The 57,671-nt window shown below is 68.0% G+C and carries 48 protein-coding genes and 1 pseudogene (2 of these 49 cut by a window edge); 37 read left to right on the plus strand and 12 right to left on the minus strand.

The window, feature by feature from the left end; translation table 11 throughout:
• From AB0P17_RS15635 to AB0P17_RS15650, 4 genes are all read left to right on the plus strand, one after another.
• Positions 1 to 454, plus strand: the 3' portion of a protein-coding gene (locus AB0P17_RS15635; RefSeq protein WP_365811213.1) for a peptidoglycan-binding protein. The gene continues 446 nt to the left of window position 1, outside the view; only the last 454 of its 900 coding nucleotides appear in the window; its start codon lies beyond the left edge, outside the window; its stop codon occupies positions 452 to 454.
• Between the two features lie 163 nt (positions 455 to 617).
• Positions 618 to 818 carry a hypothetical protein gene (locus AB0P17_RS15640; RefSeq protein ID WP_365811214.1) on the plus strand — a complete coding sequence of 67 codons (201 nt, stop codon included), beginning with the start codon at positions 618 to 620 and terminating at the stop codon, positions 816 to 818.
• 29 nt (positions 819 to 847) lie between these two features.
• Complete coding sequence (locus tag AB0P17_RS15645) at positions 848 to 1,147, plus strand: hypothetical protein (RefSeq protein WP_365811215.1); 300 nt, start codon at positions 848 to 850, stop codon at positions 1,145 to 1,147.
• Complete coding sequence (locus AB0P17_RS15650) at positions 1,144 to 1,839, plus strand: collagen-like protein (protein ID WP_365811217.1); 696 nt, start codon at positions 1,144 to 1,146, stop codon at positions 1,837 to 1,839. The genes AB0P17_RS15645 and AB0P17_RS15650 overlap by 4 nt, the downstream gene beginning before the upstream one ends.
• A gap of 73 nt (positions 1,840 to 1,912) precedes the next feature.
• Here the strand turns inward: AB0P17_RS15650 and AB0P17_RS15655 are convergent, their stop codons facing one another.
• On the minus strand, positions 1,913 to 2,095 hold the full coding sequence (locus AB0P17_RS15655; protein WP_365811219.1) for a hypothetical protein: 183 nt from the start codon (positions 2,093 to 2,095) through the stop codon (positions 1,913 to 1,915).
• Between the two features lie 121 nt (positions 2,096 to 2,216).
• Between AB0P17_RS15655 and AB0P17_RS15660 the strand changes: the two genes are divergently transcribed.
• Positions 2,217 to 2,750, plus strand: a complete 534-nt coding sequence (locus AB0P17_RS15660; protein ID WP_365811221.1) for an NUDIX hydrolase — start codon at positions 2,217 to 2,219, stop codon at positions 2,748 to 2,750.
• Here AB0P17_RS15660 and AB0P17_RS15665 read toward each other — a convergent pair.
• Positions 2,747 to 4,063, minus strand: coding sequence for a hypothetical protein (locus AB0P17_RS15665; RefSeq protein ID WP_365811223.1), 1,317 nt, complete (start codon positions 4,061 to 4,063; stop codon positions 2,747 to 2,749). The two genes, AB0P17_RS15660 and AB0P17_RS15665, sit on opposite strands and share 4 nt — an antisense overlap.
• 417 nt (positions 4,064 to 4,480) lie before the next feature.
• Here AB0P17_RS15665 and AB0P17_RS15670 point away from each other — a divergent pair, with 417 nt between their 5' ends.
• From AB0P17_RS15670 to AB0P17_RS15685, 4 genes are all read left to right on the plus strand, one after another.
• Entirely contained in the window at positions 4,481 to 4,816 is a 336-nt protein-coding gene (locus AB0P17_RS15670) for a hypothetical protein (RefSeq protein WP_365811224.1), read from the plus strand.
• Positions 4,813 to 5,145 (plus strand): DUF6415 family natural product biosynthesis protein, encoded by a 333-nt coding sequence (locus AB0P17_RS15675; protein WP_365811226.1) that lies wholly within the window; start codon positions 4,813 to 4,815, stop codon positions 5,143 to 5,145. Before AB0P17_RS15670 ends, AB0P17_RS15675 begins: the two co-directional genes overlap by 4 nt.
• A complete protein-coding gene (locus tag AB0P17_RS15680; protein WP_365811228.1) occupies positions 5,142 to 5,351 on the plus strand; it encodes a hypothetical protein in 210 nt (69 codons plus the stop codon). The genes AB0P17_RS15675 and AB0P17_RS15680 overlap by 4 nt, the downstream gene beginning before the upstream one ends.
• 151 nt (positions 5,352 to 5,502) lie before the next feature.
• Complete coding sequence (locus AB0P17_RS15685; RefSeq protein ID WP_365811229.1) at positions 5,503 to 5,988, plus strand: hypothetical protein; 486 nt, start codon at positions 5,503 to 5,505, stop codon at positions 5,986 to 5,988.
• A gap of 253 nt (positions 5,989 to 6,241) precedes the next feature.
• Here the strand turns inward: AB0P17_RS15685 and AB0P17_RS15690 are convergent, their stop codons facing one another.
• Together AB0P17_RS15690 and AB0P17_RS15695 are read right to left on the minus strand one after the other, a co-directional pair.
• Entirely contained in the window at positions 6,242 to 6,529 is a 288-nt protein-coding gene (locus AB0P17_RS15690) for a helix-turn-helix transcriptional regulator (protein ID WP_365811230.1), read from the minus strand.
• Between the two features lie 481 nt (positions 6,530 to 7,010).
• Positions 7,011 to 8,552 (minus strand): recombinase family protein, encoded by a 1,542-nt coding sequence (locus AB0P17_RS15695; protein WP_365811232.1) that lies wholly within the window; start codon positions 8,550 to 8,552, stop codon positions 7,011 to 7,013.
• A 2-nt stretch (positions 8,553 to 8,554) separates the two neighbouring features.
• Here AB0P17_RS15695 and AB0P17_RS15700 point away from each other — a divergent pair.
• From AB0P17_RS15700 to AB0P17_RS15720, 5 genes and pseudogenes are all read left to right on the plus strand, one after another.
• Positions 8,555 to 9,493 (plus strand): annotated as a pseudogene (locus tag AB0P17_RS15700) (MFS transporter); the annotation flags it as partial.
• 81 nt (positions 9,494 to 9,574) lie between these two features.
• Positions 9,575 to 9,949, plus strand: a complete 375-nt coding sequence (locus tag AB0P17_RS15705) for a hypothetical protein (RefSeq protein WP_365811234.1) — start codon at positions 9,575 to 9,577, stop codon at positions 9,947 to 9,949.
• 199 nt (positions 9,950 to 10,148) lie between these two features.
• Complete coding sequence (locus tag AB0P17_RS15710) at positions 10,149 to 10,865, plus strand: SDR family oxidoreductase (protein ID WP_365811236.1); 717 nt, start codon at positions 10,149 to 10,151, stop codon at positions 10,863 to 10,865.
• A gap of 74 nt (positions 10,866 to 10,939) precedes the next feature.
• Positions 10,940 to 11,725, plus strand: coding sequence for a maleylpyruvate isomerase family mycothiol-dependent enzyme (locus tag AB0P17_RS15715; RefSeq protein WP_365811237.1), 786 nt, complete (start codon positions 10,940 to 10,942; stop codon positions 11,723 to 11,725).
• Positions 11,726 to 11,789: 64 nt separating this feature from the next.
• The gene (locus AB0P17_RS15720) at positions 11,790 to 12,068 is read left to right on the plus strand and encodes a DUF6332 family protein (RefSeq protein ID WP_365811239.1); all 279 of its coding nucleotides are present in this window, start codon (positions 11,790 to 11,792) and stop codon (positions 12,066 to 12,068) included.
• Here AB0P17_RS15720 and AB0P17_RS15725 read toward each other — a convergent pair.
• The 3 genes from AB0P17_RS15725 to AB0P17_RS15735 all read right to left on the minus strand — a co-directional run bounded on the left by AB0P17_RS15725 (position 12,029) and on the right by AB0P17_RS15735 (position 15,716).
• Complete coding sequence (locus AB0P17_RS15725) at positions 12,029 to 12,694, minus strand: response regulator transcription factor (RefSeq protein ID WP_365811241.1); 666 nt, start codon at positions 12,692 to 12,694, stop codon at positions 12,029 to 12,031. The two genes, AB0P17_RS15720 and AB0P17_RS15725, sit on opposite strands and share 40 nt — an antisense overlap.
• Positions 12,691 to 14,061, minus strand: a complete 1,371-nt coding sequence (locus AB0P17_RS15730) for a sensor histidine kinase (RefSeq protein ID WP_365811243.1) — start codon at positions 14,059 to 14,061, stop codon at positions 12,691 to 12,693. The genes AB0P17_RS15725 and AB0P17_RS15730 overlap by 4 nt, the downstream gene beginning before the upstream one ends.
• A 347-nt stretch (positions 14,062 to 14,408) precedes the next feature.
• Complete coding sequence (locus tag AB0P17_RS15735; protein WP_365811244.1) at positions 14,409 to 15,716, minus strand: geranylgeranyl reductase family protein; 1,308 nt, start codon at positions 15,714 to 15,716, stop codon at positions 14,409 to 14,411.
• Positions 15,717 to 15,916: 200 nt separating this feature from the next.
• On the opposite strand from AB0P17_RS15735, the gene AB0P17_RS15740 reads away from it, so the two are divergent.
• On the plus strand, positions 15,917 to 17,281 hold the full coding sequence (locus tag AB0P17_RS15740; protein WP_365811246.1) for a dipeptidase: 1,365 nt from the start codon (positions 15,917 to 15,919) through the stop codon (positions 17,279 to 17,281).
• A gap of 41 nt (positions 17,282 to 17,322) precedes the next feature.
• On the opposite strand, the gene AB0P17_RS15745 is transcribed toward AB0P17_RS15740, so the two are convergent.
• The 3 genes from AB0P17_RS15745 to AB0P17_RS15755 form a co-directional block, all read right to left on the minus strand.
• Positions 17,323 to 18,360, minus strand: a complete 1,038-nt coding sequence (locus AB0P17_RS15745; RefSeq protein WP_365811247.1) for an NUDIX domain-containing protein — start codon at positions 18,358 to 18,360, stop codon at positions 17,323 to 17,325.
• The gene (locus AB0P17_RS15750) at positions 18,357 to 19,694 is read right to left on the minus strand and encodes an integrase (protein ID WP_365811248.1); all 1,338 of its coding nucleotides are present in this window, start codon (positions 19,692 to 19,694) and stop codon (positions 18,357 to 18,359) included. Before AB0P17_RS15750 ends, AB0P17_RS15745 begins: the two co-directional genes overlap by 4 nt.
• A gap of 452 nt (positions 19,695 to 20,146) precedes the next feature.
• Positions 20,147 to 20,527, minus strand: a complete 381-nt coding sequence (locus AB0P17_RS15755) for a helix-turn-helix transcriptional regulator (RefSeq protein WP_365811250.1) — start codon at positions 20,525 to 20,527, stop codon at positions 20,147 to 20,149.
• A 399-nt stretch (positions 20,528 to 20,926) separates the two neighbouring features.
• On the opposite strand from AB0P17_RS15755, the gene AB0P17_RS15760 reads away from it, so the two are divergent.
• Entirely contained in the window at positions 20,927 to 21,223 is a 297-nt protein-coding gene (locus AB0P17_RS15760; RefSeq protein WP_365811251.1) for a DNA-binding protein, read from the plus strand.
• Positions 21,224 to 21,515: 292 nt separating this feature from the next.
• Here the strand turns inward: AB0P17_RS15760 and AB0P17_RS15765 are convergent, their stop codons facing one another.
• Positions 21,516 to 21,677 (minus strand): hypothetical protein, encoded by a 162-nt coding sequence (locus AB0P17_RS15765; protein WP_365811253.1) that lies wholly within the window; start codon positions 21,675 to 21,677, stop codon positions 21,516 to 21,518.
• Positions 21,678 to 22,776: 1,099 nt separating this feature from the next.
• Between AB0P17_RS15765 and AB0P17_RS15770 the strand changes: the two genes are divergently transcribed.
• Together AB0P17_RS15770 and AB0P17_RS15775 are read left to right on the plus strand one after the other, a co-directional pair.
• On the plus strand, positions 22,777 to 22,944 hold the full coding sequence (locus tag AB0P17_RS15770; RefSeq protein WP_365811255.1) for a hypothetical protein: 168 nt from the start codon (positions 22,777 to 22,779) through the stop codon (positions 22,942 to 22,944).
• A gap of 123 nt (positions 22,945 to 23,067) precedes the next feature.
• Positions 23,068 to 23,190, plus strand: coding sequence for a hypothetical protein (locus tag AB0P17_RS15775; protein ID WP_365811257.1), 123 nt, complete (start codon positions 23,068 to 23,070; stop codon positions 23,188 to 23,190).
• A 642-nt stretch (positions 23,191 to 23,832) separates the two neighbouring features.
• Here AB0P17_RS15775 and AB0P17_RS15780 read toward each other — a convergent pair.
• On the minus strand, positions 23,833 to 24,342 hold the full coding sequence (locus tag AB0P17_RS15780) for a helix-turn-helix transcriptional regulator (protein ID WP_365811259.1): 510 nt from the start codon (positions 24,340 to 24,342) through the stop codon (positions 23,833 to 23,835).
• A gap of 421 nt (positions 24,343 to 24,763) precedes the next feature.
• Here AB0P17_RS15780 and AB0P17_RS15785 point away from each other — a divergent pair, with 421 nt between their 5' ends.
• The 19 genes from AB0P17_RS15785 to AB0P17_RS15875 form a co-directional block, all read left to right on the plus strand.
• On the plus strand, positions 24,764 to 25,156 hold the full coding sequence (locus tag AB0P17_RS15785; RefSeq protein ID WP_365811261.1) for a hypothetical protein: 393 nt from the start codon (positions 24,764 to 24,766) through the stop codon (positions 25,154 to 25,156).
• A gap of 137 nt (positions 25,157 to 25,293) precedes the next feature.
• Positions 25,294 to 26,598 (plus strand): hypothetical protein, encoded by a 1,305-nt coding sequence (locus AB0P17_RS15790; RefSeq protein ID WP_365811263.1) that lies wholly within the window; start codon positions 25,294 to 25,296, stop codon positions 26,596 to 26,598.
• A gap of 58 nt (positions 26,599 to 26,656) precedes the next feature.
• Positions 26,657 to 28,813, plus strand: coding sequence for a phage tail tip lysozyme (locus AB0P17_RS15795; protein WP_365811265.1), 2,157 nt, complete (start codon positions 26,657 to 26,659; stop codon positions 28,811 to 28,813).
• Between the two features lie 254 nt (positions 28,814 to 29,067).
• The gene (locus AB0P17_RS15800) at positions 29,068 to 29,991 is read left to right on the plus strand and encodes a hypothetical protein (protein ID WP_365811266.1); all 924 of its coding nucleotides are present in this window, start codon (positions 29,068 to 29,070) and stop codon (positions 29,989 to 29,991) included.
• On the plus strand, positions 29,988 to 30,689 hold the full coding sequence (locus AB0P17_RS15805; RefSeq protein ID WP_365811268.1) for a hypothetical protein: 702 nt from the start codon (positions 29,988 to 29,990) through the stop codon (positions 30,687 to 30,689). The genes AB0P17_RS15800 and AB0P17_RS15805 overlap by 4 nt, the downstream gene beginning before the upstream one ends.
• Before the next feature lie 197 nt (positions 30,690 to 30,886).
• On the plus strand, positions 30,887 to 31,528 hold the full coding sequence (locus tag AB0P17_RS15810) for a hypothetical protein (RefSeq protein WP_365811270.1): 642 nt from the start codon (positions 30,887 to 30,889) through the stop codon (positions 31,526 to 31,528).
• A gap of 19 nt (positions 31,529 to 31,547) precedes the next feature.
• Entirely contained in the window at positions 31,548 to 32,258 is a 711-nt protein-coding gene (locus tag AB0P17_RS15815) for a hypothetical protein (protein WP_365811272.1), read from the plus strand.
• 63 nt (positions 32,259 to 32,321) lie between these two features.
• Entirely contained in the window at positions 32,322 to 32,900 is a 579-nt protein-coding gene (locus AB0P17_RS15820; RefSeq protein ID WP_365811273.1) for a hypothetical protein, read from the plus strand.
• Entirely contained in the window at positions 32,900 to 33,949 is a 1,050-nt protein-coding gene (locus AB0P17_RS15825) for a hypothetical protein (RefSeq protein ID WP_365811275.1), read from the plus strand. Before AB0P17_RS15820 ends, AB0P17_RS15825 begins: the two co-directional genes overlap by 1 nt.
• Positions 33,950 to 34,043: 94 nt before the next feature.
• Positions 34,044 to 36,332, plus strand: coding sequence for a relaxase MobL (mobL, locus tag AB0P17_RS15830; protein ID WP_365811276.1), 2,289 nt, complete (start codon positions 34,044 to 34,046; stop codon positions 36,330 to 36,332).
• A 138-nt stretch (positions 36,333 to 36,470) separates the two neighbouring features.
• Positions 36,471 to 37,013, plus strand: coding sequence for a hypothetical protein (locus tag AB0P17_RS15835; RefSeq protein ID WP_365811278.1), 543 nt, complete (start codon positions 36,471 to 36,473; stop codon positions 37,011 to 37,013).
• A 720-nt stretch (positions 37,014 to 37,733) separates the two neighbouring features.
• On the plus strand, positions 37,734 to 38,996 hold the full coding sequence (locus tag AB0P17_RS15840; RefSeq protein WP_365811280.1) for an MFS transporter: 1,263 nt from the start codon (positions 37,734 to 37,736) through the stop codon (positions 38,994 to 38,996).
• A 51-nt stretch (positions 38,997 to 39,047) separates the two neighbouring features.
• A complete protein-coding gene (locus AB0P17_RS15845) occupies positions 39,048 to 39,269 on the plus strand; it encodes a hypothetical protein (RefSeq protein WP_365811282.1) in 222 nt (73 codons plus the stop codon).
• A 274-nt stretch (positions 39,270 to 39,543) separates the two neighbouring features.
• Positions 39,544 to 40,815 (plus strand): ATP-grasp domain-containing protein, encoded by a 1,272-nt coding sequence (locus AB0P17_RS15850; RefSeq protein WP_365811284.1) that lies wholly within the window; start codon positions 39,544 to 39,546, stop codon positions 40,813 to 40,815.
• A gap of 117 nt (positions 40,816 to 40,932) precedes the next feature.
• Positions 40,933 to 43,878 carry an AAA family ATPase gene (locus AB0P17_RS15855; RefSeq protein WP_365811286.1) on the plus strand — a complete coding sequence of 982 codons (2,946 nt, stop codon included), beginning with the start codon at positions 40,933 to 40,935 and terminating at the stop codon, positions 43,876 to 43,878.
• Between the two features lie 256 nt (positions 43,879 to 44,134).
• Positions 44,135 to 46,072 (plus strand): hypothetical protein, encoded by a 1,938-nt coding sequence (locus tag AB0P17_RS15860; protein ID WP_365811288.1) that lies wholly within the window; start codon positions 44,135 to 44,137, stop codon positions 46,070 to 46,072.
• A 136-nt stretch (positions 46,073 to 46,208) separates the two neighbouring features.
• The gene (locus tag AB0P17_RS15865) at positions 46,209 to 51,335 is read left to right on the plus strand and encodes a type IV secretory system conjugative DNA transfer family protein (protein WP_365811290.1); all 5,127 of its coding nucleotides are present in this window, start codon (positions 46,209 to 46,211) and stop codon (positions 51,333 to 51,335) included.
• A 177-nt stretch (positions 51,336 to 51,512) separates the two neighbouring features.
• The gene (locus AB0P17_RS15870) at positions 51,513 to 57,059 is read left to right on the plus strand and encodes a hypothetical protein (protein WP_365811291.1); all 5,547 of its coding nucleotides are present in this window, start codon (positions 51,513 to 51,515) and stop codon (positions 57,057 to 57,059) included.
• 58 nt (positions 57,060 to 57,117) lie between these two features.
• Positions 57,118 to 57,671, plus strand: partial view of a hypothetical protein gene (locus tag AB0P17_RS15875; RefSeq protein ID WP_365811293.1) — the 5' end (the start) only. It continues 1,114 nt past the right edge of the window; only the first 554 of its 1,668 coding nucleotides appear in the window; it begins with the start codon at positions 57,118 to 57,120; its stop codon lies off the right edge, out of view.

Below are 57,671 nucleotides of genomic sequence, written 5' to 3' on the forward strand. Positions count from 1 at the left end.
GGCCGCGCAGCTCGACGCGATCGAGCGTGCGTCGGCCGCGATCTGCCGGGCGCACGGCTGGAGTGCCCGCTCCGTCATCGGACACAGCGAGTGGTCGGACTGGAAGATCGACCCCCGCGGCTTCACGATGCCCGACCTGCGCGGGCGGATCGCCACGCGGCTCGGCTCGGCTGCCGCGCCGAAACCGCCGTCGCCCAAACCACCGGTGTACGAGCCGTTCCCCGGGGCCGCGTTCTTCGCGGCCGACCGCCGCAGCGCCATCGTCACCGCCATGGGCCGCCGCCTGGTGGCGGAAGGCTGCGGCCGGTACAAGGTCGGGCCGGGCCCCGCCTGGTCGGAGGCCGACCGGCAGTCCTACGCCGCGTGGCAGCGCAAGCTCGGCTTCTCGGGCAGCGACGCCGACGGCATCCCCGGCAAGGCCTCGTGGGACCGGCTCAAGGTGCCCAACGTCTGAGGGGAGTTGCTGTGTCCGTAGACCCGGAGGCTGATCCGAGCCTCGCCCACCGCCTGCCGGACCCGAAGGCGTGGGAAGTGATCAGCGCTCTGCTCGCTGCCCGCGCGAAGAACCGCCCTGTGCTCCCTGCCACGTTCCGGGGGCCCAACTGGAAGAAGGAATCATGAGGATCAGCAGCGCCGCCAAGGCCCTCGTCGCCAGTCTCGCCGCCGGTGCGACCGCCGCGGCCACGGCCGTCCAGGACGGGATGTTCACGACCGGGGAGGCCGTCACCACCGTGCTCGCCGTCCTCGGCGCCCTGGGCATCACCTACGCCGTGCCCAACCGTCCGGCCGACTCGGTCACCCCCGACCGGGGACTCTGACCTGACCGCATAGTGCGCTGGAGGACCGTGTGGATGCTGCGATGCTCACCGCGCTGGGTGCACTGCTGGCCTCGCCGGTAGCAGCCGCAGCAGCCATCTACGGCTCCCGGGGCGCTAACCGCGCGTCCCGGGAGGGCACAGTTTTGAACGGATACGACAGCCTGACCGCGCGGCTCACCGCCGAGCGGGACAAGGCCGAGGCCGACCAGGCCGCCGCCGAGGCGCGGGAGACCGCGCTGCGGGCAGAGTTGGAATCGCGCGAGGCCGCGTTGCGGGCGGAGATCGCCCGGCTGCGGCTGCTGGTGACTTCCCTGGGGGGTACGCCGTGACGCGCACGCAGCGGATCCTCTACCAGCGGCGCTACCTGCTGTGGATCACGGCCGCGCTCCTTGCCCTCGGCGGCGGCCTCGCCGTGGCGTTTCTTCAGATCGGCCGCGCCGAGGCCCGCGCCGGAGACCTCGCAACCGAGGCGGACCGGCGGGGCGACGCGGTCAGCACTCTCGCCGGCGACGTCCGCACCCTCAGAGCACAGATCCGGGCCCGCGGGGAAACCCCGGCCGCCCCCGACCCGGCGCAGGCAATAGAGGACCTGCCCGCGCGGGCCGAGGTGCCCGTACCGATCCCCGGCCCGCCGGGACCGGCCGGGAAGGATGGCGTGGGCAAGGACGGCGAGGACGGGAAGGACGGCCGCAACGGGAAGGACGGGGCGACGCCGTCACCGGTCCCCGGACCGTCCGGCGCGGAGGGGCGGCCCGGTGCCGACTCCGCCGTTCCCGGGCCGGCCGGGCACGCCGGTCCTGCTGGGCCCGCCGGTCCGCCGGGGCCAGCGGGCAAGGACGGCCGCGACGGCAAGGACGGCGCGCCCGGCCAGACCTGCCCGGTCGGCTACACCCTCCAGCCACCGCCAGGTGATCCCGACGCCCTGGTCTGCCGACGCACCAGCACCACCCCCGAGACTCCCGACAGCCCCTCACCCAGCCCGACCGTCCTCGGCCTCCCACCCGAACGCCGACGCCCCTGAACGCACGAAGGCGCCCCTCCGCCCCGGCTACGGCCAGGGATGGAGGGGCGCCTTCGTCATGCCCGGGCGGGGGCTACGCGGCCATCTCGCCCTCGGTACGGACGGCTGCGGCCCACTCCGTCAGCAACTCCTTGTACCGGGCGCGGTCGTCCTCGCTGAGGGATCCGCCGGTGCGGGCCCACAGGGCGCGAATCTCCGCGTTCACCGCGGCGGCAGGACGCATCGCGGGCCCGAGGGCCCGAGGAGAGGAGGACATGCGCTCAGCATATGGACTACACCACTCGGCAGCGCCGCCCGCGCGATGTGGAGAGCCTCACAGGAACCACACTCACCGGCCTGTGACACCCTGTCTGATCATCCTGATATGGAGGCAGCCGGTGAGCGAATGGACTGTGCACGGGTCCCGCACCATCTACACCAGCCCGTGGGTCGAGCTGGACCTGGTCGACGTGGAGCCTCCCGGGCAGGCGCGGTACGAGCACCACTTGATCAAGCTCGCCCCCGTGGCCGCGACCGTGGTGGTCAATGATCAGGACGAGGTGCTGCTGATGTGGCGGCACCGGTTCGCGACCGCTACATGGAACTGGGAGGTTCCCTCAGGCATCGTGGAGGCCGGCGAGGGCCTGGCCGTCGCCGCCGCGCGCGAGGTGCTGGAGGAAACCGGATACCAGGTCGACGCGAGCGCACTGGAGCCGCTCGCGTACAACCAGCCCATCGGCGGCATGTCCACCGCCGAACATCACGTCTTCCTCGCCCGCGATGCGGTACGCGTCGCCGACCCGGTCGACACCCACGAAGCGGACCGCATCGAATGGCACGCCCTCGACCAGGTACAGCAGATGATCGATGACCGGCAGATCGTCGCCGGCGTCGCCGTCACCGGGCTGCTCCAGCTGCTCGCCCGCCGCTAGCCCGCGGTGAGCTCCGGCCGCGCGCTGGTCTCGACGAGCTCGCGCAGGTCCCGCACCGGAGCCGCGGCCGCCGCACGCGGAGGAACGGCCGCCAGGAGATCCCGGGCGCGGGAGATGACGATGCCGGTCCGGTGCTCGCGCGGGAGGCCGAGCAGGAGCATCTCCGTTTCACGGCACGCCACCGAGATTTCGCCCACTCCCAGCAGGCACGTGGCCTCATCCATCGCGATCAGTGCACGGTCCAGGTGCTCATCCGGGCCGTAGCGCTCCCGGGCGGCCTGCAGCGCGGCCTGGGCACGCCGGGTGTCGCCGAGCGTCGTCCACATACTGCCGCCGTGCCACATCAGCTGCCGCTCGGTGTAGCCGTACGCGGTATCGGCCGTGTCCGTCGGCGTCAGTCGAGTGAACGCCCGCTCTGCCATGGCCATTGCCTCCTGGGCCTCGCGGTGCCGGCCCATGCGGGCAAGGGCCCTCGCCTCGAGACTGGGCGCCCATGCCGCGGTGGCGCACACCGCTGATCCGGCGAGGAGCCGGGCCCTCTCCGCCAGGGCGAGGGCGGCTGCCGGCGCCCCGAAGTAGAACGGGATCACCGCCTCCCTGGCCAAGAGCCAGGCGCGCAGCGCCCGGTCGTTGGTCTCCTCGGCGAGCAACTGGCCGAGGTGATACCACTGCCGGGCCTCACGGTGCTCTCCGAGGGCAACGAGCGCGATTCCCGCGGTACCGGCGAGCTGCGCTCCGATCCGGCACAGGCGAGCACGAACGTCGGTCGGCTGCCGCTGCTCCAACAATGCCCGGAGCTCGAGGAGGTCGGTGATGCTGGCCGCGAGAATCTCGGACGGCGGGGTGATCTGGTAGGCGTGCCCGTACTCGGCCGCCTGCCGCTCCCACTGGTCGATCGTGGTCTCCGCTATCGGGGTTGCGAGGATCGTGGTCATGCTCCGGCGTACGGAAGCGAGGGCCGCAAGGGCGGTGCTCGTTGGCGGCATGGATGTCAGACCAACCGGGGCCTCGGCTGGACCGACCGGAGACGGCGTCTCGACGGACGGCACGTTGGCTGGCGCCGTCTCGTCGGGCGGAGTGTAGTCCCGGCCGTACCCGAGGCGGTCCGGCCGTGTCTGGTACAGCTGACACAGCGCGTCCATGTTCACCTGCCCCGGCCGGCCCTTTCCCGTCTCCCAGGCGGACAGCTGCTGGACCGTCACGCGGGCCCCGAGTTGCGCCAGCCGCTCCCGGGCGCCCTCGAGCGTGTCGGGCAGAGCGAGCCGGTGAGCCTGGAGCAGCGTGCAGTCCGCTTGCTCTGCGATGCGGGCCACGAGGGTCCACCGTGTCCAGTGCTCGGCTTCCGCCCTCGTGATGAGAGTGCGGGCGAGTTGCCGCTTCGAGTCGCTACGCATCTCAACTCCGTCCGTTACGCCCACGGTAAGCGCACCTCGGCAAGGGCGGGGCTGGCTTTCATCCGCTCGGTATGACGTGTGGCCGCGTACTTCATACCCGCGGGATGAAGCGCTGCCAGTTTCGTACTGAGAGTGCCAATGCGAATTCAGACGGCCAGCGGCACCTTGGAGTTGCCCAGCCCGTACCGTCTGGAGCCGACCATGACGCATGACCAGCTCGCTATCACGCCCGTCGAACGATGGCTGGCGAGAACGATCCGAGATCCTGAGTCCGCCTATCGGGATTGGCGCGACGGCCGACCCGCAGTCCTCGCCCTGGGCACGTTGTTCGATGCGGTGAAGTTGCCGCAGCGCCTGGTGCACGCGGCGGCCGGTTCCCCCGACCGGTCCACCGTGACCGGCGCCCTGGCCGCGCTGGGCGGGCCCGTCATCTGGGCGCCCGCCTGCTGGTTCCTCGCCCTCGTCCCCGCCGGGGCAGCGGACACCTGGGACTCCCCGCACGCCGGAGCGCTGGGCCACGGCGCGTACCTGCCCGTGCCCCGGATCGACCGCACTGGCCCCGCCGGGATCCACTGGGCCGTGCCGGTCAGCGGCGACCGCACCCTGTGCTCCCCAGCCGCTGTCATGCAGCTGCTGCACACCGGGCGCGATCGCCAGGGCCTGTCCCGATGAGCGTCACCGCCATCGAGGCCACCCTCGACAAGTCAGCCGCCCTGGCCGACACACGGGCCAGCCTCCCCGAGCTGATCGTGGTCGCCGCGGCACTGAAGGCACACATCGCAGACCTCTTGCCCGCCGCCGAAACCGAGGCTGACGGCTTGTGGCGGGGAGGCTTGGAGTGGTGCGGCCTCCGGGCACGCCTGGACATAGCGCGGCGCCACACATCCGACGACATGCCGTTGTCGCCGCTCTCCGCTCAGGTGCATGTAGCCCTCCTGCGCCGCGACTGCGAGTGGCTCCTGGAGCGCTACGGCACAGCCCTGACAGGAGTCGCATCGTGAGGGACGGCAAGGTGTGGGTGGGCGACCAGATCCACGACAAAGCAGCCGACCGAGACGGCATCGTCACCGACGTCCGCAGCGGTACCTACGTGCTGCGACCGCTTCATGGCGGGCCGGAGTGGACGGCCGAGACCGCAACCGAGCTGACGGTGGTGGTGCCCCTCGACGAGGCAGCCCCCAGGCGCGCGAGACGCCGAGGACGGTGACCACCGACGTACGCAAGACTCCCGTGCGCCACTTGGGGTGCTCCTTCTGACGCACGGGCCGGGGCCGGCCGCTCCACCCCTGCGGCCGGCCCCCACTCACCGCCCCGGCCGGACCGGGTTCCACCACCCACCTCAAGAGGGAGGCACCTCTATGAGTACCACCACCGCGCCCCGCACCCGGGACGCCCGCTCGCTCCTGACGCCCGTCCAGTTCGCTGGCGTTGCTGCCACCGTGCAGCGCGCCAACCCGGGCATGGACGCCGCGTTAACCGAGCGCATCGTCCTCGAAGCGCTGAAGTTCGTGGCTACGGCAGCGGGCCGATCCAGCGGCCGTATGGCGCCGTCCCCGGTGGTTGATGAGGGCTGGCATGCACTGATCCTCCACACCCGCGTCTACGCCGACCTGACCGCACGGCTCGGCGGCACGTTCGTCCACCACATTCCCCAGCCCCCGAACCCGGCGCACCCTCAGGTCCCGGGCATCCTCGCCTACACCCAGGCCGCCATCCGGTCGGCCGGCTTCGAGGTCGACGAGGACCTGTGGCGGCCCGGGCCGCGGGCCAGCGCGGAGTGCCAGCACGTTCCGGCCTGCGGGGACACCGAATGCGAGGCCAACTGCGAATCCGGGCCGAACTGACCGCCCTGGCCCCTATGGTGCCGGTATGAGTCCATCTGAGAGCCGTATGGCCGCGGTCCGCAAATGCCAGCTCGTATGGCGCACCATCAGAAGCCGGCGGACGGGACGGCGGCAGTGCCTCGGCCCCGGACCGACCGTGATGGTCACCGGCACCGGACCTGTCACCATCCCGTGCATGCGCTGCGGCGCCGGAACATAGGCACGCAGCACCAGACACGATCGCAACGGGCGGGACGGCTCCCGCCCAGACCACCTACCGCCCCGGCCGGTCCACGTCCCCCGTCGTCGCCGGCCGGGGCTCCGCCCGCACGAGTTCCTCGACCGGGATACCGAGTGCATCGGCTATCAGCAGCAGGTCGGCGTATCGGGGGTCGCGGCGGCCGTTCTCGTAGCGCTGGATGGTCCGGCGTTCGACGCCGGTTCGGGCGGCGAGATCGTCCTGGGAGAGGTGGAGTGCTGCGCGCCGGGAGGCGATTCTGTGGCCGAGGGCTCGGCACTCGGCAAGCACCCAGTCGGGGCGAGGGGTTCGGCGGGCTGGCACCCGGCCCACGCTGGGCGGATCAAGATCATCCGTCAGTACCCAAACGGTCGCCAATCCATAACAAGATCATCTGTTGGTCCGCTTACGCCCAGCTCAAGCCATGGGGAGGGATGCACTCACCGTGACGCATAGGTGCAGGGCGCACACACAATGCTCATACACCCCTTTCGCGCCGCCCTTGACCTGAGGTTTACTCATCAGACTCTTTCTCCTGCGCGGGGGCCTGGACGCAGGAGAGAGCAGCGCTCTGCCCTGCAGGCCCAGATCGGAGAGCACCACCAATGCGCAATCTGGAGCAGCTCGGTGACCAACTGGACGCGATCAGCGTGGCCTTGACCGCTGCGGTAGAAGAGTCAGACCCCGAGCGCCGAGCCCGATGGCTGTCGGTAGTAAGCCGCGCCAAGGACTCACTCCAGCGGGAGCACCAGATCGCCGTCGCTCGCAGTAGACGCCCCCGCCTACGCCTCATCCCCGGCCAGGGTCACGAGGACGAGGAGAGCGCTTTACGGACCAACCTGACGCTCTCGGCGTCGAACCCGGCGCCCATGCGCGCACGCTTCACCTCGACTCGGAAGAGCGCGCTGACGACCGACGCGCGCACGTCGATATCGAGGCCCTCCCACTCTTCCCTGCTGATCCCCGCGACCGTCAGCAGTACGCGCCGCTCAGCAGTCGTCGCGAGCCGTTCCCGCAGCCGTGAGATACGCCGGTCGAATGAAGCGAGTGACGCCACTACCACCTCGGGGTCCAACTCCGTCTCGCCGAGGTTCTCCAGGGTCTTCTTGGTCTTAGCGCGCCGTTGCTCCAGCGACGCAATTTCAGAAGCCGGACTGGTGTCGAAGGCGGGGCTGTGGAGTTCCTCAAGGAAGTCCGCCTGGTTGAGGAGCTGGACGCACTTCGCGCCGACAAACGCGTCCAAGTGCGCCTCGTTGCGTCCCCTGCCGCAGATCTTGCAGTAGTAGATCAGCGACCTGCGCGCCCCCTTCTTTCCAACCGGTTTCGTCCATACCGTGGCCCGGTGCTTCATGCACCTGCCCACGATGTCGTCAGCGCAGGCCCTGCACTCGGTGGTGGCCGTGGTGCAGTCAGAGCATTCGGCGATCCCTGAGAGGAGGTGCCGTCGGTCATGGCCGTGGTAGCCGTACTTCTCTCCCCGCTCGGCGAGGAGCGCGCGCAGGTCCTCCCATAGCTCCTGGGAAATCACCTTGTCCCAGACTGCCTTGTGGTAGACGCCCTGGTGCTCAACCAGGGCGGCCATCCGCGGGGCAAGGAGAGCGCGAGTCAGGGTTGTTACGCACCACGGGTTCCCCATGGACGTAGTGGACCTGGCGTTCATCCATCGAACCGCCCCGCGCTTGCTCATCCCGGCCTGGACCCGACCGGCCACATCAGCAAGTAGTTTGGCTTCCTCGGGTACCACCTGGTCATAGTCCAGTACGGGTAGGACGCGCTCCTCGCCGGACTCCGGGTCTACCTTCACTCGCACGCGCCCCGTATCAACACCCCATCCGAAAGGCCGGCGGCCGCCCGGCCGCGCTCGTCCCTTACTCGTCCGGGCCTTGATACCCCGCTTGACTCGCCTCGAGGTGTTGTCCGACTCCCGGCATGCCTGCGCCGCCTCGATCCGCAGGATGAATCTGTCGTCGGGCGAGCTGAGGTCACGTACGCCGGAGACCGAAGCAAGCGGAATCCGCTGCTGATCGGAAATGTTCAGGAGCAGCTCAAGATCGTACGGCTGTCTGATGAGCCGGTCGCCGTGGTACACCATGATGCCGTCGTGCCGGTGTTCGGCCGCGCCGTCGATGCTGATCAGCATGCGGTCCCAGTCAGGCCGCTTCCTGTTCCGCTGCCATGCCGAGGCTGAATTGTCGACATAGACGCAGCAGAAGTCCGGCCAGTTGAGGCGGCCGGCCATCGTTCGCCCGTCGGCCTCCTGTCGTTCCACCTTCTCCAGGCTCCCGTCAGGAGCGTACGAAAGACGGCAGTACAGACAGGGCTTCTGAGGGGTCAGCAACTCGGCCACGTCTTCTCCTTATCGACGCAGGCAATGTTAGTGCCTACTCGTTGTTGAGTGGTCTGAACGTCGCGATGAACAGCGCCGCGGTCGATCTCGTCGCCGCCCTGCGGCGCCCGGTGATCTCCAGTTTCCACGCCGCGTTCAGCCTGGGCGGCATGGTCGGGGCGGGGCTCGGCGGACTGCTCGCGGGCGGCCTGTCACCCGCCGTCCATCTGGCACTGCTGTCGGCCGTGGGCCTGCTGGTCACCGCCACCGCCGGCCGGGCCCTGCTGCGGATCCCCGCGCCGGTGGCGGAGCGTACGGAGACCGGGCACCGTGAGGCCGAGGACCGTACGGGTACGGAGGGGCGTGGCCGGGGCGGCGGGCCGGACCGGCGGGTCCGCGGGCTCGTCGTCCTCTTCGGGCTGATCGCGCTGTGCACGGCGTACGGCGAGGGGGCGATGGCCGACTGGAGCGCGCTCCACCTCAGCCAGGACCTCGACGCCACCCCAGCGGTGGCCGCGGCCGGTTACTCGCTCTTCGCCCTCGCCATGACGGCGGGCCGGCTCTCGGGCACGGCCCTGCTGGAACGGCTCGGCCAGACCCGCTCCCTGGTGCTGGGCGGCGTGACGGCCGCCCTCGGCATGCTGCTCGGCGCGCTCGCGCCCACCGCCTGGCTCGCCCTGGCGGGGTTCGCCGTGGCCGGACTCGGCCTCGCCAACATCTTCCCCGTGGCCATCGGCCGGGCGGGCGCGCTGGCGGGGCCCTCCGGGGTCGCCGCCGCGTCCACCCTCGGGTACGGCGGGATGCTGCTCGGGCCGCCCGCGATCGGCTTCCTCGCCGACTGGTTCTCGCTGCCGCTCGCCCTGACCACGGTGGCGCTGCTCGCCGGCGCGGCGGCCCTCATCGCCTACGCGGCCCGCGGCGCCTCGGCGAACGGCCCGGCGGGGCACACCCACGAAGGATGAGTAGGAGTACTCAGGCACAGCCGTTCGAGTTCCCGCACCCTGGAAACAGACCCAAGGGCACCCCACTTCGCGGGAGGAGCCATGAACTCCAGGGAGAACACGATGGTTTCAGGACGGCTGACCGGACTCGCGCGACTCGCCTACGGCAACCGCGCCTCGCAGGTCTACCTCGCCCTCGTCGCCGCGGCGGCCCTGTTCGTCACGGTCGACACGCTCTTCGTGCACCACGACGACGCGTCGTTCGCCGGGACCTGGCTGTTCTTCCTCGCGGCTCCGACCGTCTTCGTCTTCCTCATCGGCGGCGGGATGATCGGGGAGGGCCTTGCCGCCTCCTCCGGCTTCCTCTACCCGGCGCTGGTCCTCTCCGTGCTGATCCAGTCGATCGCCATAGGCGCCTTCGTACGGCTGCTGCTCCACCGGTCCGCCACCGGCACCGCCCACCCGCGCGAGGCGTGACGCCCCCGGCCCACCAGGGCCGCCGGCCCCCGTCGGGTGCGACAGGGGCCGCCGACGGGCCCACGGGATGCGATGCCCGCCGTACGGCGTGACGCTTGGGGTATCCGCGCGCGTCGCGGCGCACGGCGGACGTCGCGGCACGTGACCGTACGTCGCGCCGCTGGGGCGGCGGGAGCGGTACTGCCGGAGGAAGGTCGTCATGAGCGTCCCGGAGCAGAAGGTCGCCGTCATCACCGGTGCGTCGCAGGGCATCGGCGCGGGCCTGGTCGAGGCGTACCGCCGGCTCGGCCACGCCGTCGTCGCCACCTCCCGCGGGATCGCCCTCTCGCGGGACCCGGACGTCCGCACGCTCCAGGGCGACATCGCCGACCCCGCGACGGCCGAGCGCGTCGCCGCCACCGCGATCGAGCGGTTCGGCCGTATCGACACCCTGGTCAACAACGCCGGTGTCTACAGCGGCAAACCGTTCACCGAATACACCCGGCAGGACTACGACCGCGTCGTCGGCGTCAACCTGACCGGGTTCTTCCGCATCACTCAGCTCGCCGTCGAGCAGATGCTCCGCCAGGGCGGCGGCGGTCACCTCGTCCAGATCACCACCAGCCTCGTGGACCACGCCAGCTCCGCGGCCCCCTCGCTGCTGGCCTCCCTGACCAAGGGCGGGCTCCAGTCCGCCACCAAGGCCCTGGCGATCGAGTACGCGGCCCGCGGCATCCGCAGCAACGCGGTCTCGCTGGGCGTCATCAAGACCCCGCTGCACCCGGAGGCCGAGTACGAGGGGCTCGCCGGGCTGCACCCGCTCGGGCGGATGGGCGAGGTCGACGACGTCGTCGGCGCGATCGTCTACCTGGAGAACGCGCCTTTCGTGACAGGGGAGATCCTCCATGTCGACGGCGGCCAGAGCGCCGGCCACTGACCCGCCACGGCCCCGGACCCGGTGCCGGACACCCGCGGCACACCCCCCGCGCGCACCCTGGCACAATGCCCCGCATGAAGACTGCGGAGTACGTTCAGGGGCTGGCCCGTGAGGGACGTGCCCTCGCCGCCGCGGCCGCCGGAGCGGGCTCCGGGGCGGAGGTGCCCGTCTGCCCCGGCTGGCGGGTCCGCGACGTTCTGCGGCACACGGGCAGTGTGCACCGCTGGGCGACGGCCTACGTCACGGAGGGCGGTGTCGCCCGGGTCCCCCTCCCCAACCCGCCGGAGCTCGACGGGGACGCGCTCGTCGGCTGGTTCCTGGAGGGCCACGACCGGCTGGTCACCGCTCTCGACGCGGCGCCCGCCGATCTGGACTGCTGGTCCTTCCTGCCCGCGCCGAGCCCGCTCGCGTTCTGGGCGCGGCGCCAGGCGCACGAGACGGCGATCCACCGCGTGGACGCCGAGTCCGCGCTCGGCAAGGGGTTCTCCCCGGTGGACGCCGCCTTCGCGGCGGACGGCATCGACGAGCTGCTCAGGCACTTCCACGCCCGCGACCGCAGCCGGGTACGGTCGGACGTGCCGCGGGTGCTGCGTGTGCGGACCACCGACACCGGTGACGTCTGGACGGTACGGATCACCTCGGATCCGGTACGCACCGACCACACGAAGACCCCCGGCACGGGCGCGGACGGCAACGGCATGGGCAAGGCCAAGGGCGAACAGGCCACCGCGGAATGCGAGTTGAGCGGCCCCGCCGAGAAGCTCTATCTGACCGTGTGGAACCGGCTCCCCCTGGACGCCGTGACCGTCACCGGCGACGCGGCCCTGGCCCGGATGTGGCGCGAGACCTCCGCCGTCTGACGGCGCCGCCGACGCGGCGGAGGCGCTCCTTGCTCCAGGGTCCGGCCTCGGTCAGACTCGGGTCATGGGAACAAGAAGCGGGGCGCAACGGGACGCCGTCACCGTCGAGATCGCCTTCGCGGTGGTGACGGGGGCCTTCGCGGCGGCGCTGGTGTTCGGGGTGGCCGCCGCCGTGGTGTGGTCTCTGGAGCTGCCGGCGGTCGCGCTGCGGATCGGTGGCGGCGCCGCGGGCCTCGCCTTCCTGGCGCGGGTCGTCCAGGTCCTGTGGCGCTTCTCCCCCGGAGCCCCGGGGGAGCCCGTCCCTCAGCCGAGCCAGCCCGGCCGTACCAACCCCGACTCGTAGGCGAGCACGACCAGTTGAGCGCGGTCGCGGGCGCCGAGCTTCACCATCGTCCGGCTCACGTGTGTCTTGGCCGTGAGGGGGCTGACCACCAGCCGCCGGGCGATCTCCTCGTTCGAGAGGCCGATCCCGACGAGGGCCATCACCTCCCTTTCCCGGTCGGTGAGTTCACCCAGCCGGGCCGCCTCCGTGGGTTCCTTGGAGCGGGAGGCGAACTCGGCGATCAGCCGGCGGGTCACCCCCGGCGAGAGCAGCGCGTCGCCACCCACCACGGCCTTGACCGCGCGCACCAGTTCCTCCGGTTCGGTGTCCTTCACCAGAAAGCCCGAGGCCCCCGAGCGGATCGCCTCGAAGACGTACTCGTCGAGTTCGAAGGTGGTGAGCATGACCACCTTCACCTGGTCGCACCGGGGGTCCTCGGTGATCCGACGGGTCGCGGCGAGGCCGTCGAGCCGGGGCATCCGGATGTCCATCAGCACGACGTCGGGGGCGAGTTCGCGCACCCGGCTCAGTGCCTCCTCGCCGTCCGCGGCCTCGCCCGCCACCTCGATGCCGGGCTGGGCGTCGAGCAGCGCGCGGAAGCCCGCCCGTACCAGCGACTGGTCGTCGGCGAGCAGAACCCGGATCATGATGTCTCCTCGGTCGTCAGGGGAGTCGTCGGGGGAGTCTTCAGGGGAAGCGTGGCCCGCACCCGGAATCCGCCGTCCCGGCGCGGCCCGGCCTCGACGGTGCCGCCGAGCGCGGCGGCCCGCTCCCCCATCCCGACCAGCCCGTTGCCGCTGCCGCCCGCGTCCCCGCCGGTCGCCGGGCCCGGGTCGTCGATCCGCAGATCGAGCAGCCCGGCCCCGTAACCGATCCGTACCGTCGCCGTGCGCGCCCCGGAGTGGCGCACCACGTTGGTCAGGGCCTCCTGCACGATCCGGAAAGCGGCCAGATCGGCGCCGGGCGGCAGCGCGACCGGGGTGCCCTCCCGGTGCACCTCGACGGTGAGCCCGGCGGAGGCGGCCTGTTCGGCCAGTTCGGGCAGCCGGTCCAGGCCGGGCGCGGGCGTACGGGGCGCGTCGCCGGGCGTTCTGAGGGTGTCGAGCACCTGGCGCACCTCGCCGAGCGCCTCCTTGCTGGCCGCCTTGACGGTGGTGAGCGCCGACCGCGCCTGTTCCGGGTCGGTGTCGAGCAGCGCCAGGCCCATGCCCGCCTGGACGTGGATGACGGAGAGGGAGTGGGCGAGTACGTCGTGCAGCTCGCGGGCGATCCGCAGCCGCTCCTCGTTCTTTCTGCGCTGCTCGGCGGCGGCGCGCTCGGCACCCTGTCCCGCCCACTGTTCCCGGCGTACGCGGGCGAGTTCGGCAGCGGCGCAGAGGGCGACCACGAAGGCGGCGATGACCAGCTCCTGGCCCCAGGGCGCCGCGCGGTCGCCGGGCGGCGGCAGCAGGCGGTAGAGCCAGTGCGCGATCAGCACATGGCCCACCCAGAGCGAGCCGAGCGCCCACCAGGCCGCCCGCCGGTGTCCCGCCGCGATCGCGGTGAAACCGGCGACCGCGACGACGAGGAAGACCGGACCGTACGGATAGCCCCCGGCGAAGTAGGCCAGCACGGTCGCCGAGACACCGACGACGCAGAGGACGGGGTGGCGGGTGCGCAACAGCAGCAGCGCGGCGCTCACGAGCAGCAGTGCCCGTCCGAGGGCGTCGAGCGCGGTCCGGTCGGGCTGCTGGCGCGCCGCGTACGCGGTGCCCACGAGGACGAACACGGCCAGCAGCAGGGTCGAGACCCACGGCAGCCGTCCGCTCGCCGGCCCGCCGCCGGGGAAGCGGAACGACGACCCCGGGTGCGACCGGTGCGGCGGCCCGCCCCACCCGCGCGGACACCGGTCCGCCCAGGGGGGACCGGACCACCCCCGGAGGTGTCCGCCCCAGGGCCGGGGCGGACCGCCGCGCCGGCACGGGGTTCCGCCGCCGCCCCAGGGCCGGCCGGGGCGCATGTGCTGCTCTTCCATACCGGTCACGCTAGACCGGCGGGCGCGCCCCGGGCGTCAGCCGGGCGTCGCGGTCACCCGTACTCCCCGGGGAGTACGCGGCGGCCCGGGGCCTCTCGTTCCGATCTCGCCGGGATCGCGTGCCCGCGGTGACATCAGCCGCTGCCGCGGCGGGCCGCGCCCCGCGGCGTGGTCGTCACCCGACGACGCGAGCGCCCGCGCACCGGCGACCACACACCGTCGAGCGCGCCCCGGCGCCCGTACACCGGGCGTCCATGGACCGACGACCGCGTCCTGAACGGTGCCCCGCGGGCCGGACATCGGGCGGGGCCGCCCCGCCCGGCCCGCCGGTCACGCGCGGACCCCCGTCACTCCCGCGAGCCGGCCTCCGGCACACCCGTCGGGTCGCTCTGGGCCGGAGCGCTCTCCTCCCCCGCGGCCGTCACCGGGCGACCGTCCGCCGACCGGCGGTCCAGCACGTCCAGCGCGCGCCGGGCCAGCGGCCGCGTCCGTACGAGGCCCGCCAGGGTCGTCGAGCCGCGGGTGATGTCCGCGAACGCGTTCCACGCCGGGCGCAGGCCCGTGATCGCCGCGTGCAGCACCCCCGGCCGGCGCTCGAAGATCGCGAGCATCCGCCGCCCGACCCCCATCTCCACACCGAGGCCCGCCTTGATGGCGAAGGCGTAGTTCAGCGCCTGGCGGCGGGCGTCCACGGCGTCGTGCGCCTCGGCGATCCGTACCGCCCACTCCCCCGCGAGCCGTCCGGAGCGCAGGGCGAAGGAGATGCCCTCCCGCGTCCACGGCTCCAGCAGCCCCGCCGCGTCGCCGCAGACGAGCACCCGGCCCCGGGAGAGCGGAGAGTCCTCGCTGCGGCAGCGGGTGAGGTGGCCGGAGGAGACCGACGGCTCGAACCCGGCGAGCCCGAGCCGGGCGATGAAGTCCTCCAGATAGCGCTTGGTCGCCGAGCCCTCGCCGCGCGCCGAGATCACCCCGACGGTGAGGGTGTCGCCCTTGGGGAAGACCCAGCCGTAGCTTCCGGGCAGCGGGCCCCAGTCGATGAGCACCCGTCCCGCCCAGTCCTCCGCGACCGTCGGCGGCACCGGGATCTCCGCCTCCAGGCCCAGGTCCACCTGGTCCATCTTCACGCCGACATGGGCCCCTATCCGGCTGGCACTGCCGTCGGCACCGACCACGGACCGCGCCAGCACCGTCTCGCCGTCCCCGAGGACGACCGCGACCGTACGGCGGTCGGGCACGGCCGGGCCGTGCTGCTCGACGCGCGAGACCGCCGTGCCCGTACGCAGGACCGCCCCCGCCTTCTGCGCGTGCTCGACCAGACTCGCGTCGAACTCCGGGCGGTTGATCAGCCCGAAGAGCATGCGCTTGGAGCGCCGGGTGCGGGTCAGCTTCCCGTTCAGGGAGAACGTCACCGCGTGCACGCGGTCCTTGAACGGCAACTCGAAGCCCGGTGGCAGCGCGTCGCGCGAGGGCCCGATGATCCCGCCCCCACAAGTCTTGTAGCGCGGCAACTCGGCCTTCTCCAGCAGCAGCACCCGGCGGCCGGCGACCGCCGCCGCATACGCCGCGGAGGCTCCAGCAGGTCCTGCGCCGACCACGACGACATCCCACACCGGCTCGTCGTGCACACTTCCGGCGTCTGCGTTCTCGCTGCTCACGATGTGCTTCTGCTCCTGATCCGACCGGTGGCCCCTGCTGTCGAACGGCATCCTACGGCGCTGCGCGCCCGGGCCGTTGTGGGAGTATCGACAAGGCCCCGCCGGCGGTGCCGGACCATCGACACACCATCACCACCGCACCGGCGTACACCCGCCATACACCCGACTGTGACAACGATGTACCCACCAGGAGCGTGCCCATGACCGCGAATCCGTTTTCCGGGACCGTGGCGTCCCTCATGCCCCGCGCCCGTACGGAGCTCGCGGAGCTGGTGGCCTTCCGCTCGGTGGCGGACCCCGCGGTCGCCCCGCGGAGCGAGTGCGAGGGCGCCGCGCGGTGGGTGGCCGACGCGCTGCGCGCCGAGGGGTTCCAGGATGTCGCGGTCCTCGACACCCCCGACGGGACCCAGTCCGTGTACGGCCTGCTGCCCGGCCCGGAGGGCGCCCCGACGGTGCTGCTCTACGCGCATTACGACGTCCAGCCGATCGGCGACGAGGACGCCTGGCTGACCCCGCCGTTCGAGCTGACCGAGCGCGACGGACGCTGGTACGGGCGCGGCGCGGCCGACTGCAAGGGCGGCGTCCTGATGCATCTGCTCGCCCTGCGCGCGCTGCGGGCGAACGGCGGCGTGCCGGTGAACGTCAAGGTGATCGTGGAGGGTTCGGAGGAGCAGGGCACCGGCGGTCTGGAGCGGTACGCCGAGGAGCACCCCGAACTGCTGGCCGCCGACGCCGTCGTCATCGGCGACGCGGGGAACTTCCGGGTCGGCCTGCCCACGGTCACGGCCACACTGCGCGGCATGACCATGCTGCGGGTGCGGATCGACACGCTCGAAGGCAACCTGCACTCGGGCCAGTTCGGCGGTGCGGCGCCCGACGCGCTCGCCGCCCTCATCAGGGTGCTGGACTCACTGCGCGCCGAGGACGGTTCCACCACGGTGGACGGGCTGGCCGCCGACTCGGCCTGGAAGGGGCTGGAGTACCCGGAGGCCGACTTCCGGAAGGACGCGAAGGTGCTCGACGGGGTCGGGCTGATCGGGCGGGGCTCGGTCGCCGACCGGATCTGGGCGCGCCCCGCCGTGACCGTCCTCGGCATCGACTGCCCGCCCGTCGTCGGCGCCACGCCGTCCGTCCAGGCGAACGCGCGGGCCACGGTCAGCCTGCGCGTACCGCCGGGGCAGGACGCCGCGGCGGCCACGGAGCTGCTGACGGCGCACCTGGAGGCCCACACACCCTGGGGCGCGCGGGTCGCGGTGGAACAGGTGGGCCAGGGGCAGCCGTTCCGCGCGGACACCTCCAGCCCCGCGTACGCGGCGATGGCCGACGCCCTGCGGGTCGCGTACCCGGGCCAGGAGATGCAGACGGCGGGCCAGGGCGGGTCCATCCCGCTCTGCAACACCCTGGCCGCGCTCTACCCGGAGGCGGAGATCCTGCTGATCGGGCTGAGCGAGCCGGAGGCGCAGATCCACGCGGTGAACGAGAGCGTCTCCCCGGAGGAGCTGGAGCGTCTCTCCGTGGCCGAGGCGCACTTCCTGGTCAACTACGCCGCCTCCCGGCGCGCCTGAGGCATCCCGGGACACATCGAGAGGGCGGGAAGCGGCGCGGGTCAGCCGACCGGGGCTCCGTCCTCCAGATTGAGCACCGTGCCGCGCTCCCGCGCGCGCAGGGCCCAGCGCAGCCGCGCGCGGCGGACCGGCGGCAGCAGCCTGGCCGCCTCCTCCTCGTCGACGAAGCGCCAGCCCCGCAGTTCGGGGCCGGGCAGCAGCAGCCGTCGGGCCTCCTCGGCGGTCAGCCTGCCGCCGTCGAAGAGCAGCCGCAGCCCTCCGTACCCCGGAGGGCGCGGCGGCTCCCAGTCGACCACCAACAGCTTCGGCACCTCGGTGAGTTCGATCCCTATCTCCTCGGCGACCTCCCGTATCCCGGCGCGGGCGGGTGCCTCGCCCCGCTCGACCACGCCGCCGGGGAACTCCCAGCCCGGCTTGTAGGTGGGGTCGACGAGGAGCACCCGGTCCTGCTCGTCGAAGAGGAGCACCCCGGCCGCGACGGTCTCCGCGGTCGGTTCGGGTGTCTGCACGATCTCGCAGACACCGGCCACGCCGTCCCGTACCGCCTCGGCCAGTGCCTCGGCCGTCTCCCGCGCGGTCAGCACGGTGTTGTCGATGACGTGGGCGTCTCGCGTCAGCCAGTCCAGGGCCGTACGGTAGGGCTCGATGTGCTCATCACACCAGCGGCGGTTGCGCTCGTTCACCTCGGGATCGTCTGCGACGTCCTCACGAGCCGCGATACGTGCGCGAAGTATCGTTTCATCCGTGGACAACAGCACATGGCGTACGGCAATACGGCGCGCGGCGAGACCGCCGAAGATCTCGTCCCGGTACTCCTGGCGCAGCAGGGTCATGGGAACGACGAGCGCCCCGCCGACCTCGGCCAGCAGAGCCGCCGCCGTGTCGACCACCAGCCGCCGCCAGATCGGCAGGTCCTGGAAGTCGCTCACCTCGGCGAGCTTCTTCTGCGGCAGCAGCCGCGTCAGTTCCCCGGCGATCGGCTCGGGATCGTAGAGCGTGCAGTTCGGGATCAGGTCGATCAGTTCACGCGCGGTGCTGGTCTTGCCCACTCCGAACGCGCCGTTGATCCAGACGATCATTCATACTCCAGGACGGGTAGGCCGCTGAACAGCGGCGGAGCGGCATTCACAAGATCGACTGGGATTGGCATGGGAGATGGCGGTGTCCACAGACCGGCACCCACTACCTCCTTCTCCCAGACGCCCTGGAGGTACTCCACGATCCGCTCCTCCATGGCCACCGTCACCTCGCTATACGTTCCCTCCACCCCGGGCAGTTCATGCCCCATCCTTGCTTCTACGGCAACTCGTGGGATGTCTCCCGCCTCGTCCAGCTTCGCCTTCGCCCAGTGCCGCAGCCGGTAGATGTCCTCCCCTGCCATCTCTGGAACCGCTGGCATCTCGGGCCTTGCCCACCGGGCATACCGCGGGCCGGAGTTGCGTTCCTTCGCGCCGTCCCGGATGGGGTACCAGTAGTTGCGGTCAAAATTTGTTCCCAGTAGGGGCCTGCCTGTCACCGAGAGGAACGCCCAGGGCTTCGCGTGAGAGGCCAGTTGCGCCCCATGCATTTCATCGAGGAAGGGCGGGATCACCAGTGTTCTCCACGAGTCGTACTTGGGTGCCGCGAGTACTGGCTTCTTATCAGCCACGTACGTCTGGTAGCGAATCCGCATCGCGTGCAGTGACTTGTACCGCTGCTCCGCTTCCTCACGAACATCAGAGTCAGGCTCTGACGCGGGCCAGTACGGGGAGCAGTAGCCCCTCTGGAGGCCGTACATTTCCCCGGGTGGGCGCGTGCCGGAAAAGGCAATCGTCCAAATGTACGTCCAGCCTGTGTAGCCCCATACGGCGTGCGCGTTCGTGGCGATCTGGTGTACCGCTTGGATGGGGAGCCGCTTCTTGACGCGCCGCGTCTGCCTTTTCCGGTAGATACCGCGACGGCGGTGCTCGATGATCGGGCTTTCGTCGCGGAGCTTGTACTTCACCACGGCGTCGTCCATTAGCATCTTGAACAGGCCCAGGATATTTTTGGAGTAGTTCTCTGAATACTTCGCTGTCACATATTCACGAAAAGCGTCATAGTCGATAGGCGTGATGTCTTCGACGGTCCATTGAGCCCAGTAGGGCTTGATTACCGATTCGAGGCGAGACTTGTTCGTGCGGTTCGAGTTGATCCGCAGGTTTCCCTCACCGAACCACTTGTCGATGTAGTCGATCATCCCTAGCGGGTCGTCAGGTCGACGTCGGTTCCTCCTGTTGCGGACGTCGGATTCGCGATCGAGGCCGTAGATGTACGCCTGGTTCTTGTCCTGGAAGGGTATGCCGTCCTCGGACCCGCTGGCCGAATCGTACCGCTTCTTCTTCGTCGGCTTGCCGTTAGCATCGAGCTTGTACTCGCCGCTCCACCACTTCACGCGAATGCTATTTCCGCGCACTTCTGTATTGGGCACCTGTCATCCCATCGATGATTGATGAGTGGCGCGCGGGTGTTGGCGAGTATCTCTTCGCCGGCACCTCCCACTGCCTTCCGTATCGCGATTGCCCAGTGAGGCAACTGCGACGTGGCAAGCAGTCAAGCCCCCGTAGCCTCCTGAACCGCCCCTCGCCTTCCGGAAGGCCGCAATCTGGGGCAACTCTGGAGGACGGGACGCACACCGCCTCTCCTGATACTTGGACCGTCCTGCTTGCGGCCCCAGTTCCAGGCTGCTGATTTTTTTCACGATCACCCTAACCCCTGTAGAGGCCTTCTCCGGATGCTTCTCACCGGAGAGGTTTGCCCAACGAGCGTGCGTAGGGAGAAATGCGAGGGGTCCTCAGTCCAGTAGCGACCGGATGGTTACATGGCAGGACGTTTTCACCCCACGCCTCACTCCGACAGATACCCCCCCTTCCGCAGGACCTCGACTAGCTCCTCGCTGAACGCATCCAGGTCGCCAATCGCGACGTTCGGCATCGTCCGCCTGGCCGCCGCGAACGTCGCCTCGCGTACGGTCTCCGAGCTCAGGCGCGCGTGGCCCAGGACAGGTTCACCGCCGTCGGCCACGGCGACACAACTTCCCGGAGCCCAGCCGAGCGCCTGATCGATTTTTACGTAGGTCGACTCACGCACATCCATCCCTTGCTCGACGCGCCGCCACGTGTCTTTCGAAATGCCGACTGCCCCGGCCGCCGCGAGGCGGGAGGGGTACAGCTCCAGTCGACGATTCTTCACGCGTGATGCGAGGCGTCCGAGTTCGCGAGTTCCCATACGGGCATCTTCGCAGGGCCAGCCAGGGCCAGCTAGGTTGACCCGCGAGATAGGTCGAGCGCTGAGCAAAGAGCCCCAGATCAAGCTACCTAGGGCCCATCTTGCGCGGCACTCGTCTCTCGGGAGCTATCTAGAGCTAGATATTAAAGCTAACTAAGGCTAGTTTGTATGCATCGACCGTTGACCTGCGAGGTTGACGCGGACGCGATATGCCCGGGACGCATGCGAGCCATGAGGGCGCGTACGCAGCTAGCACCACAGGCAGGAACAGGACGCCTTTGCCACCTCGAAACGGCACTCGTAGATACCTGAGATCCCTCCGTACATCGGTTTCCACTCCACCGACGACCACCTTGCGCCACATCTCGGCGAGGCCGATCAGTTTGAAAGGACATGACGATGGCCACCAAGGCCTACGAGCTCTACGGGATGCCCACCGCCCCCGAGGACCCCGAGCAGGAGTACATGACGGTTCAGGAGACCGCTTACGTTTTGAAGTGCTCCGTCTCATGGCTGCGCCGTTTTCTCCGTAAGCACGATGCGCTCTGTGGACGAAACGGCCGCAGCGGGCGGATCACCACCAACCGCGAGCAGCGCGTGGCGATTCACGCCGCCCGCTCCGCCGGCGACCCACGTACGGGGCGGCCGATGCCGCGCCAGTCTCGTCCTCGCCGCACGCATGTTCCTGGACGGTGAGCCCGTTCTCCGAGAGACCGGCGACTGGAGGGCGAGGCGCCCGCCTTCCAACCGGCCCCACAAGCCAAGGGTGGCCCGGCAGCGTTGGCAGGGGTCGGGTACCCGTGAGGGGGTCTCGACAGGCAGGTCGAGGAAGACCTCGACCTGTTGGCGGCAAAGCTCATGGCTAACAGGCCGGAGGCCTCCATGGAGCACAAGACTGAGCTCGGCCCCTCCTGGTTGGCCCCTGATGCGATTGCCGGTGCAACTCAAAGTCCCCGGCTCACAGTGCGCCTTCATGTGGGCCCTCAGGTCAGCGCAGGCTGTCTGAGTTGTCGTGCTCTCCGCCGTCCAGAGGTGGCCGACAGTCGTCCCCCGGGTCCTCGCTGTAAATGACCGCCGAGACCGCACTGTCGTAGGCTTCGTGTAGGCCGTTGCCGCTTGCGCCGAGCATTCTCTCCCAGTCGATTCCCATGCCTACGAGCCTAGCTGTACCGCTCGAGGATCTCGTCGACGTGAACGAGATGCACGGCCCGGCTGGTGCGTCGGGACGTAATCGCAGCAGGACCAGGACGAGTTCAGCCGCCCACATACGCGCCGGTCCCGGGCTGCCCGGGAAAGCGTGTCCGCGACCAACTGCTTGGACTTGCTGACGAGATCGAGCGCGGCAAGCTGCGACTGCGGCCCGAGTAAGTCATCAAGGCAAGGGCCTCTGTGAAGGTGCGCGTGGGCGAGGGCGTTGACCCCGTCCTTGGTCGCACAGGCTAGCGAAACCAGGCGAGACGGAACTTCTGCGGACAGTTGCCGCGTGTAGCCGTTCGGCCTGATGACGCTACCAGGGCGATGGACCCGTGGATGATGACTACCGTTCAAGACACTCACCACTTTGTCGGCTTGGCCGAGATCCCCACCGTCTCCGACTGGCGCCTGGGATAACCACAAGTGGCTCGCGATCCGGCGGACTCTGAAGGTGCCTGCCTGTTCCCGGACCTTCCTGTTCCCCTTCCCCACCGCCCGTCACGGCTATGCCGTCTGCATCGACGCGGGGACGAGCTGTGCCCCGTTTGCCTCGGTGCCCCGGGGCCGACCGCGTCCGGGAACTCCGCTAAGGCGCCTGCGGGCGCCGGGGACCCCGCGGACAGCGACACCCCGCCCATCGCGCACGGGGAGGCGGCCGCCGACCGCGCGACCAGCTCGCCAGGCTGCACCGGGAATCGCAGACGCGGGTCGAACTCGCCGAGGGAAACTACCAGAAGGCGGTGGACGCCTCCCACGCCCTGATGACGGACTTCGAGGAGGCGCACCGCCTGCGTGTCCAGCTCGACGCTCCCGGCCGAGCGGCGAATCGAGTGGATGGAGAAGCTGTCGAAGGCCCGGGCCGCCGCGTAAGCCAGCGTGACGACGCTCGAACAGGTGGAAGCGCTGATCCTCAAGGTCTGGTCGGTCAGAGCGGGTACGGGCGGGCCCTCGGCACGGCCGAGGGCAGCCAAGGGCCCGCCCCCTCGTTCCTGGTTCCGGAACACCGCACGCCCGCGACGGCCTCTCGGCAGGGGCCGGGGACGGTGCCTCGAACCGTGGGTTGTGCATACCATCGGCCGGGACAGCGGCCGGACTGCAAGAAGAACACCTGCACGCTCACGATCCTGATGTACTGGCTCGGCTCCAGCACTGCCGTCCTGGAGCGCGACGTGTACGACCTCGGCCGCATCGGCACGAACCTCGCGGCCAAGCCCGTCTGCTAGTTCCTGCGCGCCCGAGGCCTGCCGGTGGAGGACCCCGAGCTGCACCGGGACTGGGACCAGATGTGGATCGAGTCGACCCTCGCCTCGCTACCGGAGCTGACTGCGAGCCAGGTCCGCACCTGAGTGAAGGTCATGCGCGAGCAGGGCCCTCGCGAGGGCGAGCAGCGCGGGTACGACGGCATCCGCCGCTACCTCAGCCACTTTGAGCCCGTCCTGACCACCTGGACTGCGACCGGCGGCGTGTGACCTCCCTGCGGGAGATCCCTCGCCGACGAGCTGGGCGAGCGCCGCGCCGTCGCGAGGGGCCGGACGCGGCTGCGGCGGGGGTGCTCATCGGCGCTCCGTGGATTCGGTGCTGGCCGGCCGCTGGGCGTCGTGGCGGCAGATGATGGTGGTGGTGAGGCGGTCCTTGCGCTGCTGTTCGCGGGCGGCGATGGGGTGGGGGTCGAGGCTGGCGTCGGCGTCCGCGTCGATCCGCGAGACCTCAGTGCGCAGGGCGGTGATCTGGCTGTCGGTGCGGCTGATGTTGGTGCACGCCGGGTGGCAGCGGGAGTGGTCGGGGGTGCTGCGGCCGCCGTCGCGCGCCCGGTCGGGGTTGCACAGCGCGGTGAACGCGTCCTGGTTGCAGGCCAGAAACGCTTTCGGGCCTTCGTAGACCTGGAGGCGGGGGGGTAGTTCAGCATTTCTGTGTCCGCCGCGAACGGGGCGGACCGTTCGATGCTGTAGCCGACGAGCTCAATCCGTCCGGAGAGATATGTCGACGGCCACCGCGGTCGCGGACCGATGCCGGACCTGCGGTAGCAAGTTCGCCCAGAACCGATCGGTGGCGGAAGCCCGAGACTGTGAATGTCTACGACGGGGAGTTTGACCAGGCCGCCCGGAACAGCGTCATGAGCCTGAGTCTGTGACCTCTCCGGCCGACTTGTTGTGGGCATCACACATTCGGGCGTCGAGAGCGGCCTGGGTCTCAGGGTCGAGTTCGTAGTCACCGGCGGTTTCAGGGTTGACGTCCAGCGCGTGTGAGCGGAAGCCCTCACGCTCGGCGGAGAGCTGCTGGATGGTCCGGGTGATCCGGTGGATCTTCTGGTGCAGCCTCTCCCATTCTTGCTCGGCGAGGGCGAGCTCGGCGAGCTGGTTCTGGATCTCAGCCTCGCTTTCCCGGGCGTAGTCATCGCTGACCAGTGTGATCAGAGGAACCCCGAGCGCCTCGGCGGCGGTGACCGCCTCATCGAGCCTGACCGCGCGGGTCTGCTGCTCGATGCGCGTGATGGCGGTGGAGTCAACGTTCGTGCCGAGCAGTGCGGCCATACGGCGCGCCAGCTCTGCCTGGCTGATGCCTAGGCGTTCGCGTTCTTGACGAAGTCGGCGGGCGAAAAGGTCCCTGGGCAGTGGGTTCATGGCCGTTTGGCACTTCCTGGTCAAGATCGCGATCGACGCGGCGTGTGGGGGTGTGGCCCGCCTCGAAAACGAGCAGGCCTGCGCCGCAGCAGTGCTGGGGCAGCACATTACACATCCCACACTGCGGATTCCACAGGAGTTCACGACCCGAGGTCGCGCCGCAGCATCGATTCGACTCACTTCCTAGCACCTTTCAACCGCTTATCGATATCCTTTAGTGAATCCCTTCGAGCCACTGAGCAAATGGGGTACATTGGCCATCACGGACATGCATATACATGAGTCGACAGGCGAGTCGGCGGCATGCACCCAGTCACTCAAGAGCTTCTAGCGGTGCCCGCCCGGATGAGCCGATTCGCTTGTCACCTCACGGCCCACTGCCATGTCACCGAATGATGCGAAAGGCAAAGAGGGAAGAACCATGACGAAGATCTACGAGGCGGTCGCCCTCACACAGGCCTCCCTGCCAAGCGCGGCCTGGGACCTGACGAGCTTCCTGCAGAACGCCAAGTCGCAGATCCAGCTCTGGGGTGGCCTTCTGCTCATGCTGCTCGGCGCTGCCGGCCTGGTATGGGGCGGTGTACTCCTGCTCAAGAAGCTGATGGCCAATCCGCAGTCCGCTGGCAACCAGCAGGGCTGGGGAACGATCGCGCTCCTCATCCTCGTCGGCGGGGCCCTGGGCACCGGCGGGTGGTCGCTGATCTCGACGATCGGCTCCGGCGGCCAGCAGACCATCACGGACCTCGGCGGCGGCACGGTGATCATCCAGACCGCCGATGAGGTCAGCGGACTCCTGAGCGGCCCTTCCAAGTAGGAGGCCGTCACAGACCGTGCACACGACCGGGAGTAGAGGCGTCGAGCGGACCGGGTCGGTTGAGGTGCAGGCCTCCTCCGGCCCGGTTCGGCATTTCCGGGACCACAGCACAGCGCAGGCACGAAGGAGAGCAGAACATGGGGATCGCGGACAAGGCCCGGGCCTTCAACAGGAAGTTCAAGCTCGACTCGCACCACGCAATCGAGCGCTTCGGGGTGTTCTTCGGCATCTTCGCGGTCACGGGTGCGATCGTGATCAGCGCATCGGGTGCCTTGGCATACCAGGCGGGGCGTGACTCGCTATCGCAGACAGCGCTGTACACCAGCGGCTTCAAGACGTCCAAGACGAATCTCGACGGCACCGTCGACGGGGTCTACACCAACAAGAGCGGCAACAAGGCGCTCGTGATGATGCACTTCAACCCGACCGCCCAGATCTCGTACAACGCCGCGGACTACAAGGCGTTCCTGCTCGGGTCGGACACCTCGCTGAACAGCGAGCCGGTCAGCACCAACGGGATCAAGGGATCCTTCTACGCCTTCGGCTCGACCGGCTACATCGGGATCCTCCTCGACGCCGACCGGCCCTTCGACCGTCAGGTGTTGAACCTGACGGTCCGCGCGAACGCCGAACTCACCACTCCCGGAGCGAAGCGGACGCAGAGCAGCGGGAAGCTGGCTGGCGACGAGACCTTCTCCAAGTACGACCAGTGGCGGGTCTTCTTCAACCCCGGCGCGTCCGGCGTCCAGAAGATTGCGGCCCTCGACGCCCTGGCCTTCGACCCTGCACAGGCCTACTACGAGGTCGCGCTCAAGGAGAAGGAGGCCGAAGCCAGGGATGCCCTGGACCAGAAGCTCGTCGAGATGCGGACGAATCTGACGCAAATTCAGTCATATACATCCGACCTGCAGACGACGAAGATCGATGGTCTGTATCTGCGTCCGCCGACCGTCCCGGTCACGATCGCCACAGACGAGATCACAGGCTTCTCGGCGGCCGAAGCAAAGGACGGCATTCCGACGCTGGCACTGGAGACCAAGCACGTCGTCCCGGGCGGCTTTGACCTCAACTGGCGTGCAGGCAACGTCTACGACGGCTACCTCGACGCCCTGGTGCCGGCCGGACAGAGCTACGCCCAGTTCTTCACCAAGAAGCGAGACGTGGACTCGGATCCGACCAGCCGTCAGGTCTCGGACATGCAGTGGACCCTCTCGGACGGAACCAGCCTGACCAGGGACTACCAGTCTTCTGACGTGACGATGCGCCCGCTCATGAACATCATGAACAACCTTTCACAGGCGTATCAGAACTACTCCAGGAACAGGTCTCAATACCAGTCGGACCTCTCGCTCGACCTTCTCCGGCTGGACGTGAGCTTGCGGGACGTGCAGTCCAACAGCACCAGTCGCGGCGACAAGGACTTCCTCACCACGCTCCATTGAGTGCGGTGAGGAAGTGACGCAGAACGCCACCTGGCATTGGGATGGAAAGGAAAACGACATGGCCAGCGACAAGCCGACCCGAAGCCTCACGAAGGGGACGGCGAAGGATCTGCCGAGCGCGTCGGTGAGTCAGAGGATGCCCCGGCAGGGTCGCGGGACCAAGAGCCTCGGTCCGAAGGAGGGCACCGAGAGGTCCGCCGAGAGCAACGTCGGCGCGCCCAAGCACTTCCGGGGGGCAGGCGCTGACTCTTCCGCTCCCTCCGGCGCGGCGGACACCGCAGACATCACAGAGACCGCAGGCAAGGCGGCTGGTGCCGCGAACGCCATGTCGAAGATCAAGCAGGGCATGAACGGCGTCGCCGGAAACATGGCCGGAGGCGCGGCCCAGAAGGCGATCGAGGGGAACAGCAGCAGCGCGCCCCGCCGTAACGTCGGGCGTTACGCGGGGGCTGCCGTGTCCGGTGCCGTGACCGGCGCACAGGCTGGCGGGCTTCCGGGAGCTGTCGCTGGCGCGGCGATGAACGTCGGAGCCGAGGGGGCCCAGGACGCGGCCAAGGTCACCGGCGGCGGCCCGGACGTCAAGCCTGCCGACCAGCGTGAGCTGGGTGCCGGCGGCACGGGCTACGAGCGTGGCGCGTCGAAGGACGACGAGGGCCTGGGCTCGAAGACGGCCAAGGGTGTTGCCGTCGGCGGTGGCGCGGCTGCTGCCCCGCCGGCCATGGGCGTGGTCATGGCCATGGCCCTCCTGAACTGGCTGAAGGCCATGTTCTTCGCGGCCATGGCGATGGCTGTCAACGCCGGGAAGCTGCTGTGGACGCTCTTCGTCCACCTCCTCAAGGCGATCGGCCACGCAATCGCGGCACCGTTTGTCGCGATCGGCAGCTTCATAGCCAACACGGCCGGTGCGGTCCTGGGTGTCACCGCCACGGCAACGATGGCCCCTGTCACCGCCGCGATGTCGGGCATAGCCGCGGTGACGGCCACCGTGGCCCTGGTAGGCACGGCCCTCGCCGGCGTCCTCAACTCGACGGCGCAGACCGAGGGCAGCATCAACGCGAACGGGACAGGGTGCGTCGTCAACACGGGTAGCGTCGGCAATGGCTCCGGGGCCACCGTCCCGGCGGACGTGGAGAAGAACGCCAAGGTGGTCTACTCGGTGCTCAGCAGCTGGGGGATGCCGAAGGAGAACATCGCGGGCATCCTCGGCAACTGGTCACAGGAGTCCGGGATCGACCCGACGAGCGTGCAGAACTTCCCCACGGGGACGTACACCATGACCGCTGCGAAGACCAGCGCCGCACAGAACACGGACAACGGCATCGGTCTCGGACAGTGGACGTTCGGCCGTAACACACTGCTGCGCCAGTACGCGAAGAGCAAGGGCGTCGACTGGTTCACGATCAAGGCCCAGGTGGCCTTCATGGTCGATGGTGACAACCTGGGCGATGTCGCGGTCTTCAAGGACATGCTCAAGAGGTCGCAGGGCTCGCCGCGTGCGGCGGCGCTGCACTTCCACGAGAAGTGGGAGCGCTCAGCCGACAGCGCGGCCGGGCTCACCGCACGAGGCGACAAAGCCGAGATGTGGTTCGGCAAGATGAGCGGCTGGTCGGTCGACAGCTCGATCGTGGGCGTCGTCGAGGACATCGTCGGCGGGATCATCGAGAACATCGCGGACGGAATCAACACGATCCTTGGCAACTGCACCTCCAAGGGGAGCGGTTCCGTCTCGCTGAAGGACGGCGGGATGACACAGGAGGAGGCCCAGGGCCTCGTCAGCCTCTTCAACAAGGAGGGCGACAAGTTCCTCGACGATCGGTACGGTCCGGGCGGAGGCCCTGGCTCCTGCGGTGACAACCACGCGATGAACTGTGTGAGCTTCTCGACCTACTTCGTGAACAAATACACGACATTCCAGACCTACCCGGTCGGCGATGGCAAGGAGACCGCCTACACGATTGCGAGGGAGACCGGCAAGCAGATGTCCTCGGCCCCGACGGCGTACTCGGTGGGCTCCAGCCCGGGCTCGCCCCCCGCCGGTCACACGCTCGTGGTGCTCGGTGTCCAGGGCGACAAGGTCATCCTCGGCGAGGCTGGCTACTGCGCCTACATGGGTCGGGTTCGCGTCGACAGTGCGGCGCGGATGGCGGCCGAAGGCTGGAAGTTCGTGGACATGTCGGATTCAATGCTCCCTTCCGACAAGATCAAGACGGTCTGATGCGCTGCATCTGATCTGGAAGTGAGAAGCCGGTGCCGGGTGACCTGGGCACCGGCTTCTCCGTGTCCGGTGCAGGTCCTGCGCACCGACTGCACCTTTCGAATCCCATTGAATGCCCACAGAGTCCACGGGGAAATGCCTTTCCATATAGACTTGATTAGCCTATGTGGGCAAACGTTGAGTAAGGAGTGTGTTCGGTGAGGTCAGTCCATGACGAGTCCGATAGCCCGGGACCCGACCAGGAGACCGGATCGATGCCCGATGAGAAGCCCGCGGCACCGAAGACACGCAAGAGGGTCACCGGAGCCGAGCTCGAAGAGCACTTCGCGGGCTGGGCGAAGCGCCAACGAGAGCGGGGCCAGGTACGCAGTCGGGAGGACAATGCGCTCCTGATCCGACGCACTGCGACCGCGGTGATGGGGGCCGGGATCCTCACCCTGGTCGTCGCCGCGGGCGTGGCCGGCGAGAGCTTCGAGGCGAGCACGGCGGACAACAAGGTCCAGATCATCCAGCTCAAGGGGCGCCTGGATGACGCCCAGTCCACACCCGTAAAGGCGGACGCCGGCGCTCGGCTGTCCAAGCTCACCGAGGCGGCAGCCGCCGACGCGAAGAAGATCGCGTCCGGGGAGCAGACCTTCGCCACGCTATACCACCAGGCCAGCGCCCAGCCCAGCCCGAACAACGGGGCTCCGAACCAGGCCACGCTGGGGATCATCAAGCACCGCAGAGGCATGGCCCCGCTGTTCAGCAAGGACTCCTTCCTGGTCAGTGACGAGGAGGCATACGGCACCTCGTCGCTGACACCGTTCGACGCGACCACCGAGATCGATCCGCGCTACGCCTGGTACATCCGCTACGACGGCCAGAGCGCAGCTGCCCCGAGCACGTACGCATGGGAGGTCGGGACGGTGATGCCCGATCTGAGCGCGAAGGACGGCTCGGTGGCGACGAATCAGGCAAAGGTCGTCTGGTTGTGTCGGGATACGAAGAGCAGTGAGGTGCTCGCCTGGGCAAGTGCGCGCTACCTGCGCAACGGGACGACGGGGGCCTTCGACCGCCTGGCGCTCGTGGTGACCGCCACTGGGGCTCGGTACGGGATCCCCGCGATCAAGGCGGCTGGGTCCGAAGTGCCCGAACTCGGCGACACGGGCCCACGGGAAGAGGGTGAAAAGCGATGACAGAGCAGTCCGCAGCGCCCACGCGGCGGGGATCCCTCCGGCGCAACCTCGCGGCCCTGGCCACGGCAGTGGTCCTCGCAGTCGTCGCGACGGTTGCCGGTGTGACCTGGAGCAGCCAGCGCACGGCCCTGGCCGGGCAGGAAGCCCAGATCGACGATGTCGAGGGTCATCTGGCAGGCATCCAGAAGAAGAACGCCGAGCAGGTAGACGCGGACGTCATGGAGGCCCTGGGTGTCAGCCGGAACCGGCTGAGCACCGACGGTGAGCGTATCGTGTCACTGCTCTCGATGGCCTTCACCTGGGACTCGGGACAGAGCTACGAAGCGGCGCGCGAGAGCCTGAAGAACCGGTTCGGTCTCACCGAGAACGAGACGTTCCTGAAGTCGTTCATGCCTCCGTCGAGGTTCAACGAGGACGCTCAGGGACGGCGTTACTACTACATCGACACGGTCGGCCTGAACTCGGCCCCTGGCGCGGATCCGGGCATCGAGGTCGTCGACGTCAAGGCGGGCACCTACACCTATGCCGTGCTGGCCGACGTCGAGGTCACCTCCGACGCCGCGTCCCAGAACAAGGCGAGCAAAGCCAGTGTCACGGCGCACCGGCGCGCGCTGCTCTTCGTCACGGTCGACGCCCAGGGCAAGGTATCCAACCTCTCCGGCACTCCGTCGAGTGGCGAGACACGCTATTCCAATTGACCCACACCCACTTTCGACTCACATTGCCGATAGAGTTTCATTGATATTTGAGTGGAAGAGCGAGTTAATGATCAATGGCATCGACACAGACCGGTGAGTCGAGTGGAGACGCGAAGCGCAAGACGCACTTCGTTGCGCCGTCCGCGTCCTCGCCGGAGGGCGCGGACACTCCTGAGCCGACGGAGCCCGCGGGCGGCATGCGGAAGCGCACCCTCGTAGCCGGCGCGAGCATGGGTGTGGGCGCGCTGCTGTGCTTCGTACCCTCCGCGGGGTTCTCCGGCACTCAGGGCGCGGTGAGCGATACGGCTGCGCCGGAGATCTCGTCCCCGCTGGAGCAGATCGGGATCACCGAGGTGAAGACGGCGGCGCTGCCGGAAGCCTACGACGCCGAGCGCGGTCTGACCGCGGCCCTGACTGCGGCTGGTCAAGTCGCGGAGTTGCAGAACGACTACCGGCACCTGACTCCCCACGTTGCGGCGGATGGCGGCAGGCTCGACACGGCGTTGTCGCATTCGACGCTGCGTAACCTCACGCCCTACTTCGCCCCCTCGGTACACCAGGCGGACCTGGGGCCGTGGTACCTGCTCGCCAGTGACAAGGACGTGGCGGCTGGTGTCGGGATCCCGGCGAGCTTCCATTCCGGCTTCGAGTGGATTGTCCAGGTGCCTTACCTGGTCAATGACGACAGCACCGTCACGGTGACCTGGCTGGCGATGGAGACCAGGACGAGTGCGGGCGAGAAACCGGCGGTGCTGGCCTGGGCCCGCGCCGATTACGACCTGGTCCGCAAGGCGTTCGTGAGCATCCAGACGGCACGACGGCCACAGGCGAGGCCCTGAAGCAGGAGGTGAAGGTACCGTGAACGAGGCGATCAAGGACAGGCTGCACCAGCACTCCGGGAAGATCCTGCTCGGCGGCACCGGGGCGCTACTCGCGCTCTCGGTGTTCACGCTCGCCTCCGACCTGCTCAGCAACGGCCCGGCCGCGACGGACACCCAGGCCGACGCACTGGTCCAGAAGCTCGAAGGCAACCTCGACGACGCCAAGACCAAGCTGGCGGCGCAGCACGCGGCGCTGCTGGCCCAGGTGCCGGGCATGGACATCGAGCGGGTGAACCGTGACAGGGCGACTGGGCGGTCGCTTCTGCTCAGTCTCACCGGCAGCTCGACTTCGACCCGATCCGTCAAGGAGCAGCAGGTGCTGCTCGACGCGCGCCACGGCTTCCTCGACCACGAGTCCCGGGTACTCACCGAGTTCGTGCCGGAGTGGATGACGGCGACCGGAGCCACCAAGAACGCCGGGGCGACGTACACGCTTGGTGATCTGGACATTGATGTGAGTCGGGTGCGGGGCCTGAACTACTCCTACACGGGGGTGGCCCAGCTCGATCCGGTCCGCGTTGGACCGGATCAGAACAGTGCTGCCAGGGGCGAGTTCGCGGTCTTCACCTATTCCACCTCTCAGGACCGCACGGTGACGTTGCTGGACGTCTATCTGGCCTCCACCAAAATCCGCGATGCCCTCGCTGCCGCCAGCAAGGAACGGCCCTCCCCCAAGCCGACCGGGTAAGTGGAGCGCCCGCCGCTTCAGCACGCATCCCAGAAGACCCCGACGAGACGTAAGGACACGAACATGTCGACCCAGGCCCTGGAGAAGACCGAGACGACCGCCCCGACCAGCACGGCCGCGACGGCCGCGACGGCCGCGACGGCCGCGACGGCCGCGACGGCCGCGACGGCCGCGACGGCGAAGAAGACCACGGCGAAGGCCGTGAAGAAGCAGAAGGACTCGAAGCTGCGCACCGGATGGCGGCGTCTGGTCCCGAAGAAGGAAGCCGGCCGGTTCTCCGTCGTGGTGTGGGCGGGGTTCTTCCGGGCCATCGTCCTTCTCGCCGACTACCTGCTGGCGTTCGTCACGGCCGTGGTCATCATCCCGCTGCTGGGCGCATGGCTGCACCAGCAGTCGGGAGCCTCCCGGGGTGCGCTCAGTGCGGACGGAACCGTTGCCATGTGGCTGATGCCGCTCCTCTTCCTGGTCGCACTGCTCGCCGCGGGCGAGATCGTCGTCATGCGGGGCATGTGGCGCTGGGCAACGCGGATGATCGCGAAGATCCGGGACGCCCGGGGAGAGGTGACCGGGACCGACGTCACACCGAGATCCACGGCGAGGACCACCAACCAGAGCAAGGTCAACCGCAAGAGGAGCAAGTGATGCGCACCGCAGGGCTGACGATGAACAACGTATGGGCCCACCGTGTCCTGCGTGAACGGGGAGTGGAGACGTACCGGCTGGAGGGGGTGACCGCCGAGCTCGGCGTCATGGTCGAATCGCTCGAACTCAGGCACCGGGGGAAGGAGGAGAACTACCGTCCGTATCTGCATATGACGGGCGAGCTCCGCTCGGTCACCCCGGCCAAGGCGCTACCGTTCGGCATCTCCCAGGTGACCTACTCCCCGGGCCAGGGCGAGAAGGTAGACGCCTTCTACGAGTTCGATGACCAGCAGCTGGCCGTGCTCGTCAGTAAGGGCTACTTCGCGAGCGGCTTCGCAGTACCTGAGCAGGTCACTGGGATCGAGTGGGAGTTGCCGGCCACGGCGGACATGCTCGTGCTCGCTCCGTCGGGGGCGCAGACCGAAGGCGATGCGCCCGTGGTCTTCACCCAGGTCCACGGTATCGGGGGCTTGGAGATCGGTCTCGAGTCCAGCGGCTACGACCTCGCCGGCTACTTCGCCGACCACTCCAGGAACGGCGTCCCGCGGACGGAGACTGTGGTCGATACTCGCGGACTGAAGGCGCGCTCGGACGCGATCAACTCGCTGTTCACCGAGGACGAGCTGGGCCTGGACATCGGCGTCGAGCAGATCGTCGGAGCGCCCGTGCCCGAGGCAGCCCCGGTCGTCGACGGCATGAGTGCTCGCCTGCAGCGGATCGAGGCGGAGATCGCCGCCGAACGGGAGCAGTACCAGACCGAGCGGGCGAGCACCGAGGGCACCACGGAGAACCTCTACCGGGAGCGCGTGGCTGCACCACTGCACAGGGCCGAAGCGCAGAAGGAGATGCCGTTCGCTCCCACGGTCCCGGGCTGTCAGGCGCAGCGCGACCTGGACCTGGATCTCGACGTGGAGACAGAGGGGGAGCAAGAGACCCGTCGACGTGAGGTCGAGACAGTCCTGAGCCTGGACGAGCGCAAGCGTCAGGTGGCCCAGCGTGCGGCCGGTCTGGACCTCGGTGAGGACGGCGAGCAGAGCCTGAGTTCCTGAGGACAGATCAGGCATGAGGCATACGGCCCCGGTTGCTGGCGGACGGCAGCCGGGGCCGTAGTGCACCGGTACCGAGACAGGAAGGAGAGCGGCGATGAGCCTGAAGCAGGGCATCGTGATCGTCAATGAGTTCAGCGTGCCGCTGCCCGGCGGCAAGGGCTCGCGCGGCGCGACGCCGGGCGACTACATCACCCGGTACATGGCCCGCGATCAGGCGACGGAGTCACTGGCTCCGATCCAGCGCCTGCGCACCGACGACTTCATTCTGCGCTACATGGCACGGGAGTCAGCCGTCGAGCGCGTCGGTGTCTCGCGGGGCGCGGCAAAGCGTGAGATGCGCCAGGCCCAGGGCAAAGCGGGCGTGGCATTCGGCTACGGCTCGGTCTCGCTCTCCGACGAACAGCTCACGGCGGCCAGCAAGGACATCCAGCACTACTTCGACGCCGGGCACACCGTACTGAAGACCGTGTTGTCCTTCGACGGGGAGTACCTGCGGAAGCACAAGATCGTCGACCAGGACTTCCACTGCGAAGCCCGCGGTGACTACCGCGGGCATGTCGATCAGATGAAGCTGCGCATGGCAATCATGCACGGCGTGGACCGCATGAGATCGGGCACCAGCGGCTTCGACGACCTGCGCTACGTCGGGGTCATCCAGGTCGACACCGAGTACGTGCACTGCCACCTGGCGATGGTCGACTGCGGCCGGGGCCGGGTGACGAAGAACGGCACACAGCGCGGAAAGCTGCTGGACCGGCACAAGTCCCGGCTTCGCCGCGGCATCGATGCCTGGCTGGACGAGAAGCAGGCGGTGGCTCACCTCTCCAGTGCCGTCGGTTACGAGCGACGCAACGTCACCACTTTCATCAAGCGGTGGGCGCACGAGCGGATCCGTGCCGAGTCTCTGGCGCAGTTCGTGCTCGCCTGCCTGCCGGCGGACCGAACGCTGTGGCGCGCCGGCTCGAACGACGCTCGGATGCGCAAGGCTAACGAGCTGGTGACCGAGCTCGTGAAGGAGCAGCTCGAACGTGCCGGGTCCCCGATGCCGGAGGCCATGGAGCGAGTCGTGGACTACGCCAACGAGCGCCGGGTGAAGGAGTCACTGGACACGGAGGAATGGCAGAAGCTGGTCGAGTGGGGACGCGTACAGATCGTGGAGCGCGCCGTCAACGGCGTCTACCAGATGCTGAGGGCCATGCCGGAGTCGGAGCTGCGCGTACGCACGCCGATGCTCGACGTCATGGGGATGGACTATCAGCAGATGGCGATGCTCGCCGCGGACCGGCAGGGCGAAGAGGAGAATGCTGAGGTCGGTTTGGTCTCCTTCGGCTTCCGACTGCGCAGCTACGCCTCACGTCTGCAGCATCACCGGGAGAAGGCCGAGGTCTACCGCGACCTCGCGCAGCAGTGGGAACGGGCCGAGGAGGCCGGCGTGGCCGCTGAGGACTCGCGCCCGCTCTACGACTTCTACCGCTTCGAGGAGAACTACCACCGGCAGCTGATGAGCAAGTACCGGTGCTTCCTGCCCATCCTCGACGACGCCGACCAGTGGTCCGAGCAGCAGCGGGAGGTGGCGGCCTACGGCCAGCGGCTGCTTTCGCTCATGTCGCTGCGCGCGGACACCTCCCTGCAGCGGATGAGGGACCCGGAGGAAGCTGAGAGCCTGGGCCGGACGATCTACGATCAGCCCGGCGGCAGGCTCCTGACCGGGGGCGCGCACGGCCGGGCGGTGCTGGACGCGCGCATCCGGAGGATGAAGCAGTCCTATGACCGGAAGCTGGACGACCTGCGGGCTGAACTCGCTTCCTCCGGCCTGGTGCTGCGCGTGGCGTCGAGCGCCGAGGATCCGGCGAGTGCGGATGCTGACGTGGTCTGCACGGACTTTGAGATTGTTGCCGGTGCCGCGTATGACCTCGAGGAGGTCAAGGCCCTGGATCTGCACCACCTGGGCTACGACTTCGTCACCGACGTCGAGATCGGGCCGCACGCACGCCAGACCTTCTTCGAGACAACCAGTGATCGCCGGCGGCTGCTGCTGGCGGCGATGGACTACCTGGACCGGTCCGGCCAGGCCGAGGCAATTCCCGATCTGCCGGTGGACGATGTTGCAGCGATGACACGGGTCTTCCAGGAGCTGACGCTTCAGCGGACGGATGAGGGATCTGGCGCGCTCGTGTTGCGTTCCCGGATCGCAGAGCTGCGTGCCGAGCGCGAGCAGACCGAGCGGATGCGGCGGTCCAAGGCTTCGTCGCTGGACGCTGGCCTCGTCGTGCGGGTCCAGGACCAAGTCGATCAGGCTGTGACCACAGCGGATGCCAGGACGGCATTCAACTCGCAGTCGCCCCACATGCTGACCAACTTGGAACGCAACCAGAAAGACTAGTCGTCGCCCTTATCGAATGCCCTATGAGAGTATTAGTGTGAAGGCTGTTCGACAGGGACTCAATGTCTTGTTCGGACGATGCGACTGATCGCGGCCGACTCGTCAGAGGGCAGTCGGAACGAACGGAGGGAAGAGATCATGGCACTTCTCAAGGGCAAGGGCGCGATGACCGGAGTCAACCTCATCGCGAAGGTCTACAAGAACGGCATCACCAAAGACGGCAAGTCCCAGTACGCCGACGTCCAGCTTGACGCTCGAGATCCGCGCGGTCCGGAGCAGACGAACCTGCACCTGAAGTCCGATCAGGTTCAGGGCGAGGACGGCAAGGTCCGCTACAACAACGGCGTTCCGTACTCCACCGGTCAGATGGAGGAGATTATCAAGGCCGCAGGTCCGAACACCGAGCCGATCCTGAACAAGGACGGCAACGAGGTCGGCACCATCTACGGCTTCAAAGGCAACGTAATGCCCGCGACGCGCGGCACTGGCCTGGTGGTCAACACCAAGTCCATCGTGGCCTCCGAGTTCAAGGTCGACGCCAAGACGCTGGACAACCAGTTCGCGTCCACGCGCGCCGCCCACGAGGCGCGGGCGGCAGCCAAGGAGTCGCTGGCTCCGGCCCCTGAGGCCAAGCAGGAGCAGGCAGCCGAGGCAGAGGCCAACGAGCCGGCGGTCGGCTGAGACCGCGGTCCAGTCAAGCCTTATTCGAAAGGCCCCTGGATGCCACTTGGCGAACTCGCCGTCGCCGCAAGCGGAATGCTCGCTGACGGCCTCGCCGCCATGGGCGCCTCGACGTACTCGCGGCGCCGCTCCCGTCAGGGCGATAAGCCGGCTTCGCACGGCTGATTCACAGATCCCCAGCGCGTGCACCCGGAATGACAAAAGTCTCTCCGCGATCGGCCCCAGCGTGGCCTACAAGATGACGGACCACCCAGAACGCTGCCGCGTGGAGCGATGGGGCCGATGCGCCGCGACCTGGCCACGTGCCAGGCCCGCAGTCCAGGCCCGCAGTCCAGGCCTCGGCGATGCTGGCGCCCGACAACGCGCCCATTGCCTGACCACCGACCTCCCGCCGAGGCACACCCCCACCCAACTACACCCCTTTTGGGAAGGTTTGTACATGTCTGCACGTCGCGCAGCCGTGCCCACCGCCACTGCGGCCGTTCTCGCCCTGCCGCTGCCGTCCGCCCCGGCGGCCACCACTGCGCCGAAGACGGTGTGGTCCTGCCCGGACAACCCGCCGCTGCCGTACACGCTCCACGCCAGCGCGGTGACCATTCCCTCGAAGGCCACCACCAAGTCGACAGCCGTCGGAGTCCATTACAAGTCACCCCCGCCCCTCTGCTCCTGCCTCTCTTCCGCGCAGGTACCGTCATGCTCCCCTTCGCCGTTCCTGTGCCGATGACGCGCAGCTCGTTGATGCGCGCCAGCGACGCCCTGGCCACCCAGACCGCCACCTACGCCATCCCCCTGCTCATCCTGGTGACGACCGGCTCCACCGCCCTGACCGGCGCCGCCTTCCTGCTGGAATGGCTGCCGCGGCTGGCCGCCTTTACCATCGGCGGGCCCCTGGTCGACCGCTTCCGCGCCGACCGCGTCTTCCGCGCCGCCGCCCTCGCCCGCACCCTGCTGTGCGCGGCCGCGGCTGGCGCCCTGGTCGTCCTGCCCGCCGCCAGCATCGCGGCGACCGCCGTCGTCATGACCGTCGGCGCCGCTGGCGGACTGCTTTCCCAGGCCTGCTTCGTCGCCGTCGAGACCCTCGGCGCGCATGCCAGCCGCGCTGCCGGGGCGGACGCCCACCGCGTGCAGTCTGTACAGATCGGCATCGACCAGAGCGCCCTGCTGGCCGGCCCGCTCCTCGGCGGCCTGCTGCTGGCCGTCGACCCCACGCTGATGCTCACCGCCGTAGCCGCCCTGTCGGCCATCGCCGCCGCCAGCACGATCCCCGCTCCCACCACCGCGGCTGGCCCCGGTACCGGGGTGCGCGCCGTGACGGCCAGCCTGCGCACCGGATGGCGCACCGTACAGTCCATCCCCGCCCTGGTCTGGCTCGTCACCGGCCTCGTGGCCAGCAACCTGGCCCTCGCCGTTACCCAAGCCAGCGCCCCGATCACCGTCATGACCGGCTACGGGCACTCCTCCATCGCGGTCGGCGCGGTCTGGAGTGCGGCCGGCCTGGTCTCCCTCGCCGCCGTCGCCGCCTGCCGCCGCGCCATCGACCACTTCGGACTGTGGCCGGTCGGCGCCGTCGGCGCTGCCACCGCCTGCGCCGCCTGCCTGGCCACCGCACTGGCCCCCAACCTCGCCGTGTACGCGGTGACCATCGGCATCCTGATGGCCGGTGAGGGCGCGCTGACCGTCGTGCTGCGCACCCTGCGCGCCCGCCTCATCCCCGCCGCCGTCTTCGGCAGCACGCTCAGCGTGACCATCGTCCTCATCGTACTGCCGATGCCCGTGGCCGGCGCTCTGGTGGCCGTCCTGCCCGCCAGCGCCCTGCCCGGCCTGCTCCTTGCCTGCGCCGTCCTGCAGGGCGCGGCCATGGCCCTCGCCTTCCGCGGCCTGTGGCACCACCGCGCCTCCTACGCGCCGAGTCGAACAGCCGCAGATCCCACGGCCACCGACCCCCCGACCGCCGCCCAGACCGACGCACTGCGCACGGCCTGATCCCACCTCCAACCCGCCCGTCCCACCGGGGAGTTCACCGTGTCCCACCCCATGCTTCTCGTTATCGGCCCCGGCCCGCGCCCCCTGCGCGGCTGCCTGCTGGAGCAGACCGCCGCCCACTACCCGCTGCTGCTGATCAACGACGCGCCCCCGACCTGGCAGAGGCCCTACGTCATCGACCACGAAGTCACCGATCTCAGCGACCCGATCGGGCGGCCTGTCGTCGACAACGTATACCTCGGCGCCGAAGAGGGGCCGGTGGATTCCAAGTGACCGGCCACGAGACGTTCGGGACCGCCCGGCACGAGGCGCCACTGCGCTCCGTACCCGCTTTCGTCGCCGCGGCCGACATCCTCAACCGGATCTCGCCCTCCCACGCCCCGGTCTTTACGTCGGAATCTGGGGGACCACCCTGGCCACCGCCGTACTGCTCGCCTTCTCGCTCGCGGGATGGTGCCTGGCCGCAGCCGCCGTCTGCCTCCCGCTGAAGGCCCTGACCAAAACCACCCTGCCCTCCCCAGCCTCCTGACCTTCCTGGAGCCCTCCCATGGCAACCACGCCCAAGCCCCTGCTGCTCCTTGGAGCAGGCGGAACTTCCCCCGCCTATCGCCTCGCACTCCTGGCGAGCATTGCCGCCGCCTACCCCGTCGTCCTCGCGGACGCGAACGCCCCCGACTGGACCCGCCCCTACCTGATCGATCACATCCCTGTCGACCTCACCGACACCGAAGCCACCGCAGCCCGGGTCAAGACCTACGCCGCACACCACGATTTGAGCGGCGTGATGACCTACATGGAGCACCACGTCGTCACCACGGCCCTCCTCGCGCAGCAGCTCGGGCTGCCTGGCGCCAGCCCTCAGTCCATGGAGGCCTGCCGGGACAAGGCGGCCACCCGCCGCCTCCTGGACATGCACGGCGTGCCCTCCGCCCGCTCGGTGCTGGCCGACGACGCGGACACTGCCGTCGCATGGGCCGCGGAAAACGGCTTCCCCGTCATGGTCAAACCCCGCGCCCAGGCAGGCAGCGCCGGCGTGATGCGGGCCAACACCCCCTCCGAAGTACGGGCCGCCTTCGACCGGGCCCGCCGGGAGACCGTTCTCGGCCTCGACGCCTACGGACCCCAGGGAGTACTGGTCGAGGAGTTCCTGGACGGCCCGGAAATCAGTGTGGAGACGGCAGTCCTCGGCCCGAGCAACAGCCGCATCATCGCCGTCACCCGCAAGCGGGTCGGGCCGCCGCCCACCGCCCAGGAATACGGGCACTGCGTCGATGCCCACGACCCTCTGCTGGCCGACCCCGAACTCGCCCGCCTGATCACTGCCGCCGTCGACGCCGTCGGCGTGACCTGCGGATCCCTGTGCATCGAGGTCATGCTCACCGCCCGCGGTCCGCGCATCGTCGAGATCAACGGCCGTCCGGGAGGCGACCTGCTCCACGTCCTGATCGATGAGGCACTGGGCCTGAACCTGGCCCAGATCGCGGCGGACATCGCCACCGGCACCCGCCCACGACTGCAGCCCATTCGCGCACGCAGCGCAGCCATCCAGTTTCTCTACCCGGACCTCACCGGCGCCCTACAACACCTGGCAGCCCCGAGCCGACTGACCGATCGCGACTGGCTGGAGCGACTGGTGATCACCAAAGAGCCGGGAGCTCATGTCGCAGCGCCACCGGCAGCCACCTACGACGACCGCCTCGCGCACTGGATCGTTCGCGGCGCCGATCCCGCGCAATGCGCGGCACGCCTGAGCCAGATCGAAGACGCACTGGAACTGCTCATCGCCCCACCGGTCCACACGACCGCCTGCAGCCGATAGAAACCGCACCAGCACACAGAACGAAAGGCCCCGGAGTCCAATCCGAGGACCTTTCACTTTCGCTATTCAGCACCCCATTTAATGCGACTCGGTATAGAATTTCGGCCGATTTTCCAGTTGAATCACAAGTCCAGTCGAGAGGCCTTGCGCGGCATGTTCCATGAGGCGCAGCCCAACGAGCGCTACCCACTCCTGTCCAAGCTCTCGGAGCCACTGAAGAAAGCCGAGCGCGACATCGTCGGCCGTGAACACGAGACGATGCAGCTGCTGGCCTCGATGAGCCGCCCCGAGCTGTGCAATGCGCTTCTCCTGGCCGAGGCCGGAACGGGAAAGACCGCATTGGTCCAGGCCACGATGCTCGTAGATCCGGATCGCCTCTACCTGGAGGTGGACCCGGCGCGTATGATCTCCGAGGCGGGCAACGCCGAGAACATGGCAGCGAAGCTCAAGGGCTTCTTCGACGAGGCCGAGGACTTCGTCAAGGACGAGAAGCACGAACTGGTGCTCTTCATCGACGAGTTCCACCAGATCATCCAGCTCTCCGACGCCGCCGTCGAGGCGATCAAGCCGGTCCTCGCGGCTTCGGGAACCCGAGGCATCAGGATCATCGCGGCGACGACCTACGAAGAGTTCCACAAGCACATCGCGCCGAACCAGCCGCTCGTCGAGCGCCTGCAGCGCATCAACCTCAACCCGCCGGACCAGGCGACGACCATCAAGATCCTGCAGGACATGGCCGAACGGTACGGGGCGGCCGACGAGTTCTACGACGACCACATCTTCCGGCAGATCTACGAGTACACCCAGCGGTACATGCCGGCCAGCGCCCAGCCGCGCAAGTCGATCCTCGTGCTCGACTCCATGTTCGGCTGGCATCGGCTGACGCACCGGCCGATGGACCGGGACCTGCTCTCGGACGTGCTCATGGAATCCCTGAACGTGAACGTCGCGTTCCGGGTCGACGGCGCGAAGATCAAGCGGCAACTGGACGCCAAGGTGTTCAGCCAGGACTGGGCGACCGGCGCGGTGGCGCGTCGTCTGCAGTTGTCGGTGGCCGACCTCAACGACAAGGGAAAGCCGATGGCGAGCCTGCTGTTCACGGGATCGACAGGAACGGGGAAATTCTGTATCGACTCGACGCAGGTTCCTGTCTACTCGAGCGACGGCGAGACCACCTGGAAGTTGCACGGCGACCTGGCCCCGGGCGACAGAGTGTTCGGTCGCCAAGGCCGCCCGGTCGAGGTGCTCGGACACTTCCCGCAGGGCATGCAGGACGTCTACCGGGTCACGCTCTGGGACGGCCGGACTCTCGACGTTGGAGGACCGCACTTGTGGACGGTCTACACAGCCAAGCAGCGGTCGAAGAAGCATGCGGGCAAGGACGTCGCGCCGATGGTCCTGAGCACGCAGGAAATGGTCGAGCGTGGCGTCGTGCGCGCCTACCCCGGCGACTCTCGGGAGGATCTGAAGTTCTTCATCCCGGCGAACGGGCCGGTGCACTGGCCGGAGCAGGACTTCGACGTCGACCCGTACGCCTTGGGCGTCCTCATCGGCAACGGGTGCCTCACTGAGACGCAGCTGACGCTCTCGTCTGACAGGGACGACGCCGACCACACCGTGTGGACGGTGGGCGAATGGCTGGGATCGGCACCGAAGTCGTACGGGCACAACTACAGCTGGGTCTTCCCTGTCGGTGTTGGCCCGGTGGAGGACCGCCGCGATTCGCTGTACCAGACGAAGGACGTGCTCGCCTCGGTTCCCGATCTGATCGGTGCGCGCTCGGCGGAGCGCCGTATCCCGGAGAGGTACAAACACGGATCGGTACAGCAGCGGTGGGCTCTGGTGCGGGGCCTTTTCGACACCGACGGATCGATCGGCGCCTCGAACGACCGCTTCAACGTCTCGTACTCGACGCTCTCCAAGGGGCTCGCGGAGGACCTCAGGGAGGTGCTGTTCTCGCTCGGCGTCTCGAACACGATCAAATCGTGGACACGCACGAAGGAGGGCGGGCGCGAACTGACCGAGTACGGCGTGCACGTGAAGGTCGGCAACGAGGATAAGGCCCGGCTCTTCTCCCTCCCCCGCAAGCACGAGATCGCACAGCGGGCGGTCATCGACACCTCGGGTCGTAAGCGCGTGAAGAAGTTCGACATGGTCGGCATCGCGTCGATCGAGAAGCTGCCGGAGCAGCAGAACTCGTCGTGCATCTACGTCAACGACGAGGAGCATCTCTACCAGGCTGGTCAGTTCGTGGTCACGCACAACACCGAGTTGACGAAGCAGCTGGCGCGACTGCTGTTCGGCGATGACCAGCGGCACCTGATCCGGTTCGACATGACGGAGTACGCCGAGGACTCGTCGTTCGCGGCGTTCCGTTCTGAGCTCACCAAACGCGTGTGGGACCTCTCCCACGCTGTGCTGCTTTTCGACGAGGTCGAGAAGGCATCGGCGATGGTCACGCGCGTGCTGCTGCAGGTGCTCGACGACGGCCGGCTCAACGACGACAACAACCGCGAGGTGAGCTTCCTCAACACCTACATCGTGCTGACGACGAACGCCGGCTCGGAGATCTACAAGGACATCGCACAGTACGCGGCGGACGACACCGGGTCGGGCAAGCAGCTGCTGAAGTACGAGAAGCTCATCCGCCGCTCGATCTCCTCGACGACAGGCAACAACCGGATCCCGCCCGAGCTGTTGGCCCGTATCGACGCGATCGTGCCCTTCCAGCCGCTGTCGCTGCCGACGCAGCAGAAGATCGTGCGGGAGAAGCTGCTCCAGATGGTGCAGGAGGTGTTCGTCAAGCACAACGTGCGGGTCGACGTCGATTCGAGGGTCCTGCAGTACCTCATCGAGGACAAGGGCGACACCGACTCCGATGCCGGTGGCGCACGTGCGGCCGTGTCGAAGCTGACCGACGAGGTCACCACCGCGGTGGCGACGTTCCTCAACGAGCACCCAACGCAGCGACAGATTCGCATCGACGTCGTCGGCGACCTGGTCAGCGACGACAAGAACCTGCTGAGTTCCGACGCCTACGTCGAGGTCAGCGCGGTGCGATGAGTCAGCCAAGGACAACGGAAATCACTTGACCGATTAGTCGATAGACCATTCATGACCTTTTAGTTGCCTACGGCGATAGGGCGAAGATAGGGTGCACATAAATCAGATGAGCCGTGTTCTTTAAGCGAAGGGATCGGCATCAATGGGCATTCCGGGAACGGCATCGGTCCGCCAGAGGAAGGTACGCAAGAAGAAGCCCGACGAGCTTCTGGCCTCCGTGGTGAGAGAGACGGCGATCCCGGCTGCAGTCGAGCTGATGCGGTCAAACACTCCGTTCGTCCTTCCCAGCGGTACGGCCTGGGTGATGCTCGTGCTCGCAGCCGACTCGATCGGCGGCTTGAGCAAACGGCACGGCCGGGACGAGGCGAAAGGCTCGATCATCGAGCTCATCAGCTCCGACCAGATCAGCACGGTGGCCACGGCGGAGATGATCGAAGAGGAAGTCTTCGGCATCATCCCTACCGGCAAGACTCTCGAGCGCGTGGAGGAGTACGCGCTGCTCACCGGCGCCGCCTACACCTGGGCCGTCGTGTGGCAGAAGCCCAGCGGCGATCTCCTCGTCGATCTGGTGAACGATGCGACCTTCGCGCAGGCCCGCTCTGTCATCGCGGGCACCACGAGTCTCGAAGAGGCCCTGGGTGAGAAGGCGTGGGCGGAGCACAGCGGCCTGGTCGTCGAGGTCGGGGCCACCGGCACTGCCCCCGCGGTCCTTGAGGAGGACGAGGGGGACGCGATCTTCGACGAGATCCCCGGTGACGAGGGGGCTGGCGAGGGCCTTGACGACGAGCCGCTCTTCAGCGACGCCATCGACGATGAGGGGGCGGACGCACCCATGTTCGACCAGGACGATGCGGGCGTCGCGCCGGTCCAATCGGGGCCGGACCACGACGACGAGGCGGTCGGCTACGAGGGTTTCGACGAGACCGACGCCGACTACGGCATCGAGGGTGACTACCAGGAAGCCGTCGGCACTGTGCTGCCGGTCGATCAAGCCCAGGTGCGCGACGTCATCGCCCGCCGGTTCCTCTCCGAGGAGCTGAACCTGGACGTCCGGCTCGATGAGTTCAACGCGACCTTCGCCATCGGCGCACCGGTCGTGCAGATCGCTGTGCCCGAGGGCGCGACGGAGTGGCTCGGGGACCAGGTCGCCCAGCTCAACAGGCAGGCCAACGCCGACCTGACGCAGCTCCGTTCCGCCCACGAGGACGAGCTGCGGGCACTCTACGTCAACCTCATGTCGGCGCACACCGAGCAGGTCATCCGCGATGTGGCCACCGACCGCGCCGGCTCCCGGTACAAGCTGCTGAAGGACGCCGCCGAGTCCGAGCACCAGCAGCGGCAGGCGGAGAAGGACGAGAAGATCCGGGCCCGCCGGGCGGAGATCGCCAAGGACTACGAGTCACAGGTCTCCAAGGTGGCCCAGCAGGCGGCGCTCTCGGCGGAACTGCACTACAGGGAGCGCAACCGCCCGAAGATGGAGCGCGATCAGCTCGACTCCGTCGCCGTGATCGAACGGGACATCGAGGATACCCACGCGCACAACCAGCAGGAGATCCTGCGTGTCCGGCGTTCGGACGCGACGCTGAAGATGCAGACCGGGCAGACGCGGATCTTCGACGTGCTGGCCGAGCGCCAGTCTGAGTACCTGGCGGCCGAGGAAGGGCGACTGAACCAGTGGAAGTCCGAAATCCAGCGGATCGTCGACGACAACCGCAAGGCCGACATCGCCCAGTCCGAGACGCTGGCCGAGCACCTGCGGACGAAGGACGAGATAGGCGTCCTGCGCCGGGAGCAGCAGAACCTCCTGGAGTCGGTGCGCGCTGAGCACGCCGACCGGATCCGCCGGATGGAGGAAGAGGTCGAACGCAGCCGCAAGGACGCCATCACGCAGATGACCGCTCGGGACACCGAGTGGATGCACAACCTCGACCTGGAGAAGGCGAAAACCAACTCTCAGGTGGCGCGGGCCACCGACCTGCTCCAGCAGCTGTCGACGGTCGAGGAATCCGTGGCCAAGCGGTACCAGGTGCGTCTGACCGAGATGCAGGCTGACAAGGAGTCCTATGCCAACGAGCTGGCGCGGGCCTCCGAGATACAGAGCCGCTCGAACAAGATCCTCGTGGTCATGATCGTCACGCTCTCGCTCCTGATGAGCGTGAGCGGCTTCATCGTCGGGGTGGTCGTGACCCGTTGAGCGATCCGGTCAGGACCGACGGGGTGATCTTACGGCGCATGGGGTGCGTTCCCCATGCGCCGTCGGCGTCTGCGCAGGCAGGCGCATTGGACAGCAGGAAAGCAGAACGGGCAAGACCCGAGAGCAAGGGATCACGATGGCCACGAACAGGCGGAAGGCGGCACGGCCTGAGGCGAGCAGCTGGGACAAGATCTCCGCGCGGTCGCCCGGCGAGACGCTGACGAACCGAGACGTCTACGACAACCAGCAGCTCGACCGCAGCAAGTTCTCGCCCCTGAGGTCGACCAGACCGGGCATCGTCGTCGCGGTGATTGCCGGCGTACTGGTGACGGTCGTCGTCTGGGTCCTCTACTCGCTCATCGCCACGGTGGCGCTCTCGGCGGGCGCGTCCGCGGGTTCGGGCGGGCCGGACAGCAGCACTGGCAAACCGAGCGCGTACTACACCCAGGACACCACGACGGGTGCGGGTGGCTCGGTCGTGAAGTGCTACCGGCCTCTGGCCAAGGACGGCACCCTGGACGTGAAGGCGAGGTGTTATCCCAGCACCGAGGCTGTCCCGGTCCCCCGCTGGTACACCGCGGCGAAGGATGGCAGGCCCGGCGCCGAGAGGCCGTCCGAGCCGAAGGAGCGCTCGACGACTGTCGGCGAGCAACTGGCCGACGTCTCGGGGTTCAAGCTCTTCATCGCGCTCGGCTCGGGTCTGCTGGTCGGCCTCATCATCGGCACGTGGTTCTCGCGGAAGGTCGCTGCGGCGAACCTGATGAACGACACGAGCGACATCAACCAGTACCACAACGACCAGCACATCGCCCTGCCGGAAGAGATCCAGCAGAACTACGACTGGTTTCCCGACGCCGGTGCTCACTCGAGCGTGCAGGCCAGCTCGATGCTCAGCCACATGATGCTCCGGAAGAAGGGCCTGGGCACCGTCGAGGTCGCCCAGCTCGCCGAGAAGGACATCATCGACGAGGAGGGGAACCTCGTCTACTACGCCGGCGAGGTCATGGACGACGACGAGGGCAGTCCGCTGACGCAGACCCTGCCGATCATCGACGAGGACTTCGGCGACGAGCTGTTCGAGGCATCAGGGATCCCCGAGGACAAGAGGCTGCGTCAGAAGTACGACACCAGGCTGATCCCGTACAACCCTGACGGCAGGAACCGGGACAAGCGCGGCTTCGGGTCGGACAAGTACAAGACCGTCGCTGACCTGATCAGGCAGGACTGGACGTTCCCGGCGTACGAGGTCCAGCGCCCGGCCGGGGCATACGTGGTCGATACGGCGCCGGTGAACACCATGGTGCTGGCCATCACCCGGGCCGGCAAGGGCCAGACCTACATCGAGCCGGTCATCGACATGTGGTCGCGGGAGAAGAAGCCTTCGAACATGGTCATCAACGACCCCAAGGGTGAGTTGCTGGTGAAGAACTACGTGCCCCTGGTCACCCGCGGGTTCGAACCGGTGCAGTTCAACCTGATCAACTCCATGAAAACCGACATCTACAACATCCTGGGGCTGGCGGCCGACGCGGCGCGTGAGGGCAACTTCACCAAGTGCGCACTGTACGTGGAGAACATCGCCGGGATCTTCTTTCCCCTCGACGGCAGCGAGGACCCAGTCTGGCCCAATGCCGCCAACAACGCCTTCAAGCGCGCGGCCTACGGACTCATCGACTTCTACCTGGAGGAGGAGCGTGAGCTACGCAGCGCTGCAGCCGTGCTGAACATGGACCTCGCCCTGGTGGAGCAGAAGCTCGACGACCTCTGGGGCAAGGTCACCCTCTACAACTGCTACCAGCTCTTCGTGCAGATGAGCTCCAAGAAGATCAAGAACCCCGAGGCCGAACTGGAGAAGCGGGTCAAGGCCGGCGAGTTCGAGAACAACGAGGACGCCCTGGCCGAGGAGCAGGAGAAGGCGGCGGCCCAGGCCTTCATGTGGGAGGGCAAGGCTGATCAGGACATGCTCAGCCTGTACTTCAACGCGAGCGAGGAGCTGCCCCGCAACAACATGCGCACGCTGGTGGGCAACGCCCACAACGCGCTGCGCTCGATGGCCGGCGCGGAGAAGATGCTGGCCTCGGTGTACGGCATCGCCATCACCGCCATGTCATTCTTCACCGACCCCACGATTTCAACGCTGACCTCGGGCAAGCCCTCGCAGAACACCGACCTGGCCGGCCTGAGCTTTCCGCGGCGCCTCGGTGTGCGCTTCGCGCCGAACTACGTCAAACGCGACCACCTCGTCGGACAACAGGCCGTGTGGTCGGCCTATGCGGACCCGATGTTCACCGAGAACCTGGGCGAGGACTTCACACACGAGGAGATCGTCGGCCGCGAGGGCTGGGCGCGGTACAACTTCAAGGGCAAGTTCCCCAACGACGAGGCCTGGCTCAAACTGGAGCTGGTCAACCCGCAGACCAAGATGCTCGTGCGCACCTTCTACTTCAGCTTCACGAAGAACTACCGGCTCTCGCTCAACGGCCGCCACTACGTGGTCGAGCCGGTGACGGGCAAGAAGATCGTGAAAAACGGTGTGATGCGTGAGCTCAAGCCGGTACGCGAGGGCGGCGCCCAGGACGGGAAGACCCTCTCCTTCCAGCCCGGGGACACGCTCTACCCGGACACACGGCTGGACTTCTCCGGCGGCGGCAACCCGGAGAAGGTCTCGTCCCAGGCACGGGCGATCACCCAGACACTGGCGCGCTACTCGGAGTCCCCGAAGGCACTGTTCCTGGTGACTCCGCCTCACCTGATGAAGTACGCGAAGCTGATCCTGATCCTGGTCAAGCAGCTGTTCGACGTGAGCGCCGACCAGGCGTACATGACCAAGTCGAACCAGAAGCCTCTCTACCGCACGCGGTTCATGCTCGACGAGCTCGGCAACCTGCAGTCGGACGGCAAGGGCATCGACGGCTTCGCGACGATGCTCTCCATCGGCCTGGGGCAGGAGCAGCAGTTCACGCTCATCCTGCAGACCTTGCAGCAGCTGCGCGACGTCTACGGAGAGAGCGTCGACAAGATCGTGCAGGGCAATGCTGCTCCGCTTCACTCTCTCATCGCCACCCCTACGGGATGGAAGCGTATGGGCGACATAAAGGTCGGCGACGAGGTGCTCACACCGTTCGGCACGGTCACCACGGTGACCGGGGTCTATCCGCGAGGTGTACGTCCGGTCTACCGGCTCACCCTGCGTGACGGTTCTTCGGCCGAGTCGTGCAACGAGCATCTGTGGTCGATCGAGCGCTGGAAGTCCAGCGTGAAGTACCTGGAAGGGAAGACCGAGGACGGCAAGAGGGCGTACGTCGGCGGCAATGACGGCCAGACCGCCGAGCGTGTCACCGAGATCGTCACCACTGATGAGCTGAAGTCGCGCGTCGACAAGGGTCGTCAGGTCGATCTGCCTCGAATCATGCCGGTGGCCTACCCGGAGGCCGACCTTCCGATCGCCCCATACGTTCTGGGTGCTCTCATCGGGGACGGGCATATCGGCAAGGCTGGTTTCTCCTGGCTCTCGTGCAACGACGAAGAGATCGTGGAGGAGATTCGTCGTCGCGGCCACACGGTCTCGGAGTACAAGGTCAAGGACGGACACTGCTTGACGTACAGCGTCCTTGGAGTCAGCAAGCACCTGCGCGAGCTCGGCATCGCGGGTAAACGCTCGTGGGAGAGGTCGATCCCGGGGGCGTACCTGTTTGGTTCGGTGCAGCAGCGGACCGACCTGCTGAGCGGTCTCATGGACACCGGCGGCACGATCAGCCGCAAGGGCGAGATGGAGTTCACCTCCGCGAGTCGCGAGCTGGCTGAGGACGTCCAGATTCTCGTGCGCTCCTTGGGCGGTCGTGTGGCGATCAACGTCAAGACGAACGTCACGTACACCTCGCCGAACCAGCCGATGCCGAAGGAGGCCAGGGACGCCTACCGCGTGCAGAACATCCGGCTGCCCGAGATCAACCCCTTCCTGCTCTCGCGCAAGGCGGAGCGCTGGCGCGACCGTGCACGCGGATTCAATCGTGTCGTCAGCGTCGAGTACGTGCGAGACGAGGAGGTGCAGTGCATCCGGGTCGCCGACGAGCGGCATCTCTACCTCACCGACGACTTCATCCCGACGCACAACACCTCGAACATCGTGTTCCTGAAGTCCACGGACGACTCGATGATCGAGACGCTGGAGAAGATGAGCGGCAAGACGCACCGGTCGTACAGGGACAGCAAGCAGATCAGCCAGGATCTCGACAAGGTCATCGGCGGCAAGACCGAGGGCCGGGTCTCCTACACGATGAACACCAAGGAGGAGCCGCTGATCAGCTACAACGACATGGCATTCCTCGCGCCGCGCAACTCGATCGTCTTCCGGGCAGGCGACGCGCCGATCTGGAACCGCAACCAGACGATCCTGCCGATGTCGTTCCGGCTGCTGGGGAACACGATCAAGCACCCGGGGCACACGTACTCACTGCAGACGATCCCGACACTGTCCAGTGCCATGGACTTCGACGTACGGATGAACCAGCCGGACTTCGTGAAGATGCTGGAGAAGCGTATGCGGCAGGCGGTCAGGGCCGCGGACGCGAAAGCGCAGTACAAGGAGATCTACGGCTACCAGGAGGTCGACATCGAGCGCCTGGACCCGGATGTCTACGCCGACGAGGTCATGGAGGTGATCACCACGATGACCACGGTCGACGAAGGCCAGGACCCCAACGTCCCGGTGGTCGTCGACCCCGACGAGTACGCCGGGATGAGCATGTTCGACGAGGACCAGTTCATCGAGAACGTCGAGGTCGGGGTCGCGGTAGCCGAAAGTCGGGCGGTCAGCGTCGAGCGGCAGCGTCTGCTCTACGCCGAGGGAACGATCAGCAAGGAGATGCTGGTCAACCCCGACGGCTCAGCGAAGGTCAAGAGCCTGGACATCGAGATCGGTGAGGCCTATAAGTCGGCGCAGACCGAGTTGGAACAGGATCGCGAGCACTTCTCGGTCGGCGGCGACGGCGAGCTGCGCAGCGCGGATGGGTCCCAGACGTACATCAGCCGGATCCGCTCGGACGCGTACGCCCGCGCGGCCCGCCGGATCAACGGTCATGTGAACGACGTGGACTCGCGGGTGTTCGCCGAGGAGGACGTCACCGAGCAGGACCTGAAGTCGCTGGTGACGGTGAAGGTCCACTCGGCCTTCTACCAGTATCTGGCCTCGCTGCCGAGCTGGGAGGTGCTGGCCGACGGCCGGTTCGACCGGGCCATGGCCATCGAGATGAACTCGAAGTAGCCGGCGCCCCCTCGGGGTGCCTGGCGAGGATCACCACCAGTGCCGAGGCCGTCTCTCGACTAGGAGAGATCACCTCGGAACTGGCCTTTCAATAGACCTGTCGCTTCCTTTTAATAGAGCGGCTAGTATCTATGAATACTTATGTGAATCCGAGTGTTCATAGGGGCTTGATTAGTGGTGAAGAAGGCACACGGGCTGCGAAGGTACTTCTACGAGTACGTCTACTACAAGGCGGTCGAGCAGGCCCGGGAGCAGACCGGACAGGTCATTCCGATCTCCCAGGCCAAGGCGATCCGCGCCCGGGTCGACGAGATCCTCGGCCGACAGGGCACCGCGCTGGCCGACCCCCGGCTGGGTGTCACCCACTGCCTCACCACCATCGACCAGGCATTCGGTGAGCGGGTGGCCGACTACGAGCCGCAGTTCGGTGACCATTCCCCGCGGAACGAGCGCTACCAGCAGTCGCAACGGGAGTTCACCCGTGTCACCGGTGTCGGTGCCCAGGCGGACCCGAAGTCGGCCCGGCTGCCGATCAGCCCCTACGACCCCCACTGGTCCGAGCGCGCGACGGTGAAGCGCGCCGGGACTGCGCTGGTGTACCTGCCGGACGAGACGATCGGGCGCGTGGCCGGCGGTGAGGTGGAGACCCTGGCCGCCCCGCGGCGCGGAAACATGGTGCTCTGGCGCATCGACGACGATGGCAGGCCGTTCGAGGCGGGCCGCGCGATGACGAGCGACGACGCCGCCGGACTCACCGCGCTGATGGACAAGATGAGCCAGCGGGAATACGACCAGGTCCGCGAATGGGTCATCGACGGCGGCAGGACCCCGCAGACGAACCACGTCGACCGCAACCGTTTCATGTCCCAGCGCGCCGTGGCGCGTTCGGCGGCACTGCTCGAAGAGCTGAAAGCTCAGGGTGTGTCCTACGAGGTGATGCGCGACCGCGAGCCGGGCCAGATCAAGGCGAGAATCGCCGGGACCGGCATGGAGATCCGCCTCATCGACACGCGTCAGGAGGAGTACGCCGGGGCCCGGATCTACGACAACGGCATCGTGCTGCGCTACTCGACGAACTACCGGGTCCCCGGCAGCATGGCGGTCTACTCCCCCTCGCCGGGGGAAGCTGTCCAGCTACTGCGCTTCGCCCAGGGCCATCGCGTCGAGCGCACGGATCTGCCGGGGCACGCCGTCGGCGGGACCGGCACGACGCACCAGGAGCGCGGCCGCGACCGCACGGTGGTGGATGTGCCCGACAGCTACCACGTCGACCGCGAGTCGATGTTCGTGGTCGGCGACTACACGGTCCCCGGCGAGTCCGGCCCCCGGTCCGGGGCGAAGGTGATGCTGCGCCGGGACGCGAAGAACCGCTCGCTGCCGGCCTTCTTCATCGACGCCGAGCCAGCCGAGGCCTATGCGAAGTCCGCCGTCGAGAGTGCTCGGGCGAACCTGCAGGCAGCCCTTGGCGTCGAGTACCTCATTGCTCGTGCCGGGGACGAGCTGGAGCGAACCGGCGGACAGCTGGATGCGATCGAGCCGCCGGAGTACTCGGCTGACGCCGAGATCGCTGCGATTCAGCGCTCGTACTGGGATGTGCTCACCGGCGCGAACAGCGACCTGCTGCGCCCGGGCGCGACCGAAGAGATGTACCAGGAACGTCTGGAGAAGATCGGCGAGCTGCAGCCTGGGGAGGCGCCCGACATGGGCAACCTCGCCTACGGCGGCACCGCCGTCGAGAAGGTCCGACAGCACGCCGAAGACGTCCCCTACGAACTCATCGGAACCTGGGAGGCGCAGCCTCACGAAATCGACGGCGAATGGGTCGATCAGCGCTTCAACCCGGACCGGGTGGCGCGATACATGACCAGCCCCACCGGGCAGTGGTCGAACATCGACAACCTTGCCTCGGCGCTTCGTCGCTGCGGGGTCTCCCCCGACGAGGTGATGGGCTCTACCTTCCAGACGACCCGGTTCAAGGACCGGCTCGTCCGCTTCAACGCCGAGCGCTCCGTACCGATCGCCGATCACGAGTCTGCGTTCATGCGGCGCGTCGGGGTCACCGTGCGTGACAGCATCGAGCGCAACGCGGCGACGGTCTCGGAGATCCTGATCGACGAACAGGGCGTCATCCGCTGGAGCGGCGAGAAGCTGCGCCGTGACGGCAAGGGGAGCCCGATCTCGGGTGAGATCGGGCAGGTCTTCGATGTCGGTGAGTACGGCGAGGTCATCACCGCCTTCGCCAGCAGGAGCAACGCCCTGGTCGTGCCGGGCTACGAAGCCACGATCACGGCCCAGGCTCCGGGCGAGGCTCCGACCTCGGTCGAGGAGCGTACGCGCCTGCGCGGCTACGAGCAGCTGATGCACGAGCGTATCCAATACCAGATGGCCGGCGATCTCATCGCCGGGCGAAGCGAGACCGGCGAGCCCTCCTCACTCAACGCGGTCTACTCACAGCTGTACGGCACGAAGCACTCGATCGACTTCATCGTGCGCGGCACTTCGTACCAGTTCGACGAGGACACCGGCGAGGTCCACGGACGCGTCGGCGAGTGGACGGCCGCGATCCTGCAGACCGAGGCGCGCCGTGTGCGCTACTCCAACGAGATCAAGGCAGGCTCGACGATCTACGCCGAGTACCGGGCCCAGCGCGACCGAACCGACCCGGCTGACGACAACCGCTTCGACGCCTGGCGGCTCACCGGCGGACGGAACATGACGGTGCTCACCGGCAAGGACCGGAACAACGTCGCCGCGCCCCGCGGCTACTTCGACCCGGTGATGACCGGGGGCGCGACCAACCAGGGCATCGTGCGGTACCTGACGGCTCAGGCCCGGGTCGACGCCGACGGCCGGATCATTCCGGGCGACGAGAGCGTGGCCGGACAGCGCGCGCCGCTCATGGCTCTCCCCGAGCTCGAGACGCTCCGGTACGACCCATTCGACCGCCAGCAGATGACGGCCTCGACGATCATGCAGTCCTCCGAGGTCACCGCGCCGGCGAAGACGGCCCTGATGACCTTCGGCGGTTGGACGGCCGACGATCCGATCGTGGTGTCGAAGGGGTTCGCCGAGCGCCACCGCATCCGCGGGGCCGGCGGCCAGGAGCGCGATCTCGTCGTAGGCGACAAGATCTCGGATCTGCACGGCAACAAGGGCGTGATCTCGCTGATCGTCGACCGGGACATGCCGCTGCAGGACGCGCAGGAGCAGGATGTAGTCCAAGAGGTCAACTGGTTCCGGGTCAACCCGGGCCTGGACGTGGTGATGAGCCCGTTCAGCCTGATCTCCCGGCGCAACGCGGGCTCGGCACGCGAGCTGATGAGCGGAAACGTCTCCGACCTGCGCTCCCCCAACGGGGGACTGCGGCCGAGTGCCCTGGGCGAGATGCGCTTCGTGGTCACCCATATGGCTGTCGACGAGAAGACGAAGATCTACGACGACCAGCAGGTGCGTGCCGGAAAGGGCCGTAAGGCCTCCTCCCAGCTGGCCTGGGCGCTCCAGTCTCAGGACTGCCCGGCGATCATGCACGAGTTCTACGGCCACAACAGCGGGGCCGAATCGAACCTGCGCGAGTACCTGCTGGTGACCGGCATGGACATGGAGGCTGACGGCACACTGCGGGTGATCGGCCAGGCCGAAGGCCTCGACGAGCGCCCCGAGCGCCGGTTCATCCCGATGCCCGGGCTGCTGCGCACTCAGCCGCGCAAGGCGGGCCAGCTCCCGGGACTCAACACCACGGCGATGCGCAAATCCTTCGGCGCCCTCATCGGCGACCGCGGCGGCGACATGGAGATTCCGTTCCCGCTCACATATCCGACCGGGGAACAGACCGAGACGGTGAGCGCGGGCTCGTGGAAACTGCCGGTGATGTCCTCGCATCTGCGCAGCGGTCAGGAGTTCGAGGACGGGTCCTCCGTCACGCACGACCACACCCGTAGCTACCAGGATGTCTTCGTCGAGGCCTGCCGATACCGCTACATGGCCGAGCAACTCGCCGGACAGGGCCTGTCCGCGGAGAAGCGCACCGAGGTGCGCCACGGTATGAGTGGGTCGGTCTCGCGCGCTCAGCGCGCCTTCGAGGCGATCACGACCGACGTGCAGAACCGGGTGCTGACAGGCAAGAACAACATCTTCAAGACCGGGCTGATGGCCTCGCGGCTCACCGACTCGGCAACGATGGTGTGGACCTCAGACCCACGGCTGGACGTCGACCAGGTCGCGCTCAGCTCGGTCAAGGCCGAGCAGCTGGGTCTGGCCGAGGGCGACCACGCGCTGGTGTGGCGTGACCCGGTGCTCCGCGACGCCGGCGTGCGCTACATGCGGGTAGCGATCGACGACCGGCTCACCGGTGCCGCGATCAACCCGGTGATGGACGCCTGCTTCGACGGCGACTTCGACGGCGACGCCGTCGCCGTGGTGAAGCTGCACAGCGAAGCCGCCAAGGCCGAGGCCCTGGCGAAGCTCTCGGTGCCGGCCAACCTGCTGGACACCGGAGTGGTCAAGGGCGACGGCTCCCACCCGTTGGCCATGCAGGTGTCGCTGGACACCCAGGTCGCGCTCTCCAAGGACGCCGGGCTGGCGGAGGAGTTGGAGAGTTCGCGGAGCGAGTCGAACCGGATCAGGCTGCAGGCGCTCACGGGCGCAGAGCGGCCGGAGGACATCAAGCTCGCCCAGCAGGTCGTGACGGAGGAGCTGAGCGGGCTGTACCGCCAGGCGCAGCGTGGCGAGTTCGGTGCGGCACTGACCTTCTCGGATCGCGAGGCGCACCTGCAGAGCGTGCGCGAGGTCTGCGTCGAGACCGGCGCCAAGGGGAGCGAGAAGAAGCTCACCGACTACGCCCGCAACCTGGGCGATGCGCACGGCACACCCGGCATCACGCAGGCTGACCAGGAAGCCTCGATGTTCGCCACAGCGATCAAGGCCCACGGCACCGGCCTGGGAGGCTCGTTCAGTCAGCGGGCCGTACGCGCGCTACGCGGCGAGAACCTCAAGGCCGTCCTGGAGGTCACCTACCCGGTGACCCAGTCGATCCTGCAGGCCAAGCACGACGCCGCCGAGGCCCGGCACAAGTACGCGATGCTCCAGGGCCCCGGCCGCGATCTCTGGAGGGGCCGCAGCATCGAGCACGTCGGCCCGGGCCAGTGGCGCACGCCACTCCTTGACGGTGAGCCCGTCCAGGCCACGGCTGAGGAGTGGGAGAAGCAGTTCATTGAGTTCTACGAGTCCAAGGAGGGCTTCGGAGTCACGGTCAACCCGGAATATGTGGCCCGCGTGGCCAGTGCGCTGAAGGACCCCAAGACCGGCCTCATCCGCAACCTGGAAGAAGACCCTTCCCTGCGGGGCACCGTGATGGACCGTATGGCCTACGGCGGCGCCTTCCCCGATCTGGTCGAGGCTGCCAGAAACCGCGAGAACGTCTACGACGGCGAGAAGAACGAGCAGTTCGCGTCCTCGGGGACTCGGAAGGCTCGGGCGGAGATATCCCGGCAACTCGACCAGCTGGGCTCCACCGAGACGCACAGCCTGGACAACACCGTGATCACGGTCGATGGCTCGCTGGTCAAGCCCGACGTGATCTCACAGGACGCGGAGACCTCCCGCACCCGCGGCTCGCATCGCCGCTCTGCGCATGCCGTGCGCATGGGCACGGCGCGTCGGGTGTACACGCCGAGCATCGAGATCGATCAGCCGCAGGGCGACGACGACTACGGGATGGGGTACTGAGGTGGCACAGCACAAGGAACTGGGAACGGGCCCCGCGGGCCGTCGGCGCGCGGCCAAGGTGCTTCCGGTCGGCGACGACCGGTCTCAGGCCGAGGGGTCGGAAGGCACCGCGCATGCCGACTGGAACTCGCGCTCGGACGAGCCGATCGACGCTGAAGTGATCGACGAGCCGGGCCCGGAAGACGCGGACGATGCGCGCGTCTGGCGCGATCGGCTACGGGACCGTACTCGCAGGTTCTTCGGTAGGAAGACCCGGGAACGGGTGGCCGACCGTGAGCGCGTGCACCGGATCGTCGTCGACCGAGCCGATGCTGAGAGCGAGGGCCTGGATCAGCGCGAGCAACTGCTCAAGCTCCGGGCGGAGACTCGGCTGGCCGGCGAGAAGTACATGGCCGCGCTGCGGGACTCGAAGTTGCTGGTGCCCGGCTTCAACGACGAGGAGCGGACGCAGGATCTCGGCGTCATGCATCACGTCTACATGCAGATGATGATGCAGTCGTGTCTCAAGCCGCTCTCGCGCGGCGTGAATGCCAACTCGGTCATCCAGGCGGTCGGCATGGTGATGACGATGCGGATACTCGCCCCGGACTTCAGGAAGGAGATGGACAGCTA

Source organism: Streptomyces sp. NPDC088124, assembly GCF_040685895.1.
Classification (GTDB): domain Bacteria; phylum Actinomycetota; class Actinomycetes; order Streptomycetales; family Streptomycetaceae; genus Streptomyces.

Coding starts and splice junctions, on each gene's coding strand:
- AB0P17_RS15640 (WP_365811214.1), top strand. CDS start 618: ATGAGGATCAGCAGCGCCGCCAAGGCCCTCGTCGCCAGTCTCGCCGCC.
- AB0P17_RS15655 (WP_365811219.1), bottom strand. CDS start 2,095: ATGTCCTCCTCTCCTCGGGCCCTCGGGCCCGCGATGCGTCCTGCCGCC.
- AB0P17_RS15675 (WP_365811226.1), top strand. CDS start 4,813: ATGAGCGTCACCGCCATCGAGGCCACCCTCGACAAGTCAGCCGCCCTG.
- AB0P17_RS15685 (WP_365811229.1), top strand. CDS start 5,503: ATGAGTACCACCACCGCGCCCCGCACCCGGGACGCCCGCTCGCTCCTG.
- AB0P17_RS15705 (WP_365811234.1), top strand. CDS start 9,575: ATGAACTCCAGGGAGAACACGATGGTTTCAGGACGGCTGACCGGACTC.
- AB0P17_RS15710 (WP_365811236.1), top strand. CDS start 10,149: ATGAGCGTCCCGGAGCAGAAGGTCGCCGTCATCACCGGTGCGTCGCAG.
- AB0P17_RS15715 (WP_365811237.1), top strand. CDS start 10,940: ATGAAGACTGCGGAGTACGTTCAGGGGCTGGCCCGTGAGGGACGTGCC.
- AB0P17_RS15720 (WP_365811239.1), top strand. CDS start 11,790: ATGGGAACAAGAAGCGGGGCGCAACGGGACGCCGTCACCGTCGAGATC.
- AB0P17_RS15725 (WP_365811241.1), bottom strand. CDS start 12,694: ATGATCCGGGTTCTGCTCGCCGACGACCAGTCGCTGGTACGGGCGGGC.
- AB0P17_RS15730 (WP_365811243.1), bottom strand. CDS start 14,061: ATGGAAGAGCAGCACATGCGCCCCGGCCGGCCCTGGGGCGGCGGCGGA.
- AB0P17_RS15740 (WP_365811246.1), top strand. CDS start 15,917: ATGACCGCGAATCCGTTTTCCGGGACCGTGGCGTCCCTCATGCCCCGC.
- AB0P17_RS15745 (WP_365811247.1), bottom strand. CDS start 18,360: ATGATCGTCTGGATCAACGGCGCGTTCGGAGTGGGCAAGACCAGCACC.
- AB0P17_RS15755 (WP_365811250.1), bottom strand. CDS start 20,527: ATGGGAACTCGCGAACTCGGACGCCTCGCATCACGCGTGAAGAATCGT.
- AB0P17_RS15760 (WP_365811251.1), top strand. CDS start 20,927: ATGGCCACCAAGGCCTACGAGCTCTACGGGATGCCCACCGCCCCCGAG.
- AB0P17_RS15765 (WP_365811253.1), bottom strand. CDS start 21,677: ATGGGAATCGACTGGGAGAGAATGCTCGGCGCAAGCGGCAACGGCCTA.
- AB0P17_RS15780 (WP_365811259.1), bottom strand. CDS start 24,342: ATGAACCCACTGCCCAGGGACCTTTTCGCCCGCCGACTTCGTCAAGAA.
- AB0P17_RS15785 (WP_365811261.1), top strand. CDS start 24,764: ATGACGAAGATCTACGAGGCGGTCGCCCTCACACAGGCCTCCCTGCCA.
- AB0P17_RS15790 (WP_365811263.1), top strand. CDS start 25,294: ATGGGGATCGCGGACAAGGCCCGGGCCTTCAACAGGAAGTTCAAGCTC.
- AB0P17_RS15795 (WP_365811265.1), top strand. CDS start 26,657: ATGGCCAGCGACAAGCCGACCCGAAGCCTCACGAAGGGGACGGCGAAG.
- AB0P17_RS15800 (WP_365811266.1), top strand. CDS start 29,068: ATGCCCGATGAGAAGCCCGCGGCACCGAAGACACGCAAGAGGGTCACC.
- AB0P17_RS15805 (WP_365811268.1), top strand. CDS start 29,988: ATGACAGAGCAGTCCGCAGCGCCCACGCGGCGGGGATCCCTCCGGCGC.
- AB0P17_RS15810 (WP_365811270.1), top strand. CDS start 30,887: ATGCGGAAGCGCACCCTCGTAGCCGGCGCGAGCATGGGTGTGGGCGCG.
- AB0P17_RS15820 (WP_365811273.1), top strand. CDS start 32,322: ATGTCGACCCAGGCCCTGGAGAAGACCGAGACGACCGCCCCGACCAGC.
- AB0P17_RS15825 (WP_365811275.1), top strand. CDS start 32,900: ATGCGCACCGCAGGGCTGACGATGAACAACGTATGGGCCCACCGTGTC.
- mobL (WP_365811276.1), top strand. CDS start 34,044: ATGAGCCTGAAGCAGGGCATCGTGATCGTCAATGAGTTCAGCGTGCCG.
- AB0P17_RS15835 (WP_365811278.1), top strand. CDS start 36,471: ATGGCACTTCTCAAGGGCAAGGGCGCGATGACCGGAGTCAACCTCATC.
- AB0P17_RS15840 (WP_365811280.1), top strand. CDS start 37,734: ATGACGCGCAGCTCGTTGATGCGCGCCAGCGACGCCCTGGCCACCCAG.
- AB0P17_RS15845 (WP_365811282.1), top strand. CDS start 39,048: ATGCTTCTCGTTATCGGCCCCGGCCCGCGCCCCCTGCGCGGCTGCCTG.
- AB0P17_RS15850 (WP_365811284.1), top strand. CDS start 39,544: ATGGCAACCACGCCCAAGCCCCTGCTGCTCCTTGGAGCAGGCGGAACT.
- AB0P17_RS15860 (WP_365811288.1), top strand. CDS start 44,135: ATGCGGTCAAACACTCCGTTCGTCCTTCCCAGCGGTACGGCCTGGGTG.
- AB0P17_RS15865 (WP_365811290.1), top strand. CDS start 46,209: ATGGCCACGAACAGGCGGAAGGCGGCACGGCCTGAGGCGAGCAGCTGG.